Annotated in this window: 45 protein-coding genes (1 of these 45 running past the window's edge); 25 read left to right on the top strand and 20 right to left on the bottom strand. The window is 73.3% G+C overall.

Features of this window, described 5'->3' with window-relative positions:
• The coding region (locus E1212_RS14055) for an aminotransferase class III-fold pyridoxal phosphate-dependent enzyme (RefSeq protein ID WP_131983461.1) at positions 1-618 on the bottom strand (618 nt) is incomplete at its 3' end.
• Between the two features lie 210 nt (positions 619-828).
• Here E1212_RS14055 and E1212_RS14060 point away from each other — a divergent pair.
• From E1212_RS14060 to E1212_RS14095, 8 genes are read left to right on the top strand one after another with little or no spacing between them, the layout of a single operon-like run.
• A complete protein-coding gene (locus E1212_RS14060; RefSeq protein ID WP_131983463.1) occupies positions 829-1,863 on the top strand; it encodes a Gfo/Idh/MocA family protein in 1,035 nt (344 codons plus the stop codon).
• Positions 1,863-3,227, top strand: coding sequence for an ABC transporter substrate-binding protein (locus E1212_RS14065; RefSeq protein ID WP_131983465.1), 1,365 nt, complete (start codon positions 1,863-1,865; stop codon positions 3,225-3,227). The genes E1212_RS14060 and E1212_RS14065 overlap by 1 nt, the downstream gene beginning before the upstream one ends.
• A 37-nt stretch (positions 3,228-3,264) precedes the next feature.
• Positions 3,265-4,164, top strand: a complete 900-nt coding sequence (locus tag E1212_RS14070; protein WP_162605467.1) for a carbohydrate ABC transporter permease — start codon at positions 3,265-3,267, stop codon at positions 4,162-4,164.
• Positions 4,164-5,078, top strand: a complete 915-nt coding sequence (locus tag E1212_RS14075; RefSeq protein WP_131983469.1) for a carbohydrate ABC transporter permease — start codon at positions 4,164-4,166, stop codon at positions 5,076-5,078. Before E1212_RS14070 ends, E1212_RS14075 begins: the two co-directional genes overlap by 1 nt.
• 1 nt (position 5,079) lies before the next feature.
• Entirely contained in the window at positions 5,080-7,242 is a 2,163-nt protein-coding gene (locus tag E1212_RS14080; RefSeq protein ID WP_131983471.1) for a hypothetical protein, read from the top strand.
• Complete coding sequence (locus tag E1212_RS14085; RefSeq protein ID WP_131983473.1) at positions 7,239-8,999, top strand: amidohydrolase family protein; 1,761 nt, start codon at positions 7,239-7,241, stop codon at positions 8,997-8,999. The genes E1212_RS14080 and E1212_RS14085 overlap by 4 nt, the downstream gene beginning before the upstream one ends.
• Entirely contained in the window at positions 8,999-9,871 is an 873-nt protein-coding gene (locus E1212_RS14090) for a fumarylacetoacetate hydrolase family protein (RefSeq protein WP_131983475.1), read from the top strand. The genes E1212_RS14085 and E1212_RS14090 overlap by 1 nt, the downstream gene beginning before the upstream one ends.
• Entirely contained in the window at positions 9,871-10,686 is an 816-nt protein-coding gene (locus E1212_RS14095) for a carbon-nitrogen hydrolase family protein (RefSeq protein ID WP_131983477.1), read from the top strand. Before E1212_RS14090 ends, E1212_RS14095 begins: the two co-directional genes overlap by 1 nt.
• 82 nt (positions 10,687-10,768) lie before the next feature.
• Here the strand turns inward: E1212_RS14095 and E1212_RS14100 are convergent, their stop codons facing one another.
• Positions 10,769-12,790, bottom strand: a complete 2,022-nt coding sequence (locus E1212_RS14100; protein ID WP_131983479.1) for a ligand-binding sensor domain-containing protein — start codon at positions 12,788-12,790, stop codon at positions 10,769-10,771.
• A gap of 135 nt (positions 12,791-12,925) precedes the next feature.
• Here E1212_RS14100 and E1212_RS14105 point away from each other — a divergent pair, with 135 nt between their 5' ends.
• Both E1212_RS14105 and E1212_RS14110 read left to right on the top strand, forming a co-directional pair.
• Positions 12,926-14,650: a polysaccharide deacetylase family protein gene (locus E1212_RS14105; RefSeq protein ID WP_131983481.1), complete on the top strand. Its 1,725-nt coding sequence runs from the start codon at positions 12,926-12,928 to the stop codon at positions 14,648-14,650.
• Positions 14,647-15,879: a DegT/DnrJ/EryC1/StrS family aminotransferase gene (locus E1212_RS14110; protein WP_131983482.1), complete on the top strand. Its 1,233-nt coding sequence runs from the start codon at positions 14,647-14,649 to the stop codon at positions 15,877-15,879. Before E1212_RS14105 ends, E1212_RS14110 begins: the two co-directional genes overlap by 4 nt.
• Positions 15,880-15,882: 3 nt before the next feature.
• Here the strand turns inward: E1212_RS14110 and E1212_RS14115 are convergent, their stop codons facing one another.
• The 4 genes from E1212_RS14115 to E1212_RS14130 all read right to left on the bottom strand — a co-directional run bounded on the left by E1212_RS14115 (position 15,883) and on the right by E1212_RS14130 (position 21,782).
• Positions 15,883-17,208 carry a hypothetical protein gene (locus E1212_RS14115; protein WP_131983484.1) on the bottom strand — a complete coding sequence of 442 codons (1,326 nt, stop codon included), beginning with the start codon at positions 17,206-17,208 and terminating at the stop codon, positions 15,883-15,885.
• A 23-nt stretch (positions 17,209-17,231) separates the two neighbouring features.
• Positions 17,232-19,571: an Ig-like domain repeat protein gene (locus E1212_RS14120; protein ID WP_131983486.1), complete on the bottom strand. Its 2,340-nt coding sequence runs from the start codon at positions 19,569-19,571 to the stop codon at positions 17,232-17,234.
• A gap of 127 nt (positions 19,572-19,698) precedes the next feature.
• On the bottom strand, positions 19,699-20,589 hold the full coding sequence (locus E1212_RS14125; RefSeq protein WP_131983488.1) for an amidohydrolase family protein: 891 nt from the start codon (positions 20,587-20,589) through the stop codon (positions 19,699-19,701).
• Positions 20,589-21,782, bottom strand: a complete 1,194-nt coding sequence (locus E1212_RS14130) for a helix-turn-helix transcriptional regulator (protein WP_131983490.1) — start codon at positions 21,780-21,782, stop codon at positions 20,589-20,591. The genes E1212_RS14125 and E1212_RS14130 overlap by 1 nt, the downstream gene beginning before the upstream one ends.
• Before the next feature lie 118 nt (positions 21,783-21,900).
• On the opposite strand from E1212_RS14130, the gene E1212_RS14135 reads away from it, so the two are divergent.
• The 7 genes from E1212_RS14135 to E1212_RS14165 all read left to right on the top strand — a co-directional run bounded on the left by E1212_RS14135 (position 21,901) and on the right by E1212_RS14165 (position 28,243).
• Complete coding sequence (locus tag E1212_RS14135) at positions 21,901-22,818, top strand: dihydrodipicolinate synthase family protein (RefSeq protein WP_131983492.1); 918 nt, start codon at positions 21,901-21,903, stop codon at positions 22,816-22,818.
• 8 nt (positions 22,819-22,826) lie between these two features.
• Positions 22,827-23,561, top strand: coding sequence for an amidohydrolase family protein (locus tag E1212_RS14140; protein ID WP_203416849.1), 735 nt, complete (start codon positions 22,827-22,829; stop codon positions 23,559-23,561).
• Positions 23,562-23,572: 11 nt separating this feature from the next.
• A complete protein-coding gene (locus tag E1212_RS14145; RefSeq protein WP_131983496.1) occupies positions 23,573-24,310 on the top strand; it encodes an amidohydrolase family protein in 738 nt (245 codons plus the stop codon).
• Positions 24,307-25,335, top strand: a complete 1,029-nt coding sequence (locus E1212_RS14150; protein WP_131983498.1) for a Gfo/Idh/MocA family protein — start codon at positions 24,307-24,309, stop codon at positions 25,333-25,335. The genes E1212_RS14145 and E1212_RS14150 overlap by 4 nt, the downstream gene beginning before the upstream one ends.
• The gene (locus E1212_RS14155) at positions 25,332-26,027 is read left to right on the top strand and encodes a GntR family transcriptional regulator (RefSeq protein ID WP_162605468.1); all 696 of its coding nucleotides are present in this window, start codon (positions 25,332-25,334) and stop codon (positions 26,025-26,027) included. Before E1212_RS14150 ends, E1212_RS14155 begins: the two co-directional genes overlap by 4 nt.
• A complete protein-coding gene (locus E1212_RS14160) occupies positions 26,024-26,773 on the top strand; it encodes a creatininase family protein (protein WP_131983500.1) in 750 nt (249 codons plus the stop codon). Before E1212_RS14155 ends, E1212_RS14160 begins: the two co-directional genes overlap by 4 nt.
• A gap of 90 nt (positions 26,774-26,863) precedes the next feature.
• Entirely contained in the window at positions 26,864-28,243 is a 1,380-nt protein-coding gene (locus E1212_RS14165) for a transglutaminase domain-containing protein (protein ID WP_131983502.1), read from the top strand.
• A 35-nt stretch (positions 28,244-28,278) separates the two neighbouring features.
• On the opposite strand, the gene E1212_RS14170 is transcribed toward E1212_RS14165, so the two are convergent.
• The 3 genes from E1212_RS14170 to helR all read right to left on the bottom strand — a co-directional run bounded on the left by E1212_RS14170 (position 28,279) and on the right by helR (position 31,752).
• On the bottom strand, positions 28,279-29,190 hold the full coding sequence (locus E1212_RS14170; RefSeq protein WP_131983504.1) for a redoxin domain-containing protein: 912 nt from the start codon (positions 29,188-29,190) through the stop codon (positions 28,279-28,281).
• On the bottom strand, positions 29,190-29,534 hold the full coding sequence (locus E1212_RS14175) for a hypothetical protein (protein WP_131983506.1): 345 nt from the start codon (positions 29,532-29,534) through the stop codon (positions 29,190-29,192). Before E1212_RS14175 ends, E1212_RS14170 begins: the two co-directional genes overlap by 1 nt.
• 67 nt (positions 29,535-29,601) lie before the next feature.
• On the bottom strand, positions 29,602-31,752 hold the full coding sequence (gene helR, locus E1212_RS14180) for an RNA polymerase recycling motor ATPase HelR (protein WP_131983508.1): 2,151 nt from the start codon (positions 31,750-31,752) through the stop codon (positions 29,602-29,604).
• Between the two features lie 110 nt (positions 31,753-31,862).
• Between helR and E1212_RS14185 the strand changes: the two genes are divergently transcribed.
• Complete coding sequence (locus tag E1212_RS14185) at positions 31,863-32,681, top strand: endo alpha-1,4 polygalactosaminidase (RefSeq protein WP_238992344.1); 819 nt, start codon at positions 31,863-31,865, stop codon at positions 32,679-32,681.
• Between the two features lie 5 nt (positions 32,682-32,686).
• Here the strand turns inward: E1212_RS14185 and E1212_RS14190 are convergent, their stop codons facing one another.
• From E1212_RS14190 to E1212_RS14200, 3 genes are all read right to left on the bottom strand, one after another.
• Positions 32,687-33,280 carry a hypothetical protein gene (locus E1212_RS14190; RefSeq protein WP_131983512.1) on the bottom strand — a complete coding sequence of 198 codons (594 nt, stop codon included), beginning with the start codon at positions 33,278-33,280 and terminating at the stop codon, positions 32,687-32,689.
• 27 nt (positions 33,281-33,307) lie between these two features.
• A complete protein-coding gene (locus E1212_RS14195) occupies positions 33,308-33,730 on the bottom strand; it encodes a VOC family protein (protein WP_131983514.1) in 423 nt (140 codons plus the stop codon).
• Between the two features lie 202 nt (positions 33,731-33,932).
• On the bottom strand, positions 33,933-34,352 hold the full coding sequence (locus E1212_RS14200; RefSeq protein WP_131983516.1) for a hypothetical protein: 420 nt from the start codon (positions 34,350-34,352) through the stop codon (positions 33,933-33,935).
• A gap of 91 nt (positions 34,353-34,443) precedes the next feature.
• On the opposite strand from E1212_RS14200, the gene E1212_RS14205 reads away from it, so the two are divergent.
• Positions 34,444-35,169 carry a helix-turn-helix transcriptional regulator gene (locus E1212_RS14205; protein WP_131983518.1) on the top strand — a complete coding sequence of 242 codons (726 nt, stop codon included), beginning with the start codon at positions 34,444-34,446 and terminating at the stop codon, positions 35,167-35,169.
• Here E1212_RS14205 and E1212_RS14210 read toward each other — a convergent pair.
• From E1212_RS14210 to metX, 3 genes are read right to left on the bottom strand one after another with little or no spacing between them, the layout of a single operon-like run.
• Positions 35,141-35,635 carry a CoA-binding protein gene (locus tag E1212_RS14210; protein ID WP_131983520.1) on the bottom strand — a complete coding sequence of 165 codons (495 nt, stop codon included), beginning with the start codon at positions 35,633-35,635 and terminating at the stop codon, positions 35,141-35,143. The genes E1212_RS14205 and E1212_RS14210 overlap by 29 nt on opposite strands.
• Positions 35,632-36,945, bottom strand: coding sequence for an O-acetylhomoserine aminocarboxypropyltransferase/cysteine synthase family protein (locus E1212_RS14215; RefSeq protein WP_131983522.1), 1,314 nt, complete (start codon positions 36,943-36,945; stop codon positions 35,632-35,634). Before E1212_RS14215 ends, E1212_RS14210 begins: the two co-directional genes overlap by 4 nt.
• On the bottom strand, positions 36,942-38,141 hold the full coding sequence (gene metX / locus E1212_RS14220; RefSeq protein ID WP_131983524.1) for a homoserine O-acetyltransferase MetX: 1,200 nt from the start codon (positions 38,139-38,141) through the stop codon (positions 36,942-36,944). Before metX ends, E1212_RS14215 begins: the two co-directional genes overlap by 4 nt.
• Positions 38,142-38,239: 98 nt before the next feature.
• Here metX and E1212_RS14225 point away from each other — a divergent pair, with 98 nt between their 5' ends.
• The 5 genes from E1212_RS14225 (at position 38,240) to sigJ (ending at position 43,947) form a co-directional block, all read left to right on the top strand.
• The gene (locus E1212_RS14225; RefSeq protein ID WP_131983526.1) at positions 38,240-38,785 is read left to right on the top strand and encodes an OsmC family protein; all 546 of its coding nucleotides are present in this window, start codon (positions 38,240-38,242) and stop codon (positions 38,783-38,785) included.
• On the top strand, positions 38,786-40,018 hold the full coding sequence (locus E1212_RS14230) for an NAD(P)-binding domain-containing protein (RefSeq protein ID WP_131983528.1): 1,233 nt from the start codon (positions 38,786-38,788) through the stop codon (positions 40,016-40,018).
• A gap of 176 nt (positions 40,019-40,194) precedes the next feature.
• Positions 40,195-42,057: a calcineurin-like phosphoesterase C-terminal domain-containing protein gene (locus E1212_RS14235; protein ID WP_131983530.1), complete on the top strand. Its 1,863-nt coding sequence runs from the start codon at positions 40,195-40,197 to the stop codon at positions 42,055-42,057.
• 214 nt (positions 42,058-42,271) lie between these two features.
• Entirely contained in the window at positions 42,272-43,024 is a 753-nt protein-coding gene (locus E1212_RS14240) for an SDR family oxidoreductase (protein ID WP_131983532.1), read from the top strand.
• A 29-nt stretch (positions 43,025-43,053) separates the two neighbouring features.
• The gene (gene sigJ / locus E1212_RS14245) at positions 43,054-43,947 is read left to right on the top strand and encodes an RNA polymerase sigma factor SigJ (RefSeq protein ID WP_131983534.1); all 894 of its coding nucleotides are present in this window, start codon (positions 43,054-43,056) and stop codon (positions 43,945-43,947) included.
• A 229-nt stretch (positions 43,948-44,176) separates the two neighbouring features.
• On the opposite strand, the gene E1212_RS14250 is transcribed toward sigJ, so the two are convergent.
• The 5 genes from E1212_RS14250 to E1212_RS14270 all read right to left on the bottom strand — a co-directional run bounded on the left by E1212_RS14250 (position 44,177) and on the right by E1212_RS14270 (position 56,866).
• On the bottom strand, positions 44,177-44,485 hold the full coding sequence (locus tag E1212_RS14250; RefSeq protein WP_131983536.1) for a DUF3817 domain-containing protein: 309 nt from the start codon (positions 44,483-44,485) through the stop codon (positions 44,177-44,179).
• 9 nt (positions 44,486-44,494) lie between these two features.
• Positions 44,495-48,136: a hypothetical protein gene (locus E1212_RS14255; RefSeq protein ID WP_131983538.1), complete on the bottom strand. Its 3,642-nt coding sequence runs from the start codon at positions 48,134-48,136 to the stop codon at positions 44,495-44,497.
• The gene (locus E1212_RS14260; protein WP_131983540.1) at positions 48,136-54,924 is read right to left on the bottom strand and encodes a DUF6603 domain-containing protein; all 6,789 of its coding nucleotides are present in this window, start codon (positions 54,922-54,924) and stop codon (positions 48,136-48,138) included. Before E1212_RS14260 ends, E1212_RS14255 begins: the two co-directional genes overlap by 1 nt.
• A 149-nt stretch (positions 54,925-55,073) precedes the next feature.
• Positions 55,074-55,991: an SDR family NAD(P)-dependent oxidoreductase gene (locus tag E1212_RS14265; RefSeq protein WP_131983542.1), complete on the bottom strand. Its 918-nt coding sequence runs from the start codon at positions 55,989-55,991 to the stop codon at positions 55,074-55,076.
• On the bottom strand, positions 55,988-56,866 hold the full coding sequence (locus tag E1212_RS14270; protein WP_131983544.1) for an NmrA family NAD(P)-binding protein: 879 nt from the start codon (positions 56,864-56,866) through the stop codon (positions 55,988-55,990). The genes E1212_RS14265 and E1212_RS14270 overlap by 4 nt, the downstream gene beginning before the upstream one ends.
• 121 nt (positions 56,867-56,987) lie before the next feature.
• On the opposite strand from E1212_RS14270, the gene E1212_RS14275 reads away from it, so the two are divergent.
• Positions 56,988-57,671 carry the 5' portion of an AraC family transcriptional regulator gene (locus E1212_RS14275; RefSeq protein ID WP_131983546.1) on the top strand. It continues 300 nt past the right edge of the window, so only the first 684 of its 984 coding nucleotides appear in the window; its start codon is at positions 56,988-56,990; its stop codon lies off the right edge, out of view.

Raw genomic sequence — 57,671 nt, forward strand, 5'->3', positions numbered from 1 at the left:
GCGGCTGAACGCGTCGAGGTCGTTCCAGGGCGCGACGATCACATCGGCGGCCGCGCTCGCCTGCTGCCCGCCGCTGCCGGCCACCGGCACAGGCGCCTCGCGCGGGCCGGCCGCGTCGACCGGCGGGTGCAGGCTCCACAGCGCGGCGTCGAGCCAGCCGTGGTAGTGCCCTTCGAACTTGAGGATCCTCTGCCGGCCGGTGAGCCCGCGGGCCAGCCGCCAGGCGCCGATGACGGCCTCGGAGCCGACCGTGTTGAACCGCACCAGCTCCGCACCCGGCACCATGGCCTGGACCAGCTCGGCCGCCTCGATCTCCAGCGCGTGCTGGCCCGCGTAGGCCTGGCCGCGCGCGACCTGGCGGGTCACGGCCTCGACCACCTCCGGCGCGCTGTGGCCGAGGATCATCGGGCCCTGGCCGAGCACGTAGTCGACGTAGTCGTTGCCGTCGACGTCGGTCAGGTGCGCCCCGGCGGCGTGGTCGACGTACACCGGCTCGGGCAGGCCGCGCCGGGCGTCGCTGGACACGCCGGCGGGCAGCACCCGGCTCGCCCGGGCAGCCAGCTCGGCGCCGCGCCGCAGCGGTGTGCGGGCGCCCACGGCGACGGTCGGGTTGGTCATCGATCCTCCTCGATCAGCGGTGGTCCGACCGTAGAGTCCCTCGTCACGGGCGTGTCAACCGTGCCGCGCCGCACCGGCGGAAGAGGACAACTACGGGCCCGGCACGACACGAACTGCGCTTGCTGGCGCCATCGTCCGGCCCCTAGCGTGGCGGCCTCGCCGCACTTCGCGGCCCGACTCGGCACGACCCGACGGGGAGGACAGCGCACCGTGGACCAGCTCGGCATCGGCATCGTCGGGACGGGCATCATGGCCCGCCAGCACGCCGCCGTGCTCGCCGCCTACCACCGCAGCCGCGTGGCCGGCTGGACCAGCCGCGACCCCGGAAGAGCCGAGGCCTCGGGGCTGGACGAGTTCGGCCCCGCGCCGATCCACGGCGACCTCGCCGCGCTTCTCGCCGACGACGGTGTGGGCGCGGTCCTCGTCGCCACCCCGGACCACGCGCACGCCCAGGCCGCCTTGGCCGCCGTCGAGGCCGGCCGATCGGTGCTGATCGAGAAGCCGCTGGCGACCACCGTCGACGACGCCCGGCGCATCCGGGACGCGGCGCGATCCGCCGGGGTCACGGTGATGACGCTCTACAACCATCGCTGGGTGCCGGCCTACTGGCAGGCGCACGAGCGGGCCGCCGGCGGCGCGCTCGGCCGGCCCGTGCTGGCCTACGCGCGCAAGAACGACACCCTCTTCGTCCCCACCGAGATGCTGGACTGGGCGGACCGCACGACGCCGTCGTTCTTCCTGTCCGGGCACGACCTCGACCTGATCCTGTGGTGCTTCGAGGACCACGTGGTCGAGGTCTACGCGACCGCGGTGCACGGCGTGCTCCGCGACCGCGGCATCGACACCCCCGACGCCGTCCAGGCCCAGCTCCGGCTGTCCGGAGGCGCCGTCGTCACCCTCGAGGCCTGCTGGATCTACCCCGACACGTTCCCCACCATGACGGACTCGTTCCTCGAGCTCGTGTTCAGCGACGCGGTGATCCACCTCGACCGCAAGCACGAGCAGATCGAGATCGCGACGCACGAGGCGTTCGCCTACCCGCGCAACCAACTGGCGGGGCGGGTGGGCGGCAAGCCGTCGGGCTCGATCGCGGGCGCCGTCGAACACTTCGTCGACGCCGTGCTCGACGGCCGCCCGCCGATCGTGTCGATCGACAGCTCGGTGCACGTCACCGAGGTCCTCGCCGCCATCGACCGGTCCTGGCGTTCGGGCCGGCCGGTCGACCTGACCGTGGAGACAGACTGATGAACCGACGATCCATCCTGCGCGGCACCGCCGTCGCGACCGCCGTCATGCTGAGCCTGACGGCGTGCATCACCAGCTCGGACGACGGCGACGAGCCGGAGACCGAGAGCTCCGGCGACGCCACCGGCGCCACCGGCGAAGAGCCGGCGGAGATCACCGGTGACCTCGAGGTGGTCAGCTTCTACCCCGAGGGCTCCCCCGACCACGAACGGCTCACCGGCCTGGCCGACGAGTTCGAGTCGCGGCACCCGGGCGTCACCGTCACGCTGACCTTCGGCGGGGGCCAGGACACCCCGCAGATCGAGGCGCGCTGGCGCGCCGGCGACCCGCCCGAGGTCAACTACGGCTTCATGGACGCCGCGGCGGCCGACGGCGGCCCGTGGGTGTCCGGCGGCCAGGTCATGTCGCTCAACGACGTCATGCAGGAGCCGCTCGAGGGCTACGACGGCACCTGGGAGGACGCGATCCTGCCCGGTGTGCGCCCGCTGATCAGCGTCGGCGACGAGATCTACGGCGCACCCGAGTCGGTGACCACGCTGCAGTTCTTCTACAACGCGGCCATCTTCGAGGAGCAGGGCATCGAGCCGCCGCAGACCTTCGAGGACCTCGTCGCCGCGGCCGACACGCTGAAGGCGGCCGGAATCGCGCCGTTCACCGTCACCGGCACGTTCCTGCCGTACCTGCAGATGTACTGGGACTACCTGGCGCTGCGCCACATCGGCCTCGACGGGCTGCAGCAGGCCATCGCCGGCGAGACGGAGCTGGCCACGCTGCCCGGCGCCGCCGAGGCCGCGGCCGACCTGCAGCGGCTGGTCGACGGCGGCTACTTCCTCGACGGCTTCCGCGGCGTCGACTTCACCTCGGCCCAGATGTCGTTCTTCCAGGGCGACGCGGCGATGATCCTCATGGGCTCCTGGCTGATCGGTGAGATGGCGGCCGCGATCCCGGCGGACTTCCAGGTCGGCACGTTCCCGTTCCCCACGGTCGACGGCGGCAGCGGCGACCAGGAGGGCCTCTTCGGCGGCACCAACGCGCAGGTCGTGGCGCAGGACTCCGAGAACACCGACGCGGCCGTCGCCTGGCTGCGGTTCATCGCCGAGCCGGAGAACCAGAACGCCTACGTCGAGGGCACCGGCGGCATCTCCGCCTACACCGGCATCGCGGCGCCCGAGGGCTTCGAGGACGTCACCGCGATGCTCGAGGAGGGCGCGGCGTTCGCGCCGTCGTACATGGGCATCCTCGCGCTGAGTCAGGAGGTCCAGGCCGCCTACCAGCAGCCGATCGCGCAGCTGTTCTTCGGCGAGATCGACGGCGAGCAGATGCTGACACAGATGTCCGACGGCCTGCTCGCCGCCGCGGGCTGAGCGGGGCCCGTAGGCGATGACAGCGAAGGGAGCGACGGTGCCACGCAGACGGCCCACCCTGCTCGAGCGGCAGCGACGCCGTCTCGTGGTGCCGTTCCTCCTGCCCGCCCTGCTGCTCTACGGGCTGTTCATGCTCTACCCGGCGTTCACCACGTTCTACGTCGCGCTGACGGAGTGGGACGGGGTGAACGCGCCGGAGTGGGTCGGCGGCGGCAACTTCGGCCGCCTCCTCGACGACCCGCTGTTCACCAGCACCATCACCAACACGATCGTCTTCACCGTGCTCGGCGCGCTGGTGCTCTTCCCCGGTGCGATGTTCTTCGGCTACGTGACGCAGCGGCTGAGGTTCGGCCGGTTCTACCGCTTCCTCATCCTGGCGCCGGTCGCGCTGTCGGTGACGACCGCCGCGCTGCTGTGGAAGTTCCTGGTCGACCCGAACTTCGGTGCGCTGCAGAGCATCCTGCACGCGATCGGACTGGACTCGCTGGCGTCGATCGAGCTGCTGGGCCGGCCGTCGACGGCGATGCTCATGGTCGTGCTGGCCACGGTCTGGCACGGCATCGGGCTGTGGATGACGTTCTTCGCCGCCGCCGTCGAGCGGGTGCCGGCGGAGCTGAAGGAGTCGGCCACGCTCGACGGCGCCACCTCGTTCCAGGTGTTCCGCTTCGTCGTGTGGCCGCTGATGTGGGAGGTCACCCGCACGTTGCTGGTGCTCTGGATGATCCAGGGCCTGCAGACGTTCGCGTTCATCATCGCGATGACCAACGGCGGCCCGCTGCGCGCCACCGAGGTCATCGGGACCTATCTCTACAAGGTCGCGTTCGCCTCGTCCGAGTTCGGCTACGGCGCCGCCATCGCCGTCGTCCTGTTCGCGGCCATCCTGGTGCTCACCCTGCTCTCCCAGCGACTCACCCGGCGCGAAAGCGAGCAGTACTGATGACGACCCCGACCGCCATCCCGCCGGCCGCCGCCGTCACGCCGTCGCCGCCGGAGCCGCCCCGCTCGTCCCGGCCGCGCAGGCCGGTGCGGCCCGGCCGCGTCCTCACCCATCTCGCGCTCGCGTCGTACTGCCTGACCTCGGTCAGCGCGTTCGTCTGGTGCGTCATGGTGTCGCTGAAGACGAACCCCGAGTTCTTCTCGACCAGCCCGTGGTCCCTGCCGTCGGACCCGCAGTTCGGCAACTACGCCGAGGCCTGGAGCAGCGCGCAGATCAGCCGGTTCTTCATCAACAGCCTGTACGTGACGGTGACCAGCGTCGGCGTCAGCCTGCTGTTCGCGGTGATGGCGGCGTACGTGCTGGCCAGGGTCGACTTCCCCGGCCGGTCAGTGGTGCGGATGATCTTCCTCAGCGGCCTGATGATGCCGGCGTTCCTGGTGATCGTGCCGCTGTACTTCCTGCTGCGCAACCTCGGCCTGCTGGGCTCGCTGCACGGGCTGGTGCTGGTGTACATCGCCACCCAGATCCCGTTCAGCATCTACCTGCTGAGCAGCTTCTTCCAGTCGCTGCCGAAGGAGCTCGAGGAGGCCGCCTGCGTCGACGGCGCCTCGCCGACGCGCACGTTCTTCTCCGTCGTCCTGCCGCAGGTCTCCCCCGCCGTCGCCAGTGTCGCGCTGCTCAACACGCTGACCATCTGGAACGAGTTCTTCTTCGCCCTGGTGTTCCTCACCGACCCGCAGCAGCAGACGATCCCCGTCGGCATCCTCGGGCTGTCGGTGAACGCGCAGTACAGCGCGAACTGGGTGCAACTGTTCGCGGGCCTGGTGATCACCATGATCCCGATGCTCGTGCTCTTCGCCTTCGCGCAGGAACGCATCGCGCGGGGCGTCAGTGTCGGAGCGCTGAAGGGCTGAGATGACCGACGTGCGGCTGAGCGTCACCGAGGAGATCGGCGTGCCCCGGGCCGGTGAGGTTGTGCGCTGCGGCATTCCGCTTCCGACTCCGGCTGACGGGCCGCTGTCGGTGCTGGTGGAGGACGTGCCGGTGCCGCACCAGGTGCTGTGGCGGCGGCCCGGATGGGTGGGGTTGGCGTTCCCCGTCTCCGTCGCGGCGCTGGGGTCGGTGCCGGTGGTGGTGCGCCCCTCGCAAGCCGGGGCTGCCGCCCTCGTTCCCCCGGTGGTCGCCTCGGCGTCGGCGTCGGGGATCTCGACGGGGGTGGTGTCGGCGGTCGTGGGGCTGGACCCGGTCACCGTCGCCGTGCCGTCGCTGGGACTGCCTGCGTCCGAGGTCGTGCTGGTGGGCGACGACGGTGTCCGGCACGCCGCAGTGGTGCCGGACGACGGGGTCACCGTCACCTGTGAGGGGCCGCTGCTGGCACAGGTGGAACTGGCCGGGCGGTACGGGTCGTCGTGGGGCTTCCGGGCCCGGCTGACGGCGCGGGCCGGAGCGCCGTCGCTGGATCTGGAGGTGGCGATCGTCAACGATGACGACGCGCCGGAGAGCCAGGTCGCGGAGTGGACCGTCTCGCTGGACACCGGTCCGGTGGAGGCCGCCGTCTGCGGCGTGTTCGGGGCCGCCCACCGCGCGGCGCCGCCGTTCACCGTCAGCCATCGGGGCGAGGGGCACCCGCGCGGGATCTTCGCGACGTCGCAGGTCGTGGGCGGGTCGGACTGGCAGGACGCGAGCGAGCCGGACTACGCGTCGCGCTGGGAGTGGGCCGAGCTGCACGGCCGGCAGGCGGTGAACTGGCTGGTGGCCGAGCGGCCCGCCGGAGCTGTCACCGTCGCCGTCCACCGGTTCGCCGAGAACCACCCGAGCGACCTGGCCGTCGGGCCGGCGGGCGTGACCGTGCGGTTCTGGCCGGCCGACGCGGGACCGCTGCGGCTCACCCAGGGTGCGGCGAAGACCCGGCTGCTGCGGCTGACCGGCGGCGACGACCGCCGGGCCGGGCCGGCGCTGGACTCGCCCCTGGTGCCGGCGGTGGAGTCGCCGGTCGGCGGGTATCTGCCGTATCTGCCCGAGCGGTACCCGAACCTCGAGGCGCACATCCGCGAGGAGCTGTCCGGCTGGTACCAGGGCGGTCAGTCGCTGGGGTTCCATGACTTCGGCGACAGCGTCCAGGGCATCACGACCGGGCCGCGCACCGGCTACAGCGCGAACAACGAGCACGACGCGCTGCTGGCGCTGACGCTGCACTACCTGCGCTCCGGCGAACGGGCCTACTACGACTCCGCCCAGGCCTACGCCGACCACCTCTGCGACGTCGACCTCATCCACCACAGCGTGCACCCGCACGAAGTGGGCGGGCTGCGCGCGCACGGGCGGGCGCACGTGCACTACGTGACGGCGCGGACGGCGTCGGGCACGGTGCGGACCTCGATCGACACCGGGCACCTGTGGACCGAGGGGCTGGTGCTGTTCGGTCAGGTGTCGGGTGACACGCGGTATCTGCAGGCCGCGGAGCGGGTGGCCGACTGCATCGCCGGGCTGGTCGACCTGGGCTGGACCCGGCCCGAGCCCGGGCCGCGCAACAGCGGCTGGCCCTTGATGGCGCTGACGGCGGTGGCTGCGGCCACCGGGTCGTCGCGGTACGTGGACGCGGCGGACCGGACGGCGAAGGCGGCGCTGGCCGCGCAGCACCCCGACGGGCGCTGGCTCATGCGGCTCGGGCTGGTCGACGACTACTGCGCCTGGCAGAACGCCGTGCTGCTGATCGGGCTGGCCCGGCTGCAGGCCTTGGCGCCGTCCGCGGAGGTGGCCGCGGCGTTCTCCGCCGGCGCCAGGGCACTGCTGACGCTGGGCCGCAACCGCGACGGCAGCTTCGTCTACCTGACGCGGTTCGACTACCGCTGGGCGAACCGGTCCGCGCTGATCCGCGAGGCGCTGGCGCTGGCGTTCGACGCGACCGGCGACGACGCGTTCCTGCGGGCCGGGCTGGCCGGCGGGTCGCGCTGGTACCGGCCCCGTGGGGTGGGCGTCGCGTTGAGCAACGACGTGGCCGAGTGGCGTGGTCACCTGCCGTTCCTGCTCCGGGCGCACGAGGCCGGGCTGCTCACCGACCTGCCGGAGGCGGGATGACCGGGGTGGGCATCCGCGTCGACGCGAACGTGGTGGCCGGGCCGTGGCCGTCGGACGCATCGGCGTCCTGGACCGCCGACGACGTGGAGCGACATCTGGACCGGTTCACGCTGTCGTGTGCGCTCGTGCGGTCCGCGCTCGCCGTGACGTACGACGCGCCGTCGGGGAACGCCTCGCTGCTGAAGGAGGTCGAGGGGCACCCGCGGCTGCTGCCGTCATTCGTGCTGGGACCGCTGGACTGCGGCGAGCACGGCGCCGACCCGGTCGCCGGGGCGAGAGCGATCTGGCTGCTGCCGGCGCGGCACGGGTGGAGCATCACGGGACCGGAGGCCGGCTCGCTGCAAGACGTGCTGCGGCGGGCCGGTCTCCCCGTGTTCGTCGACCTCGAGGAGACCGACTGGGCGGGCATCGACGCCCTCTGCGAGGCACTCCCCTCGGTCGACGTCGTCGTCGCCGGCATCGGGTACCGGACGCTGCGGCAGGCCTTCCCCGTGCTGGACCGCCACTCCCGCCTGCATGTGGACCTGTCGTACCTCGCGGCCCTGGACGGCCTGGAGCTGTTCGTGTCGCGGTACGGCGCGGGGCGGGTGCTGCTCGGGACGGGCGCGCCGGTGCGCGACGACGCCGCGCCGCTGTTCCTGCTGTCGCGGTCCGCGCTGTCGCCGTCCGAGCAGGCGGAGGTGGCCGGCGGCACAGCGGCCCGCCTGCTCGGCCTGGCCGGCGATCCCACCGGCGATCCCACCGGCGATCCCGCCGGCGATCCCGCTCGTGATGCCACCGGCGATCCCACCGGCGATTCTGCCGGCGACCCCGCCGGCGATCCCGCTCGTGATCCCACCGGCGACCCTGGCGGCGACCCCGGCGGCGATCCTGCCGGCGACGGCGCGTTGTCGGTGCCCGCCCTTAGGGTGGGGTCCCACCCGACCGGGCGGGGTCTGACCACGGCGCGACCACATGCCGACACCGTCGCCGATGACGTACCGGACATCGTCGACGCCCACGCGCACCTCGGCTCGTGGCCGTCGTCGTGGCTGCCGCACCCGGACGCGGACGCGCTGCTGACCGCGTACGACCGCACCGGCACCGGGCACGCCGTCATCTCGCACCTGTCGTCGATCTGGGGCGGCGACACCCCGGCCGGCAACGCCGCCGCACTCGCCGCCGCGACCGCGCACCCGGACCGGCTCTCGGTGTGGCTGGTGGCGAACCCGAACCGGCCGCAGGACGCCGCGCTCCTCGCGGAGCAGCTGGAGTCGCCGCTGGTGCGCGGGTTCAAGGTGCATCCCGACACCCACGACTGCCCGATGGACGACGCCCGGCTCGACTGGGTCTGGCGGCTCGCCGTCGACGCGGGAGTCCCGGTGCTGGCGCATGGGTTCGCCGGCACGGTGCACAGCGACCCGCTGCTCTTCGGCGCGGTCGCCGCGCGGTATCCGGACCTGACGCTGATCGTCGGGCACTCCGGCGCCACCGTCGACGGCTTCCGCCGCACCATCGCCGTCGGGCAGCAGCACCCGTCGACCCTGGCCGAGACCTGCGGCTCCTGGATGACCGGCCGGTGGCTGCGCCGGCTCGTGGAGGCGCTGGGCGCGGACCGGGTGCTGCACGGCACCGACGCCTGCCTCATCGATCCGCGGTACGGCGTCGGGCGTGTGCTCGGCGCCGGCCTCTCCGCCGAGGACCAGGCCCTGGTGCTCGGCGGCAACGCCCGGCGGGTGCTCGGCCTGCCGGCTCCGTCCCCGCTTGGAGGTCACTGATGTTCCTCTGCCGTCTCCGCACCGACGCCGGCACCGTCGCCGCCGTCCGCCTCGACGACGAGACGCTGCTCGACCTGTCGCCGATCGCCGGGGACGACCTGGTGGCGCTGCTGCAGGACCGCGGGGTCGACGGACTGGGTGCCGCGGTGGCCGCGCTCGCGGCGTCGTCCTCGGCCGTGCGGGTGCCGGTCGCGTCCGCGCGGTTCGACGTCCCCGTCCCCCGCCCGCAGAAGATCGTCTGCGTCGCCCTCAACTACGTCGCGCACGCCGAGGAGGGCGCCCAGGCGGTGCCCACCGAGCCGGTCATCTTCTTCAAGCCGCCGTCGTCGCTGCTCCCCCACGGCGAGACGGTCCGCAACCCGGCCCGGTCGTCGCGGCTGGACTTCGAGGTCGAGCTCGCCGTGGTCATCGGCGCCCGAGCGCGCGATGTCGCCGTCGACGGCTGGCGCGACATCGTGCTCGGCTACACCGTCCTCAACGACATGACGGCGCGCGACCTGCAACTGGTCGCGATCGAGAAGAACCAGCCGTGGGACCACAGCAAGGGCTTCGACACGTTCGCGCCCTGCGGCCCGTACCTGGTCACCGCCGACGAGATCGCCGACCCGGGCTCGCTCGACCTGTCGCTCACGGTCGACGGCGTGGTGCGGCAGTCGTCGAACACGCGGCACATGGTGTTCGGGGTGCCGGAGCTGATCTCGGTGATCTCGGCCGGCATGACGCTCGAGCCGGGCGACATCATCGCGACGGGCACCCCGTCGGGCATCGGCAAGGTCGAGGACGGCGGCACCATGGTCGCCACCGTCGAGGGCGTGGGATCGCTGGTGAACACGGCCGCCTACGAGCGTTCGGTGGTGGGGGCGCCGGCCTGATGGACCTCACCGTCGCGTGCGCCCAGCCGGCACCCCGGCTGGGCGCGGTGGCCGCGAACCTCGCCGCCGTGCGGGCCGCGGCCACCTCCGCCGTCGAGTCGTCCGGCGCGTCCCTGGTCGTGTTCCCCGAGTGTGCGGTGACCGGCTACCCGTTCTCCCGCTCCGACGCGGAAGCCGTGGCCTCCCCGGCCGACGGTGAGGTTGCGTCCGCGCTCGGCTCGGTGGCCGCCGCACTGGGCGTGCATCTCGCCGTCGGTCTCATCGAGTCCGACGGCCCGGACCTGTACGACGCGCTCTCGCTGTTCGGCCCCGACGGCTCGCGATTGGCGACCTATCGGAAGGCGCACCTGTTCAGCACCGAGCGCGCGGTCTACGCGCCGGGTCCCGGCCCCGTGGTGGTCTCCACTGATCTGGGGACCCTGGGGCTGACGGTCTGCTACGACCTGATCTTCCCCGAATACGTCCGCGCGCTGGTCGACGCCGGCGCGACGATGATCGTCAACGCGACGAACTGGATCACCGACTCGTGGCAGACGGACATGGGCTGGGACGGGTCGATGGTGCGGTCGCTGGCGCGCGTGCGGGCGCTCGAGAACGGCGTGCCGGTGGTGATGGCGTGCCTCGCGGGTGCCGGCGGCGGCTTCACCAGCATCGGCCACTCGACCATCGCCTCGGCCTCCGGCCGAGTTCTGGCCTCCCTCGGGTCCGGGGAAGGCGTTGCCGCCGCCCGCGTCGTGACGGACGACGCGGATGCGCGCCGCTGGAGCGAGCTGGCCACCTACCGCGCCGACCGCCGTCCCGACCTCTATGGATGAGGATCCGGTGACCGGCAGGACCGAAGATGGTTGAGGGATTCGTGTCGCCAGGGCGACACGAATCCCTCAACCATTCGGAGCGCTACGGGGTCCAGCGCATCACGTGGCTGCCGCTCCCCCAGTAGACCCGCCCGGAATCGTCGAAGGCGATGGTGCGGTAGTAGCCGCCACCCACCTCGGCGAGCGTCGTGACCGTATCCGTAGCCGGGTCGATGCGGAACAGCGCGCTCCCCGACGTTCCGTAGACCAGGCCGTCCGGGCCGGTCGCCAGCGCCAGAGCCGAGCCGAGCGGGAACGAGCCCAACGCCGTCACCGTCCGCGACGCGGGATCGAAGCGGAACCAGTCCCCCTCGAGCGTCGACCCGTAGACGGCACCGTTCCCGGCGACGGCGAGCGAGGCGATCCATTCGGAGCCGGGCACCGGCACCACGGAATGGACGACGGCGGCGGACGCCTCGTCGAAGACCAACAAGCGCGCGTCCCCGGTCGCCGTCACGCCGTCGCCATGGGTGGTCGAGCCCACATAGATCTCGCCGGCACCCGCGGCCAGGGAGAAGAGATTGTGATCACCCGCGAGATGCCGCCACGACGACACCGCATGGGTGTCCCCGTCGACCCGCGACAACGCCCCACCCAGCTGCCCGTACGCCGCACCCGACGCGACATACACGTCGCCGGACGAGCCCTGGACCATGTCCCACGGGCGGTACTGCTCGTCGCCCACGGGGCCGAGATCCACCGGGTTCGACGCCGGGTCCGCACCGGGCTGCCACGGCCGCGCGGGGTCGTAGACCGTCACCACGTTGTGCGTGTACGAGCCCATGAACAGCTCGTCGTCCGTCGAGGCGAGGGACAGGATCTCCCCGCTCCGCCCGACGGCGACCCCGCCCAGCACCGTGGTCGCCCCCGTCGAGGGGTCGATCCGGAACAGCGCGTTGGTCTCGTAGGTGCCGCCGTAGACCGCGCCGTCCGGGCCGGTGCGCAAGGCCGTCACGTTGCTCCCCGACCCGGTGAACAACAGCTGCGCCGTCACCACCTCGCCGGTCGCCGGGTTGAAGCGCCCGAACAGGCCCTTCTGGCCGATGCCGACCAGCCATTCAGATCCGTCGATGACGGCGCTGGACAGCTGCCCCGACACCCACGACGCATCGGTGAGGCGCGTGCACCCATCGTCGCCGAAGGAGTATCGCACGATCCCGTACGACGCGCCCGGGCAGGTCCCGACGGCGTAGGCCTCGTCGTCGGAGATCGGCAGCACCCCCGTCCCCGTCAGCGCCGGCACCTCGCCGAGGAACTCGGTCCGAGTGCCGCGGAGCCCGAACCGCAGCACCCGCTGGTCCGGCACGACCATCTGCACCAGCAGGTCGTTGCCGACCACCGCCGCGTTGTAGGCGAACGAGTAGTCCGCGTACTGCGCCGGCAGGATCGAGGTCGCGACGCCGGTGCGGGTGTCGACGATGTTGGCCGAGGCCGGGGTGCCGCCGCCGACGAAGACGCGCCGGCCGTCCAGGGGCACGATCGCCTTCGCGTACAGCCGGTCCTGCTGCACGACGCCGAGGTCGCGAAGCTCGGCAGTGCGCTGGTCGAACGAGAACAGCTTCCCCGACGGGTACGTGCCGAGATAGGTTTTTCCGGCCCGCCCGGCGCCCACGCCGAAGAAGAAGGTGTGACCGATGTCGGTCTCGTCGCTCGTCGCGACGATCCCCAGCTGCTCGGTCCGCGGGTCGTAACGCCACAGGTGCGCCAGGCCGTCGCCGTGCTGGGTGGCGAGGTACACGCGGCCGTCGGAGCCGAGCGAGGTGTGGTAGCCGCCCCACGAGTCCGGCATCGGCAGCTCCTTCACCAGCTCGCCGGTCTCGATGTCGATCGCGAAGAACGTGACACCGGGCGAGCTGGCCGCGTAGGTGCTGCCGTAGAGCATCGGGCGGCCGTCGCGGTCGACGCCGGTGACGCTGTCGAGGATCAGGAAGTTCGAGATCGGGACGCCGAGGTCCTCGACCGTGCCGATCGCGGCGGGAGCGACGGAAGCGGCGGGCGCGGCCGCGCCCGCCGTCGCCGTCGTCATGAGTACGGCGACGAGCAGAGCAGGGATCCATCTGGGCATTCCGGGGGCCTCCTCCGATGGTGGTGCCCCGGACGCTAGACGCACCGGCGCGTCCCGCCCAGGCGCGTGTTTGCGCTCTTCAGAGGGCAAGAATCCGCCCTGTGCCCGGCCGCCGCGCGCCCTATCGTGGCCACGATGATCCGGATCCTCACCGACCCGAAGCATGCCGACGCGGCCCGGCGCGAGGGGCGGGACGTCTGGTCGGCGCCGGCCGCTGCTGAGGCGCTCGCGATCCTCGGCGTCCCCGCCACCGTGCACGACGGGCTGCCCATGATCGACGACGGCCGCCGGCTGCCGCTTCTCGTCGTCGACGAGCCGGACCCGGACACGGCCGCCGCCCTGCTCGATCACGCCGACAGCGGCGGCGCGTTCGTCGTCTGCGGTCATGATCCGAGCTGGACCGGCCTGACGGCGACACCGGCGCCCGCCGAGGCGCTCGTCCACGTCGACGCGCAGCTCACGTCCGACGGCGAGCCGCTACGACTGCGCGCGTTCGGCGGCTGGGCCCTCACCGTGCCCGGCGGCGACGTCGTCGGCGCCAGCTGGGAGCACGACCGGAGTCCCGCGATCGTGCGCGTCGCGCGCGGGCGCGGCACGGTCGCCGTCGTCGGGCCGGATCTGTGGCACACGCTGGTCCGCATCACGCAGGGCCACCGTGTCGACGGCGACGGTGTCGCGCCCGCGGACGGCTCCGCCCCGGTCGACGACGGGCTGTTGAAGTGCGACGACGGCATCGCGCTCTCGTGGACCGAGGACCGCACGACCGTCGACGGCGTCCCAGCGGACGAGACCTACGAGCACGTCCACCCGCCCACGCGCAGCCTGCCGTTCTTCGCCGCCGCCCAGGCCGACCAGTGGCGCGAGATCCTGCTGCACCTCCTTCTGGATCTGACCGGCGACGACGTCCTCCCGTTGGTCGCGCCGTGGCCGGACGGCGCACCTGCGGCGGCGCACGTGAGCCACGACTCCGACGCCAACGACGACCCGTCGGCGCGCGCCGCGCTGGACTGCTTCGCGGCCGCCGGCATCGCCGTCACCTGGTGTTTCCTCTACCCGGGCGGCTACTCGCAGGAGATCTACGACGAGGTGGTCGCGGCCGGGCACGAGCCGGCGCTGCACTACAACGCGATGCTCGACACGCCGGATTGCACGTGGGGCCTCGACCGGCTGCGCGAGCAACTGGCCTGGGCGACCCACCAGGTGCGCGGCGCGCCCATCGTCACGAACAAGAACCACTTCACCCGCTGGGAGGGATGGGACGAGTTCTTCCTGTGGTGCGAGGATCTCGGCCTGCGGGTCGACCAGAGCCACGGGCCGAGCGTCCAGGGCGCGATCGGCTTCCCGTTCGGGACCTGCCACCCGCACCGTCCGCTGACGAGCGCCGCGCACGGCAACCGCCCGGTCGACGTGCTGGACCTGCCGCTGCAGACGCAGGACCTCTGGCTCACCTGCACGCTTGAGGTCCGCGACGCGTTCGTCGCCGAGGCGTTGCGCCGGCACGGCCTGGTGCACCTGCTCTTCCACGGTCAGCACCTGCAGCACCACGTCGAGGTTCGCACCGCGCTGGCCGAGACCGTCCACCGGCTGCGCGCCGCCGGGGTCGCCTTCCACACCAGCGCCGCGCTGGCCGACTGGTCGGAACGACGGCGGCAGCTGCGGCTGCGCACGACGACCACGGACGACGGCGCCGTGACGGTCACCGTCGAGGGCGGCCGCGACGTCGACGGCGTCGCACTGCTCGTCCCGGCGCACCTCCGGCCCTACGGCGACGGCGACCGGCACCAGCGGGTGGTCCGCTACGGCCGCACCTTCACCCAGGTGGTCCTCGACGGCCGCAGCGTCCGGCTGGTCCCGGCGTGACCCGGCTCGCCGTCGACGGCGGATCGCCGGTGCGCACCCAGCCGCTGCCCACCGTCCTGGTCCCCGCCGGGCGCACGTTCGGCGCCGAGGAGCGGGCGGCCGTCCTCGAGGTGCTCGACAGCGGCGTCCTCAACGCATCGTGCGGAGGCCCGTGGCTGGCCGAGCTCGAGGCGACGATGGCCGGCCTGCACGGCATCGCCCACGCCGTCGCCAGCTCCTCCGGCACCGCGGCACTGCACCTCGCCGTCGCCGCGGTCGACCCGGAGCCGGGCGACGAGGTCATCACGACTCCCCTGACCGACTGGGGCACGATCGCCGCGATCCTCGCCCAGAACGCCGTCCCCGTCTTCGCCGACGTCGACCCGCTGACCGGCAACCTCGACCCGGCATCGGTCGAGGCCTGCCTCTCGCCGCGCACCCGGGCGATCCTCGTCGTCCACCTGTTCGGCGCTGCCGCGCCCGTGGCCGAGCTGCGCACACTGGCCGACCGCGCCGGCGTTCCGCTGATCGAGGACTGCGCCCAGGCCTACCTGGCCCGGCCCGCGCCCGCGGCGCCGCCCGTCGGCACCTACGGCGCCGTCGGCTGCTTCAGCCTGCAGCAGTACAAGCACGTCACCGCCGGCGACGGCGGCCTCTGCATCACCGCCGACCCCGCACACGCCGAGCGGATGCGGCTCTTCGCCGACAAGGCCTGGCCGCGCGACGAAGGCCGGTTTCACCGCTTCCTCGCGCTGAACTACCGGATGACCAACCTCACCGCGGCTGTCGCCGCCGTCCAGCTGCGCCGCCTGCCCGAGGTGGTGGCCCGACGGCGCCGGCTTGCGGCGCGGCTGCTGGCGGCGGTCGGCGACCTCCCCGGCGTCGACCTGCCGGACCAGCCCGAGCTGCACGCCTGGTGGGTGCTGCCGCTCATCGTCGACGGCGGCAACGAGCGCTGGGCGACGGCGCTCAGCGCCGAGGGGATCCCGGCTGTCGCCGGCTGGCTGGAGTCGCCGGTCTACCTCTACCCGGCCCTGACCGAGCGGCGCACCTACGGACAGTCGGCGTTCCCGCTGACCAGCCCGCCGGCCCGGCGGGACTGGACCTACGGTCCCGGACTCTGCCCGCGGGCAGAGCGGCTGGTCGGCGACACCCTCGTGGTCCTGCCGTGGAACGAGAACTACACCGACGCCGACGTCGACGACATCGCCACCGCCCTCACGAAGGTGGCAGGCGCGCTGACGCCATGATCCCTACGTCGGGGTGTAGGTGAGGTAGTCGAGCCGGCTGAAGGCCGACGAACCGGTGGGCCGGGTCGACAGCAGCATCCGGATCCCGGTGCCGGCGTCGGGGACCCACGAGCCGGTCTCCTTGCGCTCGAGGTTCGGCGAATACACCTGCGCCGCCCCGCTGACCGGGAACGTCTCCGTCGTCCAGCCCGTGCCGGTGGTCGAGCGCAACACATGCAGCGACCCGGAGCCGGCCGCCGGCGTGCCGAGCACGAACCGCTCACCACTCGCCGCGACCGCCAGCTGGCTGTGGTTGTCGTACGCGCCGAGGTCGTGCGGGCTGCCCGGCAGCGTCACCGAGCCGGCGTTGCCGCGCCAATAGTGGAGGTGTTCGACGCCGGAGATCTTCGTGAAGAACAGCACGTGCGGCCGGTTCGACGAGTCCACCACCAGGTCGGCCGCGTCGCACCAGTTCGATACGCCGTCGGGCGACGGACAGGACGCGACCATGTAGCGCTGCCCGGACGGGAACGAGGCGCCGCCGTCGGTCGACCGCCACAGCTGCACGCCGTGGATCGTCGCGCTGCTGCCGGTGTTGAGGACGGTCTGGTTGAACAGCAGCCACACCTCGCCGCTGGTCGTGCCGGGCCGCACCCGCGGGTACAGGTACGCCTCGTTGACGCCGGGCGTACCCACGAGCGACGTCGTCTCGGTGTTCGTCCAGGTGTCGAACCGGCTGACGTTCAGGCTCCAGTCGGCCTTGCTGTACGCGTGGTAGATGTAGCGGCGATCGTTGTCGATCGCCATGCCGCCGTAGTACCGCTCCGCGCCGGCCGAGCGCACCGAATGGTCGCTCCACGACCCGAGATCGAACGAGCCGTCCCCCAGCCGCGACGAGAACTGCAGCCGCACCAGGTAGACCCGTTCCATCGACGCACCGCTCGCGGCGGCGACGCCCGGGTAGCACTGCCCGCCGGTGTAGCACGGGACGGTCAGCCAGAGCCGGTTGCCGGAGTCCAGCAGCAGCGACGGCGGCTGGTAGACCCACTGGTTCAGCGTGACGGCGAGGGTCCAGTTCACGCCGTCGGGCGACTTCCAGATCCGCGAGATCCACGGGTAGGAGGTGCCGGAGCCGTCCAGCGTCACCGCATAGCGCCAGCCGTTCGAGTCCTGGACGATCTTGGGCAGCTGCGGGCTGTGCATCGGGGTGACGTTGGTGGCGCCGATGGTGGACGAGATGGTCGAGACGGTGGTGGACGACGCGGCTGCGGGCGCGATAGGCCCGGCGACGGCGGTGGTGACGAGGGTCGTGACGGCGAACGCCGCGGCCAGTGGACGGGGCAGCCTCATGACGGGCTCCTCACTTCGCTGGGCTACCGGCCGGGTCCGACGATGACCCGGACCGGGATGGAGGTGCTCGGTGCGTGGGCGAGGTCGCCGCCGTACACGGCGACCAGGGTGTACCGGCCCGGCCCACCCACGTCGGCGGCGCTGACGGTGACGACGGCGGCACCGTCGGCCAGGTCCCCCGTGGCGACGGCGGCGCCCGGCGCGCCGTCCGGCCCGATCCGGTGCAGGGTGACGGTGCCCTGCGGTTCCCCGGGCGGGCTGTCCACCCGCACGGTGACCGCCGCCGGGCCGCCGGGTGAGGCGGGCCGCAGCCCCGTCGACGCCGTGGTCGAGGTCGGCGCCGGCGCGATGTCCGGCTCGACCCGCAGCAGCGCCCCGCCGCTGCCCCAGTACGCGCGGTCCGACCCGTCGAAGGCGAGCGTCCGGTAGTAGCCGCTGCCCGGCGTCGCCACCGTCTCGACGGTGTCGGTACCGGCCGGGATGCGGACGATCGCGCTGCCGGTGTGGCCGTACAGGTCGCCGCCCGGCCCGTCGATCAGGCCCAGCAGCTGGCCGCCCGGGAACGCACCCAGCACGGTCACCGCCCCCGAGACGGGGTTCATCCGGAACCAGGTCCCGTCCGCCGACCCGTACAAGGTCCCGTCGGCGGCGGTCTCCAGCGTGAGGATCCGGGTGGCGCCGGGCACCGGCACGACGGAGGCGAGCACCGTCCCGTCGTCCGGGTCGACGGTGAGCACCCGCGCGTCGCCGCCGGCGTCGGTGTCGTCCCCGTAGCGGGTCGTGCCGCCGTAGATGACGCCGTCGCCGGCCGCGACCGCGAAGAAGTGCTGGTCACCGGCGAGTCCGCGGAACGACTCGACCGCGTACGTCACCGGGTCGATCGCCGTCAGCGCACCCCGCAGCGCGCCGTAGGCGGCCGACGACGCGACCCAGACCCGCCCGTCGGGACCGACCTCCATGTCCCAGGGCCGGTACTGGTTGTCGCCGACGGGGCCCAGGTCGCGCGGGTTGGACGTCGCCGAGCTGCCCGGGTTCCACGGCTGCGCGGGATCGAACACGGTGACCACGTTGCTGATGTACGAGCCGATGAAGATCTTGCCGCCGGTCGTCGCCATCGACAGGATCTCGCCGGTGCGGCCGGGCGCGACGTTGCCGTAGACGGTGGTGTCGCCGCTGTCGGGGTCGTAGCCGAACAGCGCGTTCGTCTCGTACGTGCCGCCATAGATCGACCCGTCCGGCCCGTCGACCAGGGCCGTGATGTTCGTCGGGTTCCCGGGCAGCCCGAGCTGGTGGGTCCAGACCTCGCCGGTCGCCGGGTTCCAGCGCCCGAGCAGCCCGTTGCTGCCGACGCTGGTGAACCACTGCTGCCCGCCGATGGTCACCGGCCACATCCGCGCCGCGGAGACGAACGACGGCGGCGTCCCGGTGTCGGTGGTGGCGAGCGTGTCGCCGTCGACGGCGATGATGCTGGTGCCGCCCGCTCCGGTCCCGGTCGCGTAGAAGTCGTCCGGGTCGGCACCGCCCTGCGGCGCGAAGCCCATGCCGGTGATGCCCGGCACCTCGGCGTCGAACGTCATGGTGGCGGCGTCGAACCGGATGATCCGCGAGTCCGGCGTCACCAGCTGCACGTACACCCAGTCGCCGATGCGCAGCGAGTTGTAGGCGAACGAGTAGTGCTGGTACTGCGTCGGCAGCACCTCCTGCGCCGCGCCGGTGGCGATGTCGACGACGAGCACGCTCGCGTCGGTGCCCTGCGCGACGACCAGCCGGTTCGCATCGAGCACCGTCAGGCCCTTGGGGTAGGTGCGGGTGGCGACGACGAGCCGGACGGCGCCGGTGACGGGGTCGTACTCGTAGACGCCGGCGCCCGAGTGCACGCCGCAGTAGACCTTGCCGGTGTACTCCGAGACCGTGATGCCGAAGCACATGATGCCGGTCGGCATCGTCGCCACCAGCGACACGGTGTCGGCGACGGGGTCGTACTCCCAGAGCTGCGACGCGCTGGAGGAGTTGAGCGGGCCGAGGAAGACGTGCCCGTTCGGCGCCGCGGCGACGTGGTAGCCGCCCCACGCGCCGGGCATCGGCAGCTCGGTCCGGACGTCGCCGGTCTCGGGGTCGACGCCGAAGAAGGTGACGGCGTCGCTGGGCGCGTTGTAGGTGCTGCCGTAGAGCGTCGGGTCGCCGTTGGCGTCGTCGGCGAGGACGGTGTCGAGGACGAGGTAGGTGGAGATCGGGATGCCGAGGTTCTCGACCACGCCGGGATCGACGGTGTCCGCATGCGGCGCCGCCGCGGCGGGCGCGAGCAACGCCGCCGAGGCGGTCGCCACGAGGGCGGAGAGGAATCGTGCGCGCAGGAAGGGCATGAGTGCTCCTGACGGCCGGGGGACGATTCGGATGAAGCCAGGACGCTTGCCGCGAACCTAGGCGCGCGGCCGGCGGCGGCAACAGCCGGATAGTTGCCCGGCGGACCGGAGACTTGCCCCGTTGGTCTCAGGACGTGCCGAAGAACCGCGTCCAGTTCTCGTGCACGATCCGGTCCTGCTCGTCGACGGGCAGTGTCGGCAGCGGCGTGCCGGCCACGACGTCGTTCACCCGGCGCAGCCCTTCCAGCGTCTGCGCGACGGTCGCGCTCGGGAAGTCCGACGCGAACAGCAGCTTGCCCGTCACCCCGTACTCGAACGCCGTCGTCATCGCGTGCCAGAACCGGTACGGCCGGTAGTGCAGCGCGGAGATGTCGGCATAGACGTTCGGCGCCTTGCGCATCAGCGCGACGACGTCCTCCTCCCACGGGTGCCCGAGGTGCGCAATGATCACCCGCAGCGACGGGAACCGCATGACCAGGCGCTCCAGCAGCAGTGGCTGCGCGTACTCCAGCCGCGCCGTCGTCGGGAACGTGGTGCCCTGGTGCACGATCACCGGCAGGTCGTGGCGCTCGCAGTACTCGAACACGCCCCACAGCGACGGGTCGCGCGGATCCCAGTGCTGGTAGGTCGGGCCGACCTTGAGCCCGCGCAGGCCGAGGTCCTCGACGCAGCGGACCAGCTCGTCCAGCGCCCCGGCCTCCCCCGGGTTGACCGACGCCCATCCCTCCAGCCGGTCCGGATGCTCCCGGACATAGCCGGCGATGACGTCGTTGGGCACGTCGAAGCCGGTCGGCCGGGCGGCGAGCCCGAAGACGACGACGCGGTCGGCCTGCTGGGCGGCCTCCCAGTGCTCGGCCGGCGTGGAGTCGTAGCAGTGCAGGTCGAGGTGGGCGGCGTTGGTGAGCCCGCCGCTGCGCTCGAGCTTGACCAGCTTCGCCGCCAGCGCCTCGCCCGCCGTCTGCTCGCTGATGTGGTCGGGGTACCACATGACGTGCGTGTGGACGTCGACGACGGACATCAGCCCACCGCTCGCAGCACCGGCGTCGTGACCTGCCGCCGGTACTCGCTGGGCGTCACGTGGAAGGTGCGCTTGAACAGCTCGCGGAACCGCTTGGGCGCCTGGTAGCCGACCTGCTCGGCGACCAGCTCGACCGGCAGCTCGGTCTCGGCGAGCAGCCGCCGCCCGTGCCGCATGCGCACCGCCGTCAGGTACTTGAGGAAGGTCGTCCCGAGCTCGCGCTGGAACAGGTGGCTGATGTAGTACGGGCTGACGAAGACCGCCTCGCTGACGGTGACCAGCCGCAGGTCGTCTGCGTAGTGGTCCTGGATGTAGCGCTCGACGACGGCGAGCACGTGCCGGGCCGGCGACGGCGCCGCGTGCGACGCGACGATGCGCGGCAGCAGCTGCTCGAGCCAGAGCACCAGGTACGAGCGGTCGTGGATGTCGTACATCTCGACCACCTCGTTGAGCGGAAGCCGCGCGCAAGCCGCGATCCAGTCGGTGGACCCGTCGGACAGCCGCCGCTGGCCGGCCACCTCCAGCGCGTACAGCACCTCGGCGGCCAGCCACTCGCGCAGCACGTCGGGGGTGACGCCGTCGACGGCGCTGACCCGGTCGATCCACGAGCGCAGCGTGGCGACCGCGCCGGCCGCGTCGCCGCGCCGGATGCACTGCGCCAGCCGCTCCTCGACGCGGTCGGGCACCGGCACCGGCCCGGCCGCGCCGCCACGCGCGGACCGCACCTCGGCCAGGTCGTACACCGCGTCGCCGCCGCTGACGAGCTTGTGGTCCAGCGCCGACACCGCCTCGGCCGTCGCCGCCTCGACCCTGGCCGTCCCCGCGTGCGGCCGGCTGATGCCCACCGTCACGGCCACCCCGCAGGCGGCCGTGACGCGGTCGCGCACGAGCGCGGCGAACCGGCGCCCGGTGGCCCGCAGCTCGGTCGCGTCGGCCCCGTGGAAGGTCACCATCCACGCGTCCGGCGGGACGGCGACGACCGGGCCGTGCTGGTCCGGCGCATAGCTCGCGGCGCACCGTTCGACGGCGGCCGCCGCGCTCTCGAGCATGCCCTCGGCCCACTCGTCGCTCCGGGCCAGCCGGCTGACCTCGAAGTCGTCGACGTCGGCCAGGACGACGAGCACGTGGCCCTCGTCGCTGTCCTGCTCCTGCACGGCGATCGGCTGGCCGAGAACGGTCGCACGGTGTCGCATGGCTCCTCCAGTGATCGGCTCGCCCCGCGGGGCCGGCCGTGGCCGACGCGAAGCAGGCTGTTCAGTACCAGCTGATGTCTGATATACCAGAGCTCTCCCTCCGTGGAAAGGCCAATCCGTGGACCTGCAGACCTTGCGCACCTCGCTGCGCGGCGTCCTCGCCTTCACCCCGACGTGCCTGCGCGACGACGGCTCCCTCGACCTCGACAGCCAGCGCGGCCACGCGGCCTTCCTCGCCGGTAGCGGCGTCGGGGCGGTCGTGGTCTGCGGCGGTGTCGGCGAGTTCTACGCCGTCGACGAGTCCGAGTACGCCGACCTGGTCCGCGAGACCGTCGACGCGGTCGGTGGCCGGATCCCGGTGCTGGCCGGTGTCGGGCACGCCACCGCCATCGCGACCCGGCTGGCCCGCATCGCGGCCGCCGCCGGGGCCGACGGGCTCATGGTCAACCCGCTGTACTTCGTGACGCCCGACGCCGACGGCATGGTCCGCCACTACCGCGAGATCGGCGCGGCGTCCGGGCTCGGGCTCATCGTGTTCAGCACCGACGGCACCGTGTACGACGAGGCCGACCTCGAGCGGCTGGCCGAGGTCGAGGCCGCCGTCGCCGTCAAGGACGAGGCCGGTGACCAGGCGCTGTTCGCCCGATGCGTCGACCGCCTCGGCGACCGGTACGTGTGGATCAACGGCATGGCCGAGCTGCCCGCCGTCGACTACGCCCGCATGGGTGCCGTCGCGATGACCTCAGGCTTGGTCAACCTGGACCCGAACGTGGCGCTGGACGTGTGGGCGGCCGCCCTGGCCGGCGACGCCGACCGGCACGCGGCGCTGGTGCGCGAGCGGATCGCCCCGATCGCCGCCCTGCGCACCGCCAGGCCCGGCTACCACATCACCGTCATCAAAGAGGCCATGCACCTGCTCGGCCGGTGCGGGCCTGTGGTCCGGCTGCCGCTGCTGCCGCTGCGTCCCGAGGAGCGCGCCGCGCTGGCCGAGCACCTGGACCGCTGCGGCTACCGGCGTCCGGAACCCGTCGGCTGACGATGAGCGTGATCGACGCGCATGTCGCTGCCGGGGACCTGCCGGACCTGCCCACCCTGGGCGTGGACGACCTGCTGCGCACGCTGGACGACGTCGGCGTCGAGCGCGCCGTCGTGGGCCCGGTGGGCCGCTGGGTCGCCGTCGACAACGAGGACGGCAACCGGACGCTGGCCGGCTGGGTCGGCGCGCACCCGCACCGGCTCGCGTGGTGGGCGACGGTGAACCCGTGGTACGGCCGCGACCGCGCCGGCGCCGAGCTGCGCCGGGCGTTCGCCGACGGCGCGTGCGGGCTGAAGCTGGTCCCGTCGGTGCAGGGGTTCGGGCTGCTGTCGCCGCTGCTCGAGCCGGTCCTCGACGTCGTCGAGGAGCACGGCCGGCCGGTCTACGTCGTCACCGGCGTGCCGGTCGCGAGCGAGCCCCTGCAGCTGGCCGAGCTGGCGCTGCGCCGGCCCGGGCTGAGGTTCGTGATGGGCCGGTCCGGGCGCACCGACTTCTCCCTCGACCTGTTGCCGGCGCTGACGACCGGGCCGAACCTGGTCGCCGAGACGGCGTACAACGGCGCCGCGCTGATCACCCGCCTGGTCGCCGAGCTCGGGCCCGGGCGGGTGCTGTTCAGCACCGACGCGCCGTTCAACGACGCGCGGCTGGAGCTGGAGCGGGTCGGCCGCGCCGGGCTGACCGACGCTGATCGGGCGGCCGTGCTGGGCGGTTCGGCCACGGCGGTGCTGGGGGCGACGTGGTGAGGTTCGTCGACATGCACACGCACCTGCCGGCCCTGGCGTCGCCGGAGTGGGCCTCCTGGCGGCAGGCCGGCGTGCTGGCCGCCATGGACCGCCACGGCGTCAGCCGGGCCGCGGTGATGACGCTGGACGGGCTCGGGTACGACGCGCCGGCCGGCAACGACGTGGTCGCGCAGGCGTGCGCGGGGTCGGGCGGACGGCTGATCCCGCTCGGCACCGTCGACCCGCGCCGCCCGGACGCCGCCGCCGAGGTGCACCGCTGCGCCGATCGCGGCTTCCGCGCGCTCAAGCTGCACCCGTGGATGCAGGGGTTCTCGCCGCTGGAGCCGTACATGGACCCGGTCGCCGAGGCGGCCATCGAGCACGGGCTGCCGCTCGTCGTCCACGACGGCACCCCTCCGTACGCGTCGCCGCTGCAGATCGCCCGGCTGGCCGGCCGGTTCCCCGAGCTGAGGGTGGTGCTGGCGCACGGCGGGCTGTTCGACCTGTGGGAGGACGCCGTGGCCGCGGCGCTGCGGTACCCGAACGTGCACGTCACGATGTGCGGCACGGCGCCGGGCGCGATCTTCCGCCGGATCGTCGCGCAGGTGCCGGTCGAGAAGCTGAGCCTGGGCACCGACAGCGGCTTCGGCGACCCGGACCTCCCTCGCCACCGACTGTCCGTCCACCGTGCGATCCTGGCGGAGCTGCCCGGCGACGACGCCGCCGCGCTGGCCCACCGCAATGCCGAACGACTCCTGGGGCTGCCGTGACCGATTCCGCCCGACCCTTGCGCGTGGTCCAGGTGGGCTGCGGCGACATCGCGACGACCGGGCACCTGCCGGCGCTGGACCGCTCCCCCGACGTCGAGCTGGTCGCCGTCGTCGACGTGGCCGCGCCGCACCGCGAGGCCGCCGCCGCGACCTACGGCGTCCCCGCATGGCCGTCGCTCGAGCCGGCGCCGGCCGCCGCCGCGGGCGCCGAGGCCGCCGTCGTCGCCGTCCCCCCGCATGTCGCGCCGTCGCTGACGGTGGCCGCGATCGAGGCCGGGCTGGACGTGCTCTGCGAGAAGCCCATGGCCGTCGACCTCGCGTCGGCGCAACGGGTGCACGATGCCGGACGACGGGCCGGGCGGATCGTCCAGATCGGGTTCAAGAACCGGTTCTCGCCGCTGGTCAGAGCCGCGCGGCGGTGGCTCGACGACGGCCTGATCGGCTCGCCCGTCGTCTACACGCTCGGCGGGTTCGACGAGCGCTACGACGCCGCCGACTCCGTCCACGTCGGGCGCATCCAGGAGTTCCTCGCGCACGGCCCGTCATACCTGCACGAGGGCGCGCACCTGGCCGACTATCTCGCCTACCTGACCGGGGCCGCGCCGGTGTCGGTGCGGGCCGCGGGCGTACGCTCGCAGCCCTCGTTCCACGGCGAGAACTTCGTGTCCGCGCTGGTCGACTACGACAACGGCGACGTCGCCCGCATGGAGGTGGGCTGGTTCTTCCCCACCTCGCCGGCGGGCGAGTTCCGCATTCTCGGCCCGCGCGGCGTCGCGCTGATCGACCGCCCGGAGCAGGTCGCGACGCTCACGACCCGCACCGAGGACGGGACGCTGCGGACCGAGGAGGTCCGGTTCGAGCGGCCGTGGAACGACGAGTGCTTCGACCGGCAACTGGCGCACTTCGTCTCGTGCGTGCGCACCCGGACGGAGCCGGAGACGTCGACGGCGGCGGGCCTGGCCTCGCTGCGGCTCGGGGCCGCCGTCACCGAGGCACTGCGCGAAAGGGCGGTGGTCCGGTGGTGACCGACCAGCAGCCGCGGCTGCCGCTGATCCGCGAGGCGCCGCTGATCCGCGACCAGGTGTACCAGGTGCTGCTCACGAAGATCATCAGCGGCGACCTGGCGCCCGGCGACAAGATCACCGAACGGGTGACGGCCGGCGAGCTGGGCATCAGCACCACGCCGGTCAAGGAGGCGCTGCGCCGGCTCGAGAACGAGGGCTTCGTGCGCACCATCCCGCGCCGCGGCATCGTCGTGGGTGAGAACGCCCTCACCTCGTTCGAGCAGGTCATCACCGTGCGGGCCTGGCTGGAAGGACTGGCCGCGCGGCTGTGCGCCGTCCGGGTCGCCGCCGGCGAGCTCGACGACGTCAGCGCGCTGACCGGCCCGCTGGCACTGATGAAGGACCCGATCCTGCGGCCGGTCGACGAGATCGTCGAGATCAACGCGAACTTCCACGACGCCATCCGCGAGTTGTCCGGCAACCGGGTGATCGTGCAGTTCGTGGGGACGCTGCTGGGCGTCGACGCCGCCGTGCGCAAGCGCGCCCTCTCCGATCCCGACGAGCTGCAGCGCGGCAACGCCGAGCACATCGACGTCGGCGACGCGATCCTCGACGGCGACGCCGATCGCGCCGAGGCGCTGATGCGCAGCCACGTGCTGCGGTCGGGCGACCACACGCTGCACGCCCACCCGGCCGAAGGGCCGGTCTCGTGACTCTCCTGTCGGAGCTGACCCGAACCGCCGTCGCCGAGCGCGCGCCGGACGCCGTCGCCGTCGTCCCCGTCGGCGCCTGCGAGCAGCACGGGCCGCACCTGCCGCTGGGCACCGATCTCATGGTGGCCGAGCACGTCGCCGTGGCGACAGCCGCCCGGCTGGCGGGTGAGATCGACGTCGTCGTGGCGCCGAGCGTCGCCGTCGGCTACTCGCCGCACCACGTGCCGATCGGTGCGACGCTCACCGCCGGCGTCGGCACGCTACTCGCACAGCTGCGCGACACGTGCGCCGGGCTGGCGGCGGCCGGGTTCCGCCGGATCTTCCTGCTCAACGGGCACGGCGGCAATGCCGAGCTGGTCGTCGTCGCGGCTCGTGAGGCCGGGCAGGCGCTGCGGGTGCGGGTGGGCGCGGGCTCGTACTGGGTCATGGCCTGGACCGAGCTGGTCGCGGCCGGCGCCCAGGACCGCGGCCGGCTGCCCGGGCACGCCGGCGCGTTCGAGACGTCGCTGGCGCTGGCGCTGCGGCCCGACCTCGTCGTCGACCCGCCGCACCGGCCGGGCACCGCGTTCGCACGCAACCCGGCCGGCTACTTCGGCCGGTATCACGTCGAGGAACCCGACGCGATGGCCGCCGGCGACGGGTTCTCCGACGACCCCTCGGCCGGCACCGCCGACGACGGCCGCCGCTACCTCGTCGCCGTCGTCACCGCCGTCGCGGCCGGGCTGCGCAAGTTCGCTCGCGCGTGAGGACGGGCGGCAGGACAAGTCTGGGCCTGTCACCGCCGGCCCCTGGTCCGTAGCCTCGTTCCGACACGACGTCGCCCCCAGGAGGACACCGTGCAGGAGCACGCCGACTACCGCACGCTGGACGAACGGCTCGCCGAGTGGCGCACCGAGATCCTCACCCGCATGGACCGGCTCGACGAGCTGCCCGTGCTGCCGACGTTCCCGCGGGTGAACCTGGCCCGCGAGGCCGGCACGACCGTGCGGGTCGACAGCTTCCTCGGGACCGCCAACGCCCACGCCGTCGGCGACGTCTACTACGACCTCACCGCGCCCGGCCCCACCGCGCTGCCGTTCACGTCCGAGGACCCCGACCACCCGGTGCTCACCGAGTTGCGCGAGCGGTTCCGGCTCGAGGAGGTGGCCGGCGAGGGCACCGACGTCGAGAAGGCGATCCGGCTGCGCGACTGGATCAAGTCGCTGTTCCCGCACCACATCCCCTACCGCATGCCGGAGTGGAACGCGCTGCTGATCCTCGACCGCGGCTCCCGCGGCGTCGAGCACTTCATCTGCGTGCACTACTCGGTGTCGCTGGTGCAGTGCTGCCTGGCGCTCGGGCTGCCGGCCCGGATGATCAACCTGCACCGCGGCCTCTCCGACCACTACCGCATCGGCGACGAGGCCGTCGCCGACCCGCCCGTCGACGAGCACGTCGTCGCCGAGGTCTGGTCGTCCGACCTCGACAGGTGGGTCATGATGGACACCGACTTCGACGTCCACTACCAGCGCGACGGCGTCCCGTTGTCGGCCTGGGAGATCCACGAGGCCCTCGCCGCGGACGAGCTGGCCAAGATCGAGCCCCAGCGCGGCCCGCACTCGCTGTCGTTCAACGCCTACGGCGAGCAGCTCCCCGACGAGGACGACTTCTTCGCCACCGGCCTACCGGCCTACTACGCGCATGTGACCGTGCTGATGCGCAACGACTTCCTCAGTGACACCGACGGCCCCGTCACCATGGCGCACCTGGTCGACGACACCGCGACGCCGCTGCTGTGGCACCGCGGGTCCGACAACCGGCTGCAGCCGCACCTCATGGGCCCGGTCGTCGTCGCCCAGCCGTACACGGACGTGACGCCGGTGCTGACGGACGGGAACCGGCGCACCGGCTGGGCCTCTTCCGATGCGCCGGCGGAGCACACGGTGGAGATCGCGCTGGCCGGGCCGCGGCTGCTCGGCCGTGCCGTCCTGCACTGGCCCGAGTACCGGCTCGACTACCACAGCAGCGGCACCTACCGGGTCGAGACCCGCGACGGCGACGACGGCGCCTGGGAGCCCTGGGTGGAGGTGACGTCCGGGCCGGAGACGCCCTACTCGGTGCACGACGCTCCGGCCCGGCGTGCGACGCACGTGCGTCTCGTGCAGCCTGAGGGCGGCGGCTCGGACGAGTTCCCGCAGCGGCTCTGGCTGACCCAGGTCGAGCTCTATGCCCCTTGACGCCCCCATCGATCGCTTCCGTCGGGGAGTCATGGTCAGCCGAAGGTGAACGCGTAGGCCTCGGCGCCCGCGTCGAGGAAGGTGACCTCGACGGTGCGCTCGCGGACGCCGTCGTGCACGCGGACGAGCTGGTACATGCGCCCGTCGTCGAGGATGCCGTGGCCGTCGGCGTCGACGTCGGCGCCGTGCGACGGGCCGGGCGGCGCACCGTCGAGCAGCACCCGGAAGGGGATGGGGTCACCCTCGCCGGGCGAGAGGACCAGGTGCGCGTCGCGGGCGTGGAACCGCATCAGAACGCTGCCACCGGGCGAGCCGAGCACGGCGCACTCGCCGCCGACGGTCCACTCGCCGCGCAGCGCCCACTGCTGGTGGCGCAGCCGCTCTGACGGCACGTCGGCCCGGTGCTCGCCGCGCCAGGAGCCGAGGTACGTCTCGCCGGTGCGCAGCTGGTTCCAGTCGGCCTCGGCCTCGTCGCCCTCCCCCTCGACGGTGACCAGCTCGCGCTGCACGCCCAGCAGCCGTTGCAGCAGCCGCTCCGACCACGCGTAGCGGCCCTCGCCGAAGTGGTGGTCGCGGACGATGCCCCGGTGGTCGGCGAAGTAGAGCGCGGGCCAGTAGTGGTTGTCGAAGGCGGTCCAGATCCGATAGTCGCTGTCCAGCGCGACGGGGTAGACGATCGCCCGCCGCGCCGTCGCGCGCCGCACCCGGTCGCCGTCGTGCTCGAAGGAGAACTCCGGCGTGTGGACGCCGACGACGACCAGCCCGTCGTCGCGGTACGCCCTGGCCCAGGCGCGGACATACGGCGCGGTGCGCAGCCAGTTGATGCAGGTCAGCGTCCAGAAGTTCACCAGGACCACGTGATCGCGCAGGTCGGCGGAGTGGATCGGCTCGGTGCCGATCCACTCCACAGCGCCGTCGAGCGAGGGCAGCTGCCGTCGTGCCGACATCAGGACTCCCCTCCCGCGGTGCGGGCTTGCAGGGCCCCGAGCCGGAGCTCCCCCGCCGCCTCCGTGGCGACGGCTGTGTGCCGATGGCGGCGCCACCCTCGGCAGCGCACGACCACGGCGACCTGCCAGTCATGCGACCAGCCGGCCCGCCGCATCGACAGCCGCGGACCGTCGAGGGCCGCCCCGCACCGGACACACGGCGACACCGTCACCGCCACCTCGTACGCGACCCGGATCAGCCGCAGGTCGAGCTCACCCGGCGACGGAGCCGGCGTATCGGGCGCCGCCGGGTGGGGGCAGGGGCCGAACGGAGCCCAGCAGGTCATCGTCATCAGCCATTCCATGCCGCCAGCGTCGCGGTGACGACGCCCACTCGCGCCCGTGGGAATGCCTGGTCACTCCCCGGGTCGCTCAGCTGCTCGTGAGGATCACCAGCCGCTGGGTCGCGCGGGTCATGGCCACGTACCGGTCGACCGCGCCCTCGATGCCGGTGCCGAAGTCCTCGGGGTCGACGAGGACGACGAGGTCGAACTCGAGCCCCTTCGCCAGCTCCGGGGTGAGCGAGCGGACCCGGGTCGTCGGGGCGAAGCCGGGGTCACCGATGACGCAGGCGATGCCGTCGACGTGCTCGGCGAGCCAGGTGCCGAGGATCGGCCGCAGTTCCGCGACGGACCCGCGCGTGACGGGGACGCCGGTGCTGCGGATCGACGTGGGCACGTTGGCGTCGGGCAGCGCGGCCCGGATGACCGGCTCTGCCTCGGTCATGACCTCTTCCGGCGTGCGGTAGTTGATGCTCAGCGCGGCGATCTCGACGCGGTCGAGGCCGATGCGCGCGAGCCGTTCCTCCCACGACTCCGTGAACCCGTGCCGGGCCTGGGCGCGGTCACCGACGATGGTGAAGCTGCGCGACGGGCAGCGCAGCAGCAGCATCTGCCACTCGGCGTCGGTCAGCTCCTGCGCCTCGTCGACGACGACGTGCGCGAACGGGCCGGCGAGCTGGTCGGGCTCGAAGTCGGGGCGGACGGCGTCGTCGACCAGGGCGCCCTGCAGGTCGCTGCCGCGCAGCATCGACATCAGCGCCATCTCCGAGTCGTCTGACTCGATCAGGTGGTCGACGACGTCGGCCATGTTCGCGCGGCGGGCGGCCACCTCGGCCTCGCGCCGCTGCTGCCGCCGCGACGTCCCCGGGTCGCCGAGCCGCTGCCGGGCGGCGTCGAGCAGCGGCAGGTCCGACACCGTCCACGCCTGCGCGTCGGCGCGCTGCAGCGCCCGGACCTCGTCGGCGCTGAGCCACGGGGCGCACAGGCGCAGGTAGGCGGGCACGGACCACAGGTCGCCGACGACATCGGCCGCCTCGAGCACGGGCCAGGCTCGGTTGAACGTCGTGAGCAGCGGCCGGTTCTGCCGCATCGACGCGGCGAACCGGTCGGCGGGGACGTCCTCGGTCTGCCGGTCCAGCAGGATCGCGACCAGCTCGGCCCAGATCTCCTCGCGCGCGACGTTGTGCGGCGTGCCGGGGTCGGCCGCCTCGAACGCCTCGGCCCAGTCGTCGGCGGTGAGCCGGACGTCGTCCCAGAGCGTCGACACCGTCATGGCCTCGGCCGGCGGCTCCTCGTAGAACCGGACCGCCTTCTCGATCGCCTTCACCATGTCCGCGGACGACTTCAGCCGGGCCACCTCGGGGTCGGTCTCGGCGGCCGCCTTGGCGCCCTCGGGGACGAGGTCGCGCAGCGTGCAGGTGCGCACGCCCTCTTCTCCGAGGCTCGGCAGCACGTCGGACACGTAGGCGAGGTAGGGCTGGTGCGGGCCGACGAACAGCACGCCGCCGCGCCGGTGCCCGAGCCGCGGGTCGGAGTAGAGCAGGTACGCCGTGCGGTGCAGCGCGACGACCGTCTTCCCCGTGCCGGGTCCGCCGTCGACGACCAGGGCGCCGCGGGACCCCGCCCGGATGATGGCGTCCTGGTCGGCCTGGATGGTGCCCAGCACGTCGCGCATGCGCCCGGACCGGGTGCCGCCGAGGCTGGCGATGAACGCGGACTGGTCGTCGAGGGCCGCGGCGTGCCCGTCGAACTCGTCGGCGGCGAACACCTCGTCCCAGTAGTCGCCGACGCGGCCACGGGTCCAGCGGTACCGGCGGCGGCTGACCAGGCCCATGGGGTTGGCGTGCGTCGCGCCGAAGAACGGCTCGGCCGCCGGGGCGCGCCAGTCGAGCAGCAGCCGCCGGCCCGCGCTGTCGGTGAGGCCGAGGCGACCGACGTAGACGGGCTCGGCGTCGTCGGCGGTGACCATGTGCCCGAGGCAGAGGTCGAGCCCGAAGCGGCGCAGGGTACGCAGCCGGGAGGTGAGCCGGTGGACCTCGAGGTCGCGGTCCATGGCCGCCTGGCCCGAGCCGCCGGGCTTCTTCAGCTCGGCGTCGAGCCGCTCCGAGAGCTCCGCGATGGTCTGCTCGAGGCTCTCGCCGATGGCGGCGAAGTGCCGCTCGTCAGCGGCGATCAGGGCCGGGTCGGCCTTGTGAGCGAGGTGGTCGGGAAGGTCGAATGCGCTGGTGGTCAAGGGATTCACCTCATGAGCTTCGTTCCGAGGTACGCCACCTTAGATCCAAATTTTCTGGCTCATGAGGTCGCCGGAACTCTGCTATAAAAGAATGGGAGGACAGGGTCATCTTGCGCGCCGTGGTGGTGGTCGCCGCAGCGCTGACGGCGCTGGCCGGCTGTACGGCCGGCGACGATCCCCAGGTCGAGCTTCCGCCCGCCGGCGGACGGTTCGACTACCAGCTCGGCGGCCCCCATCCCCCGGCGCCCGGCGTGGTCGTCGTGGCCCGCGACGTGACCGCCGAACCGGCTCCTGGTCTGTACAACGTCTGCTACGTCAACGCGTTCCAGACCCAGCCCGGCGACCTCGACGCCTGGACGACGGACCACCCGGACCTGCTGCTCCGGCACGACGGCGGCGACGACGGCGACGGCGGCCTGGTCACCGATCCGGACTGGCCGGGCGAGGTGCTGCTCGACACGTCGACGGCGGCGAACCGGGCCGCGCTCGCCGAGATCGCCGGCCGCGACCTCCAGCGCTGCGCCGAGGCCGGGTTCGACGCGGTGGAGCCGGACAACCTCGACTCCTGGACCCGGTCGCGCGGGCTGCTGGACCGGGCCGACAACCTCGCGTTCGCGGCGCTGCTGGCCGACGCCGCGCACGACCTCGGCCTGGCGATCGCCCAGAAGAACGCCGCCGAGCTCGGCACCGCCGGCCGCGACACCGCGCACCTCGACTTCGCCATCGCCGAGGAGTGCGAGGTGCACGCCGAGTGCGACGACTACCTCGCCGTGTACGGGCCGCACGTCATCGAGATCGAGTACACCGGCGACGGGCGGGCCGCGTTCGCCGCCGCCTGCGCCGCCCGGGGCGAGCGGTTCTCCGTCCAGCTCCGCGACCGCGCCGTCACGCCGGCCGGCGCCGACGGCCACGTCTCCGAGTGGTGCCCCGGCGGCTAGGGTGCTCAACGCGACTGCAGCGCGTCGAGCGCGACGGCCATGGCCGCGCCCAGCCGCCAGTCCAGCCGTTCCCCGCCGGGCAGCTGCGGCAGCTCGACGTCGTAGGCGTCGCGCAGCGTCCGCCGCCGCTCCGACGACATGACCAGGACGCCGTCGTCGGTGCGGAAGTCGAAGTGGAACCGCCACGGGCCGGGAACGTCCTCGAGCACGACGTTCCAGATGCGGCGGACGATCGCTACGCCCTGGCTGCGCTCGGTGCCGACCGCCTCCAGCCCGAGCGCCGGACAGCCCAGTGTCCAGGTCGAGCGGGTCAGCGACCTGCGGAACTGCTTCGTGAACCAGCCGATCTGCTCGCCGCCGGGACCGGTGACGTCGTGCCCTGCGCTGACGTCGAGACGCGTGCGCGCCTTGAACGCGAACAGCGGCGGCTCCGAGCGGTCCTCGCCGGCGTAGAAGGTGATCTCCTCCTTGAGCGCCATGCGCTTCTGCTGCGCGAACGCGATCAGCGCACCCTCCTGGCCGCCGGCGCCGAGGGCGTGGACGGCGTACCGGTTGACCATCGGCGTGATCCGCTGGTGCACGGAGAGACGCTCGTACATTCCACCAGCATCGGCCATGGGTGCCGCTCAGTACCAGAACACCTCGGGCGGGATCATCCGCGGGACGTCCTGCTCGCCGTCGTGGTGGACGAAGACGACCCGCTGCCCGTCGGGGTCCCAGGTGCTGACCAGGGTGGTCGGGTCCTCGGCGAGCACGTGCCGGGTCGACTTGGCGCCCAGGCCGGCGAGCTGCTGCTCGACCCGGTCCAGCCGGTCGAGGGTGGCGACGCGCCACACCAGCGCCTGCACCGTCCGGTCGGTGACCCGGCGGACCGGACGCTGCCGCAGGGCCAGCGAGAACGCGCCGGCCCTGGTGGCGAGGATGGCGGCGTCGGCCGTGCGGCGGGCCACCTCGACGCCCATCAGGTCCGTGTAGAAGGCGATCGACCGCTCCAGGTCGCTGACGTGCAGGACAGCGCCCTGGATGCGCGGTTCGGTGTCGTTGGTCATGGCCTCACCCTTCCAGCCGGTGCGCCGGCGGCGGGTGGGACCAGCCGCGCTCTGCTTGACGCCTACCCCGGGACGTCCACCGCTCGGACCCGAAGCCGTCTGAAACCCGGTCTCCCGCTCTTACCTCGCGACTCGGCCAGTGCACACGGATGCACTACTGACCGACCATGGCCGCGGAACGTGACAACGGGCGCGGACGGCGTCAGCTGCCGCCGCGGTCGCGATGCGCCTCGGCGAGCTGGGCCAACGCGAGGGCGCCGATCAGCAGGCCGAAGTCGCGCAGGGCGATGTCGTAGTAGTCCGGGATGGTCAGCAGGTTCACGATGATGCCGGCCAGCCACAGCGCCACGACGTAGCCGCCGATGCGGGGCGCGACGGCGACCAGCAGTCCGGCCACGACCTCGACGACGCCGACGATCCTCATCGCGTCGGCCGCGCTCCCCGGAACGATGTCGTCGACCCAGGGCGCCAGGTAGACCGGCCAGTCGACCATCCAGTTGGTGAACTTGTCGAGGCCGAACAGGATCGGTGCGACGGTGAAGGCCGTGCGGAGCAGGAGGAAGGCGCGGCCGGCCGGGGTGCTCCACGTCCGGGACCGGGCGGTTCCGCTCGTCTGGGTCATGACGTCTCCTTCTAACGAATGGATTTCTCTACGTTAGAATCACGCTGGTCTATCGTCAAGGGATCCGTTCGATACGACGCGAGGAGCGCCCGTGGCCGAGTTCGAGGATCACGTCGCCGGCATCGGCGCCCTGGCCGACGACACCCGGCGCGCGCTCTACCTCTACGTCTGCGCCCAGCCGGAGGCCGTCGGCCGCGACCAGGCCGCCGCTGCGCTGGAGCTCCCCCGCCACCAGGCCAAGTTCCACCTCGACCGGCTCGAGGAGGCCGGCCTGCTCGACGTCGAGTACGCCCGGCTGACCGGCCGCACGGGTCCGGGCGCGGGCCGGCCGGCGAAGCTCTACCGGCGCGCGGCCGCACGGGTCGCCGTCTCGCTGCCGGACCGGCGCTACGAGCTGGCCGCGGAGCTCATGGCCCGCGCGATCAGCGACTCCGCGGCCACCGGCACCCCCGTCGAGAACGCCCTGACCAGCGCCGCCCGCGAGCACGGCCGTCGCCTCGCCGAGGCGACGACGGCGGCTGCGACGGCGACGCTGTCGCCGAAGCCCGCGGATCCGGACCGGGCGCTACGCCTGGCCGCCGACACGCTGGGCCGGCACGGGTACGAACCCCGCCGGCACGATCACACCGTCGAGCTGGCCAACTGCCCGTTCCATCCGCTGGCGCAGACGCACACCGCCCTGATCTGCGGCATGAACCATGCACTGCTCGCCGCGCTGGCGGAGGAGCTGGCGCCCGGCACCCTCGAGGCCCGCCTCGAGCCCGCCGCGGGCCGCTGCTGCGTCCTGCTCACTGCAGGCCGGCGCGGACCGACGTGATGCGGTGCGTGTTGAACCCGAGCCAGTGCATGCGGCCGACGTAGCGGGCGTGCTCGACCTTGAGACAGCGGTCGACCACGACCGTGAGGCCGCCGTCCTCGGCGATCTGCGCACCCTCGGCGTTGATGACGCCGAACTGGCACCACAGCGCCTTGGCCCCGATGGACACGGCCTCGCGGGCGATGCCCGGCACCGCGTCGGGCGCGCGGAAGACGTTGACGATGTCGACCGGCTCCGGGACGTCGAGGAGGCTCGGATGGCTCGTCTCACCGAGGATCGACGTCTCGCGCGGGTTCACCGGGACGACGCGGTAGCCGTGGCGCTTCAGGTAGTAGCCGACGAAGTAGCTGGCCCGCAGCTCGTTGCTGGACAGTCCGACGACGGCGATGGTCTTCGCGCCGTGGAGGACCCGCTGGATCGTCAGCGGGTCCTGGTACCTCGTGAGGTCGAGATCGAGGCCGGTCACGCGCCCGCCACCTTCCGCACGCCGGTGAAGCCCTGTTCGAGGTCCCAGATCAGGTCGTCGGCCGACTCGGTGCCGACCGACAGCCGCACCGTCCCCGGCGCCACGCCGGCCGCCGTCAGCTCGTCGTCGCTCAGCTGCCGATGGGTGGTACTGGCGGGATGGATGACCAGGCTCTTCGCATCGCCGACGTTGGCCAGGTGGGACCAGAGCGACACCCCGCGGATCAGCTCCTGCCCGCCGTCGCGGCCGCCGGCGCAGTCGAACGAGAACACCGCGCCCGCGCCCAGCGGCAGGTACTTCTCGACCAGCGGCCGGTAGGAGCTCGACGGCAGCCCGGCGTAGGTGACGTTCGACGCCAGGTCGTGCGCCTCGAGGTAGGCCGCGACCGCCCGAGCGTTGCCGACGTGGCGCTCCATGCGCAACGACAGCGTCTCGAGCCCCTGCAGGAACAGGAACGCGTTGAACGGCGACATCGCGCCGCCGAGGTCGCGCAGGGTCTCGGCGCGCAGCTTCATCAGGTAGCCGTACATGCCGAAGGTCTCGTGGAACTTCAGCCCGTGGTAGGCCGGCGAGGGCTCGGCCACCACCGGGTAGCGCCCGTTGGACCAGTCGAACGTGCCGGCCTCGACGACCACGCCGCCGATGCTGGTGCCGTGGCCGCCGATGAACTTGGTGGCGGAGTGGACGACGATGTCGGCGTCCCACTCGATGGGGCGGCACAGGTACGGCGTCGCGAAGGTGTTGTCGACGATCAGCGGCAGCTCGTGCTCGTGCGCGATGGCCGCCACGGTCTCGATGTCGAGCACGTTGCCGGCCGGGTTGCCGATGGTCTCGGCGAAGAACGCCTTGGTGTTCGGGCGGACGGCCGCGCGCCAGGCGCCGGCGTCGTCGGGGTCGACCCAGGTCAGCTCGACGTTCATCTTCCGCAGCAGGTGCTTGAGCTGGTTCACCGTGCCGCCGTAGAGCGCCGAGGACGAGACGACGTGGTCGCCGGGCTCGAGCAGCGTGAAGAGCGCCGCGGCCTGGGCGGCGATGCCGCTGGCGAACGCGACCGCGCCGGCACCGCCCTCGAGGTTGGCGACGCGCTCCTCGAACACCGCCACCGTCGGGTTCATGATGCGGGAGTAGGTGTTGCCGTACTCCTGCAGGTTGAAGTACGCCGCCGCCGACTCCGGATCCTCGAACACGTAGCTGGTGGTCTGGAAGATCGGCACGGCGCGGGCGCCGGTGTTGGGGTCGGGCCGCTGCCCGGCGTGCAGCTGCCGGGTCTCGAACCCGAACACGCGGTCCTGCTCGACGCGGTCGGTCACTGTCCCTCCAGGAACTGCTGGATGATCGGGGTCTGGCGGGCTTCCTCGAGCAGGAAGCAGTCGTGCCCGTACGGCGCGTCGATGACGTGCAGCTCGACCGCCTTGCCCAGTTCGGTGAGTGCGCCGGCCAGCTCCTCGGACGCGACGGGCGGGTAGAGCCAGTCGGAGCTGAACGCGATGAGCAGCGTGCGCGCGGCGACGCCGTCGAGGGCGCGGGTGAGGGAGCCGTCGCCATGTTGGCGGGCCAGGTCGAAGTAGGTGAGCGCCCGCGACATGGTCAGGTAGGTGTTGGCGTCGAAGCGCTGCACGAACGACGCGGCCTGGTGGCGCAGGTAGTTCTCGACCTCGAACTCCGGCTCGGTGAGGGTGTAGCGGACGTCGTCGGCGAACTGCAGCCGCCGGCCGAACTTGTCCTCGAGCGCCCGCGCCGAGAGGTACGTGATGTGGCCGACCATGCGGGCGACGCCCATGCCGGCGTCGGGCGCGCGGCCGGTGCCGTGGTAGCGGCCGCCCTGCCAGGCGGGATCGCGCATGATCGCCTCGCGGGCGATGGCGTTCCAGGCCACGCCCTGCGGGTGCAGCGCGTGCGTGCTGGCGATCGCGATGACGGCGTCGACGGCGTCCGGGTACAGCACCGCCCACTCCAGCGCCTGCATGCCACCGAGCGAGCCGCCCGCGACCGCGGCCAGCCGCTCGATGCCGAGGACGTCGAGGAACGCGCGCTGGGTGCGGACCATGTCGGCGACCGTGACGACCGGGAAGTCCGGCCCGTACGGCTCCCCCGTCGCCGGGTCGGTGGACGACGGACCCGTCGTGCCGCGGCAGCCGCCGAGCAGGTTGGTCGAGACGACGAACCACTGGTCGGTGTCGAACGCCTTGCCCGGGCCGATCATGCCGTCCCACCAGCCCAGCGCCTTTCCGGCCGCGCCGTCGCGGTCGTCGGCCCCGAAGCCGTCGCGCGTGCTGGCCGCTGCCGCCGACGCCGAGTAGCCGGCCGCGTGGGCGTCGCCGCTGAGCGCGTGGCAGACCAGGACGACGTTGTCGCGCGCGGGGGCGAGCGTGCCGTAGGTCTCGTAGGCGACCCGGACCGGGTGCAGCTCGCCGCCGGAGTCGAGCCGCACAGGCGCCGGCAGGTCGAGGTAGTGGGTCTGGACGGTGCCGGCCGAGCCGGCCGCGAGGGTCGAAGCCGGCGCCATGCGTCCGATCATAAGCAGTCCCCCTTTCGCCGCGCTCGGTGTATTGTCCAGCAATACCGTAGGGAATCTCGGGTACCGGCGAGAGGGGCATCGGCGAGATGACGATCGACAACGGGGTCAACGTGCAGGCGCTGCTCGACGCGCGCGACGTGCTGAAGGGTGCGCCCGAGGCCGCCCAGTTCACGTGGCGGGCGCAGTCGACGTGGAGCAACGGCGTGCACAGCCAGACGCGGATCCAGAACTTCTTCGGCCTCGGCGCGGAGCAGACGCACAAGAGCGAGGCGGTGTTCGACGCCGACCACCCGGAGGTCTTCGCCGCCCAGGACAACGGCATCACGCCCATCGAGTACCTCCTCGTCGGCCTCGCCGGCTGCCTGACCGCCGGCGTGGCCTCCGTGGCGCAGAACCGCGGCATCCAGCTGCGCTCCGTCGAGGCGACCGTCGAGGGCAACCACGACATCCGCGGCATCCTCGGCGCCGACAGCGACGTCCGCAACGGCTTCAACGACGTCCGCGTGACCTTCACGATCGACGCCGACGCCTCCAAGGAGGAGATCGAGGCGCTGGTGGCGCAGTCGCAGAAGCGCTCCGCCGTCTTCGACGCGCTCACGAACCCCACGGACGTGTCCGTCACGGTCGCCTGAGTGGCCGGTCGCGTCACGACGGTCGTCATCGGCGCGGGCCACGCGGGACTCGCCGCCAGCCACTTCCTGAGCGAGCGGTCGATCGACCACGTCGTGCTCGAGCGCGGCGACGTGGCGAACTCCTGGCGGCACGAGCGCTGGGACTCGCTGCGGCTGCTCACGCCGAACTGGCAGAGCCGCCTGCCCGGGCTGCCCTACGACGGCCCGGACCCGGACGGCTACCTCTCGATGGGCGAGGTGGTCGGGCTCCTCGACCGCTTCGCGTCGATGTCGCGCGCGCCCGTCCAGGCGGGGACGACGGTGACGTCGGTGCGCCGGTCCGGCGACGGCTACCGGGTGGTGACGAACCAGGGCTCGCTCGACGCCCGGACGGTGGTCGTCGCCAGCGGCGCCTGCAACCTGCCGGCCGTGCCGGCGTTCGCGGCCGCCGTCCCCAAGGAGATCGAGCAGCTCACGCCATTCGACTACCGCGACCCTTCGACGCTGGCCGACGGCGGCGTGCTGGTCGTGGGCGCGTCGGCGACCGGCGTCCAGCTGGCGGCGGAGATCCGCCGCTCGGGCCGGCCGGTCACGCTGTCGGTGGGCGAGCACGTCCGGCTGCCGCGCACCTACCGCGGCCGCGACGTGCTCTGGTGGATGGACGCGTCGGGCGTCTGGGACCAGCGCCACGACGAGATCGACGACCTCTCTCGGGCCCGGCGGCTGCCGTCGCCGCAGCTCGTCGGGACCCCGGAGCGGGTGACGCTGGACCTCAACGCGCTGAGCGCCATGGGCGTCGAGCTGGTCGGCCGGTGGGCGGCGGTGCGCGACGGCCGCGCCCTGTTCTCCGGCGGGCTGCGCAACGTGTTCGCGCTGGCAGACCTCAAGATGGACCGGCTGCTCGCGACGTTCGACCAGTGGGCCGGCACAGGGACCGAGGCCGGTCCGTCCGAGCGGTTCGAGCCGACCCGCGTGCCGTCGTCGCCGCGGCTGCAGCTGGACCTGCGCGGCGGCGAGATCCGCACCGTCCTGTGGGCGACGGGGTACCGGCCCGACTACTCGTGGCTGGACGTCCCCGTGGTCGACGAGAAGGGCCGCCTCCGCCACGCCGGCGGGGTCGTCGGCAGCCCCGGCCTGTACGCCCTCGGCCTGCCGGTGCTACGCCGCCGCCGGTCGACCTTCATCCACGGCATCGAGGACGACGCCCGCGAGGTCATCGCCCACCTCGCGCACCACCTCGCGACCTCCCCATGAGGCGCCGCCGAGCCCGGCGCCCGTGACAACTATCCGCACTAGTAGTCGCCACCGTGGTTCTCGTGGGCGATTTCCAGCGTTCTCGATCTCGTCGGTAGGAATTCAGCCCTGTCGGGAAGAGTCGTTCGGGCCGGTCACCCCCGGCCGGCACCCGACGACAACAGGGAGAAGCCTGCATGTCTTCGAGAAAGCGCGTCCTCGTAGCGGTGGCGACCATCGCCGCCGTCGGCGCGGCCGTCGCGGCGCCCGGCGCCGCCGCGTCCGGGCGGCACCAGGACTGGGACCGGACCGCCTACCGAGGCCAGATCGAGGTCGTCCGCAGTGACGACGGCCCCGCCGACCCGACGGTGCTGAACGGCACCGTCTTCGTCGACCGCGACCGCGACAGCCGCCACGACCGGAACGAGCGCGGTCTCGCCGGCGTCGAGGTCTCCAACGGCCGCGACATCGCCACCACCGACTCGCGCGGCCGCTACCGGCTCCCCGTCTTCGACAACATGACCGTCTTCGTCACGCAGCCCGCGGGCTACCAGGTGCCGGTCGACGAGTCCAACGTCGCGCAGTTCCACTACAACCATCTTCCCGCCGGCTCGCCCGCCCTGCGCTACGGCGGCATCGCCCCCACCGGCCCGCTCCCCGACGCGGTGAACTTCCCGCTGGTGGAGAGCCGGCTCACCGACGACCGCCAGCTGAGCTGCATCATGGCCGGCGACCTGCAGACGTACAACATCACCGAGGTCGAGTACGCCCGCAAGGGCGCCATCCGCGACCTCGCGCGGCGCAACGACTACCAGGGCTGCGGCAGCCTCTTCCTCGGCGACGTGGTCGGCGACGACCTCTCGCTGTACGACGAGGTGAAGGAGCTGACCGCCCAGACCAACGGGCCGGCCCGGTTCCTTCCCGGCAACCACGACCTCGACTTCGACGCCACCACGCCGGAGCACTCGTTCGACACCTTCCGGGCCCAGCTCGCGCCGGCGTACTTCTCCTACGACGTGGGCGAGGCGCACATCATCGCGCTGAACACCGTCCGGTACCCGTGCACCCCGGACGTCGACAACGCCGACGGCCGGCACCCGGAGTGCAACAACCCGGCCACGCGGCCGCGCTACAACGGCCGCATCGACGACACCCAGATGGAGTGGCTGCGCCGCGACCTGGCCAAGGTCGACCGCGACAAGCTCATCGTGATCGCCGGCCACATCGGGCTGATGAACTACGCCGACGAGGGCAGCATGATCCACCAGGTCGACCAGGCCCGCGAGGTGTACGCGCTGCTGCACGGCCGCAAGGCGGTCGCGCTGGCCGGGCACAGCCACTCGATCGAGAACATGCGCACCGGCGACCTCATGAAGGGGTGGAAGGACCTGTTCGGCATCGACGGCCTGCCCTTCCCGCACCTGACCGCGGGCGCGATCGCGGGCGACTGGTTCTCCGGCCGGGTCACCGAGGACGGCTACCCCACCGCGCTGCAGCGTGACGGCGGCCGGCCGGGCGTCCTCACCCTCGACCTGAACGACGCCGCCTTCCAGGAGCGGTTCACGGTGACCGGCGAGAGCGACCGGGAGCAGACCCAGCTCGGCCTCAACAGCCCCACCTACCGGGAGTGGTACGTCGCCCGTGACGCGTGGAACGACGAGGACGAGCCCACGACGCCGGCGCCCGAACTGGGTGACCCGCTGGTCGTCGACCGGGCCGACCTGGCCGGCAAGACCTGGCTCACCACCAACTTCTTCATGGGCTCCACCGGCTCCACGGTGAGCGTCCGCCTCGACCACGGCCGGCCGGCTCAGGCCGTCCGCACCCAGCCGATGCGCGGCGAGGACCAGTTGGTCGGCCCGGAGTACTCCGACCCGGCCGCCATCGCCGAGCAGCTCGTGCACGGCGGAAGTCTCGCCGACCGGACCATGCACCTGTGGCGCTACGAGCTCCCCGCCGACCTGCGCGCCGGGACGCACCGGGCGCACGTCACCGCGACCGACGTGTACGGCCGCACGTTCACCGACACCATGACCTTCCGCGTGGTCGAGCAGCGCTGACCCCACCGGGACGGGGCCGCCGCGGTGCCGGGCGGCGGCCCCGCCCCACGCTCACGCGACCGCCGTCGAGCCCGCCGAGGGCAGCTGCATCCCGCCGCCGTCGCACGCGGTGCGGGTGACGCCGCTCACCCGCTGTCACGCTTCGGCGGGCTGTCCGGTCGTCTTGGCGTAGGGCGGTCACCGACCGCCGCAGACCCTCGCGAAAGGCAGCACCATGAAGATCGTCGTCATCGGCGGCACCGGCCTGATCGGCTCCAAGGTCGTCTCGATCCTCGCCGAACAGGGCCACGAGGCCGTGCCGGCCGCACCCGACACCGGCGTCAACACGCTCACCGGTGAGGGGCTGGCCGAGGCGCTCGACGGCGCCGACGTCGTCGTCGACGTGTCGAACTCGCCGTCGTTCGAGGCCGAGCCGGCGCTGGAGTTCTTCCGGACCGCGACCGGCAACGTCCTCGCCGCGGAGGAGAAGGCCGGCGTCGGGCACCACGTCGCGCTGTCCGTCGTCGGCACCCAGCGGCTGGCCGAGAGCGGCTACATGCGGGCGAAGATCGTCCAGGAGCAGCTGATCACCGAGTCCGCCGTGCCGTACTCGATCGTCCACGCGACGCAGTTCTTCGAGTTCATCGCGGGCATCACCGACGACGCCACCCACGACGGCGTCGTCCGGCTCGCGCCGGCCGACATCCAGCCGATCGCCGCCCAGGACGTCTCGGCCGCGGTCGCCCGGGTCGCCGTCGGCAGCCCGCTGAACGGGATCGAGGAGATCGCCGGGCCGGAGCGGTTCCGGCTCGACGAGCTCGTCCGCACCACGCTCGCGGCCCGTCAGGACCCGCGCGAGGTGCGTACCGACCCGTCGGCGCGCTACTTCGGCGCCACGCTGGAGGAGACCACGCTGGTCCCCGCCGGCGAGGCACAGCTCGGCGCCACCCGGCTCGCGGACTGGCAGGCCGCCCAGCCCGCGAGGTAGCCGCCGCCGGTCGCGTATATCGTGAGCGGGTGGCCGGGGACGAGGACGAGGTCCGCGACTCCGACGTCGCGGACTTCCTCCAGGTGCGCCCGCAGCTGTTCGGCATCGCCTACCGCATGCTGGGCAGCGTCGCCGCGGCCGAGGACATCGTCCAGGACGCCTGGATCCGCTGGCAGGGCGCCAACCGCCGCGAGGTGCAGAACCCGGCCGCGTTCCTCACCACCACGACGACCCGGCTGGCGCTGACGGCGGCGACGTCGGCACGCGCGCGCCGCGAGACCTACGTCGGGCCGTGGCTGCCCGAGCCCGTCGACACCAGCGACGACCCCGCGCTGGGCGCGGAGCGGGCCGAGGCGCTCGACCTCGCCGTGCTGCTGCTCCTCGAGAAGCTCAGCCCGGCCGAGCGGGCGGTGTACGTCCTGCACGAGGCGTTCGACTACTCCTACCGGCACATCGGCGAGATCCTCGAGATCACCGAGGTCAACGCCCGGCAGCTGGCCCGGCGGGCGCGGCAGGCACTGGAGTCCGGCCGGTCCGCGCCCGCGCCGCCGGCGGTGCGCCGTCAGCTGGTCGAGACCTTCGTCGCGGCGGCGCGCAACGGCGATCTCGAGGAACTGGAGCGGCTCTTCACCCACGACGCGGTCGCCCGGGCCGACGGCGGGGGCAAGGTGCACGCGTCGAAGGTCGAGCTGCACGGCTCCGAGCGGGTGGTCCTGTTCCTCGACAACATCCTGCGCAAGTACTGGCACGCTGCCACGTTCACCGTCGTCGACATCAACGGCGGAGCCGGCGTGCTCGTGGCCGACGGCGCGGGCGCGCCGTTGGCGATCCTCGCCCTCGACGCCACGGAGCGCGGGGTCGAGCGGGTCTTCTTCGTCGTCAACCCGGACAAGATGCGGCGCTTCGCCCCGCCCGCCCGCTGACCCCGGGCGACGCGCCGGTCGCGCAGCACCTCGCGGTACGACCGGTTCGCCGGCATGCCGGTCGGGCTAGGGTGTGTCTCCCAAGTCTCGGCCGTAGCGAGCGGCGTCCAGGCGGATGCCTCGCAAGGCCGAGGAGGGAGTCATAGCGGGGTTCTATGACGACCGACGAGAACGCAGCGAGGCGGCGCCTGGGCGTCGCGCAGTAGGCCATGGACTTGGGAGACACACCCTAGGGAGCCTCTGCGGCCGCCGCTGCTCGATTCATGACCCGGCGCTCGAACCACACCGTCATGAACGGCGGGATCGCCGACGCGAGGCCGAGCATGGTGGTCTCGAAGCTCCACCGCTCGGCCCGCCAGGCGATGAGCACCGTGCCGACGTAGGCCAGGAAGACCACGCCGTGGATCGGCCCGAAGACCTGCACGCCGATCTCGTTCTCGACCACGACGTACTTGAAGAACATCCCCACGAGCAGGCCGGCCCAGGACACGGCCTCGGCGATCGCAGCGATCCGGAACCACCGAAGAGCAGCACTCACCCCGTCACCCTACGGTCCCGGCACCGGCACCACGACCTGGGCCCGCTCGCCGTCCGGGGCGGCGAGGGTGAGGGTGACGAGCAGCGGCGGGGCGAGCTGCACGAACACCTGGTACTCGTGCGGCTCGTCCGTGGTGACGCGGACGGCCTGGATGACGGTGCCGGAGGGGAAGCCGCCGGGCCGGGTCGGGATGTCGTCGAGCTCGAAGCGGGCGCGGACGGGCGGCGGCAGCGGCGCGATCGGGAACGGACGGCGGGTCCGCTGGGCCTGGACGAGCAGGACGTACGGCGGCTCGGCCTCGATGTCGGCGTCGGAGCGGATGCGGAGCACCACACCGCGGCCCACGATCGTCACCACGTCGATCAGCTCGAGCGACGGCGGCGAGTCGGCGACCGGCGGGACGGTGACGCGTTGCTCGGTGAGCCGGCTCAGCGGGTCGGCCAGCCGCACGACGACGTCGAGGGGCTGGTGCGGGTCGGGGCGGGTGAGCCAGACGGCGAGCGGCGTCCGGCCGCCCGACCGCGCACCGGCGACGAGGACGGCGCCGGGGTCGGCGCCGGCGGGCGGGCCGCCGGCGCCGTCGGCGACCGGCCCGATCGGCACCGCCTCCAGCGGGACCGGCGCGACATCGGTCACACCGCCCGCGCCCGGGCCCGAGACCGCCACGGACACGCGATGGCTGCCCAGCCCCACCGGCCGCGAAGGCGCCGCCGTCGACGTGGTCACCAGCACCAGCGAGCCGGCACCCAGCGGCAGGGCCACCAGCGGCGCCAGATCGGGCCCGGCCGCCGGCAGGACGGTGACGAGCACCGGCTCGCAGGCGGGCGACGGGCGGCCGCGGACCGCTTCGACCGGGACGGCGTCGACGGGCACGGCGACCGCGCGGACGAACCAGTCGTCCCAGGACGCGTCGAACGGCCCGGACCATTCCGCGGCGTACGCCAGTGAGCCGGACGGCGCCGCCGGGACGACGGCGAACGGCGGGCCCATCGACTCGAACGACCGTGCCGCCACGGCCGACCGGGTCCGGAACACCCGGAACTCCCGCACCGGGATCCGGCTCGAGGACGACAGCGACAACGTCACCGTCCCGCCGGCACCGAGCACCGACGCGACCCTCGGCTCCGACGGCGCCCTCAGGCGCGGTGCGGCGACCGCCTGCAGATGGTCGTGCGCGTCCTGGCCCGCCGACGGCGCCGGCCACGGCGACTCGACGCCGGAGCGGGACAGCGTCGTGACGGTGAACAGGTGGATGTCCGTCGACCCCTTCGGCAGGGGCACGTCGGTCTCGCGCGCGGAGCCCGGCAGCACCGTCAGCCGGCGGAACAGCGCCCGCCGCCGGTCCGGCGCCAGCGCGTCGTAGGCGTCCCAGAGCTGCTGCAGCCGCACGCCGGGCAGCGTTCCCTCGGGCGCCCGCGGCGCCAGCCCGACGGTCTGGCGCAGCGACGTCTCGGCGACCTCCCACACGATCACGCCGCGCGACGGGTCCAGATCGGCCCCGCCGGGCACGGACCAGTGCACCCGCGCGTGCGACCGGCCCTGCGCGTCCGGCGCGCTGCCCATCGGCACGCCCGGCGGCAGCGGCGGCGGGATCGGCGCGACCGGCACCGGGCTGGCCGCGCTGGTCAGCGCCGGGGTCCCGGCCGACGGCGACAGCCCCGACGGGATGCCGATCAGCAGCTGGGTCCGGGTCCACAGCGCGATCCCCCAGCGAGACGTCGTGGCGTAGTCCAGCACGGGGACGGCGAACCGCAGCCGGTACCGCCGCCCCTCCTCACCCTGTGCCGGACCCGGCGCCACGACGTTCTCGCCGGCGGAGTCGAGGTGCTCGACGGTGAGGCCCGGCCCGCCGACCAGCTGAGCGCCACTGAACGACAGGATGGCGTCGCGCCGGAAGCACCCCGGCGGCGCCGCACCGAAGGGCGTCACGCCGGCCGGCGGCGAGGTCGTCGACGACAGCATCGGGAACAGCACCGCCCGCACCTCGAGCGCCGACGGCGTCCGCTCCTCCCAGCCGACGGCGAGCTCGAGCTCCAGCGTCGCCGGACACAGCGACGAACCGGCGAACACCGACGTCAGCGCCATCGCGATGACTCGCGGCCGCGGCGGGTCCGGCTCGGTCCCGGCGTACAGCGCGTCCTGCCAGCGCGACCACACGCCGAACACGTCCTGCCAGGCGACCGGGTAGCCGGGCTGCCGCCCGCCGCTGCCGATCGGGATCGCCGCGACCGCGTCGACCATGCCGGTGCGGCGGAACGCCGGGTCGTCGGGCGGGCCGTCCGGCACCGGCAGCAGCGGCCGGAAGTCGCCGGCCGCGCGGACCGGCAGCAGGCACTCCGCCTCGACCTCCGACAGCGACGCGAACCGGGCCAGCGCCGCGCCGGTCCCCTGGCCGAGCGCGGCCGTCGGCTCCGGGCGGTCCCACGAGACCCGGATCGTCTCGCGCCACGGCCCGTCGACGGTCTCGGGCGCGCCCAGCCCGTCGCGCACCGCCGTCACCGTCGTCGGCGTCGCGGTCGAGACGTGCCGGGGCGCCGACGGCACGTACGCCGCCATCGTCGCCGGTCCGCTGCGGTCGGGCAGGTCGGTGTAGTCGGCGGTCACCATGAGGTCGTCGCCGCCCACGGCGGGCAGCCCCTCACGCGGCTCCTGCAGGTACGACGTGCCGAACCCGAGCGCCAGCGCGAGGAACGGGTCGCCGGCCGCGGGCAGCGTGAGCAGCGACAACGGCGGCAGCTGTGCGGTCGCGGGGAGCGAGGACCCCTCCGGCCCGTCGACCGGCCCGGTGTCGAGCACGAGGTGCTGCTGATGCGGTGGCATCGCCGGCCGGTAGATGCGCTCGATCCGCGGCAGCGTCTCGCCGCGGACCTCCTTGAGCAGCCGCTCGTAGTCCGGCGGCACCCAGAGCGGCGCGGTCCGCGCGGTGCTGGTGACGGGGTACCAGCCGAGTGGCGGCCCGCCGCGCTGCAGCCGTCGCATCGCCGCCTCGACCGGGTCGACGGGGTCGTCGGCCAGCCCCTGTTCGCGGGTGTCGTACGACGTGCCGGGCCAGGGGTCGTCGACCGGCAGGCCGACGCGCTCGAACGCCTTCCAGGCGTCGTCCTCGAGCACGCGCTGCAGCGTAATGATCCGGACGCTCGGGTTGAACCCGTTGACCAGCAGCGCCCGGGTGCCGCCGGAGCAGCGCACCGTCAGCGTGACCCGCGGCCCGCCGCCGGACGGGACGGCGTCGGCGCCGACGGTCTCGCGCAGCCCGATGCCGCCGCGGGTGACCAGCAGCCCGACCGCACGGGTCGGGTCGACGACGTCGCACTCGACCTCGACGTACGCGGCGACCCGGCCCCACGACAGCGCCAGCCCGCCGTGCGCACGACGCTGCCGGACGTCGACCTCGCGCGGCTCGTCGTGGCGCTGCCGGCGCCAGACGACGAACGGCTCGGCCGGAACGCCCAGCTCCTTCGCGCAGGCCCAGCGCAGCTGGATCTCGGTGGGCCGCAGCTCGCGGATGGTCTTCAGCCGCTCCAGGACGCGCGGCCGGACGTCGACGCCGTGCTGGCGGATCTGGGCCAGCTGCTGATCGGCGATGACCGGCCAGACCAGCGTGGCCGACTCGGCCCGGAACCAATAGGGCCAGGCGATGCGACGGGCCATCAGTCCTCCACCTCCCACGGTGCCGCGTCCAGCACGATCCGCAGGGCCTCGGCCCGCTGCTCGGCGCTGCCGGCCAGCGCATCGCCGGGGACGACGAGGTCCAGCCGCAGCTCCGCGCCGCGCGACCCGGGCGCGAGCAGCACGACCGCCCGCGTCCCGCCCGGCCCGCGGACCAGCCGGGTGATGCCGGCCCGCGGCGGATCACCGCCCGCCGGCACCGCGGTGCTCGGCTGCAGCGACAGCCAGTCGGCCTCGACCGCGGCCCACCACTGGTGTCCCGGGCCGGCGGACGGATCGGGCGGCCCGGCGACGACGGTCGGCACCGGGCGCGACCGCCACATCGCCTCGCTGCTCTCGACGACGACGGCGACCGGCTGCGGCACCGCGTCGCCCGACCAGAGCACGTGCACGACCGGGTAGCGCGGCACCTCCGGCACGGCCAGCCCGGCCGCCTGGTAGGCGGCGTCGAGCACGTCGCCGGCCGGCGCGACCGGCAGCGTGCCCAGGGCCGCCGGCGACGGCACCAGCCGCTGCTCGCGGGGCGCCAGCCGGACCAGCTGCGCCAGCTCCCCCACCGTGCCGAACCGCGACGTCGTGAAGCCGACGCGGTGCACGCGCCGGCCTGTGGCCCCGGCCGGCGCGTTCTTCGGCACGGCCTCGATGTCGAGGAGGTAGTCGGTCAGCGGCTGCAGGTCGTACGGCAGCGTGACGATGGTGCCGTACGCGCTGCTACCGCTGGACGACGTGCACGGCAGCTCGTCGAGCAGCTCGGTGACGGCCTGCTGCCACGGCGTCATCACCCCGGCCAGCGCCGGCGTCAACGACCCCAGCACCCCGCCGAGGCCCGTCGGCAACGTCAGCGCCCCGCCGGCCGGCCCGCCGCCCGGCGGTTCGGGATGGTGGCCGGACGCCGCCTGCACGCCGACCCGCAGCTCCTCGCCGTAGGCGTCGAACAGCGCGGTGACGTTCTGGGTGGCCAGCGCGATGCGGATCGGCTCGGCGCACAGCACGCCGGTCTCGTTCATCGACGGCGCACTGGCCAGCAGCCAGCCACCGAGGTCGGCCGGCGCCTCGTCCGGCCCGTCGGCGCCGAAGCGGAAGTCCTGGACCTGCTCCGCGCCCCAGTTCTCCTGAGCGGTGGCCGACGGCTTGGCCTCCTGCTGTACCGACTCCGCACGCCAGCCGACCCGCACGGTGTACTGCCGCGACGGCACCAGGAGGGCGACGTCGGTGGGGTCCTGGCTGACGGTGGACTCCAGCAGGTCGCGCTCGGTGGTGACGACGCGGCTGTCGTAGTCGTAGCGGAACCGCTCGGCGCCGGTGAGGCCGACGGCGGCGATCAGCCAGTACGGCGTGGCGACGAGGTCCTCCTCACCGCGGCCGGCGCCGATCTCGACCGCCGTGACCTGGCCCGGCACGTCGACGATCACACGGCAGAGCAGCAGGTCGCGCTGGTTGGCGACGACGCGGGCGGCGAGCCGGCCGGCCCGCTCGATCGGGTCGGCCCACGGCCCGTCCGGGTCGGTCCAGTCGGCGGGCAGCGGGTTCGACGACGTGACCATCGAGTCCGGCGTGACCGGCTGCCGTCCGACCTCCGTGCCGTCGGCGTCGCGGCAGACGACGCTCAGGCCCTCGTTGAGCATCCGCTCGGAGACGAGCAGCAGCAGCTCGAGCGCCTCTACGCCGTCGTCGCAGCGCAGCCGCAGGCAGTTGGCGAGCTCCGACGGGCTGAAGCCGGTCTCGTCCCACACTCTCTTAACCAGCTCGCGCTCGTCCTCGGGCGCGTCCGGTGCGGGCTCGGGCTCGTCGCCCGACGGCGAACGCAACACCCGGCCCTGGCAGCGCAGCGGCGTGCGCGAGAACTCCTTGTCCCAGGCGGTGTCGACCCAGGTGGCGGCGAGGTCGGCCAGCGACGCGCCGGCCGCCATCAGCTCGACGACGTCGCCCAGCGCGTCGCCGCTGGTGGGCAGGGCGGCGTTGCCGTACTCGAGCGGGTTGCCGGCGTCCCAGTCGTGCACGGACTCGACCAGCCGGATCCGCCCCTGAGGGCACGGCACGGCGTCGCCGACGACGATCGCCGGGTCGGTGCCCTGCAGCAGGTCGGCGACGGCGTCGCCGGTGCGCCAGGCCTCGGTGACGCCGAGCGCGGCCCGCACGTCCGCCGTCCGGAAGGCGCCGTCGGGGTCCGGCCAGGCGACGCCGTCGAGCCGCCAGCCGGCCGGGTTCGGGCCCGGCGGCTTGCCGTCGAACGTCCACAGCACGAAGGCGGGCGGCGCGACCTCGGCGCAGACGTGCCCCCAGCGCTCGCGGACGCTGGTCGTCAGGCTCTCGCCGTAGGGCACGGCCCGCGGGGTCGGCGTCGGCAGCCAGGACAGCAGCGCGAGCGCCGGGCCCAACTGGCTCTGACCGGGCGCGTCGCGGGCCCACCACGTCGCCGGGGTCTTGCCGGCGGGCGGGTCCGGCTGCAGGTCGCCGAGCAGTTCGACGCGCGTGACCTGGTAGCGCCACCAGCGGTCGGCGCGGCGCACCCACGGGTCGGCGCCGGCGCCGGACTCGCCGCGCGCCTGCCCGCCGAGCACGACGTCGCCGGCCGCCACCATGGGCGGGACGTCGAACAGCACCACCGGCACGGCGTCGAGCGGCACCGTCGGCACCGGACCGGCGTCGTCCTCGTCCAGCGCGTCGGCGAGCCTGCCGTCGACGGCGCGGTCGGTGGCGCTGCCCTCGACCAGCGCGGGCGAGCGGCTGACCAGCGAGACGCCGGCGACCAGCGGCGGCGCGGGCGGCGGCGACGGCTCGGACTCGCCGATGGTCAGCTCGATGCAGCCCTCGATGTCGAAGAAGAACAGGTCGACCTTGCCGCACACCTCGCCGTGGATGTAGGTCCGCTCGACCTCGACGCCGTTCTCGAGCTGGCGGCCGACCAGCACCGTCAGCTCCGCCTTCGCGGACACGCCGACGACCCACAGCCGCAGCTCGCCGCGGGCGTAGATCGTGCCGCCGATGGCGAACGGCTCGAACAAGACCAGCGCGTCGAACCCGGCCGCGACCTCGAAGTACAGCCCGACGGCCTTGCTGCCCATGAGGACGCACTGCAGGTGGAAGCCGACGGCGATGGCGAGACCGCTGGTGACGATCGGCAGCTCAGGGTTGGCGAGCGTGGTGCCGTCGCCGTGGATCATCAGGTAGCCCGTGCCCTTGAAGGCGTCGAGCACCCGCACGGTGACCGGGTCGGTGTAGCTGCCGAGGTCGATGAACCAGTTCCGCGACTGCTGCAGGTCGAAGAACGCCGTCACCGGGACCCGGATGTGCAGCAGGTCGACCACGTCGTACTCGGCGACGATGCCGATGGTGATGGTGCCGCGGCCCAAGTCGAGGTCGAGGACGGCGAGGAAGGTCGCGCTGCTCTGCGACTTCAGCACCGGGGGCAGGCTCAGCACGTCGGCCTTCATCATCAGCAGCAGCCGCGGCCCCGGCACCTCGACCAGCACGATGCCCTTGAGGTGCAGCAGGAACCCGCCCTCGGCCGTGCCGAGCATGACGCCCGCCGCGATCGCGAACGAGCCCCCGGACAGCTCCCAGCCGGCCGGGTGCATGACGTTGAACCCGCGCGCCGGAGTGAGCTGCGCCTCCAGCCACCGAAGCGCCGGCGCCTGCACGCCCGGCGGCTCCAGCCGGCGGTAGTTCACGCCGACGCCGCCGAGGAAGCCGAAGATGCCCAGGCCGGAGTTGCCCAGTGGCAGCGGCACCGGGAACTCCACCTCGGCACCGACCAGCACGCCGGTCGTCCCGGCCCGGCTCTCCAGAGCCAGGATCGCCGCCGCACGCAGCCCGACCGAGGGGAAGGTCAGGTCGAACGCGCCCTTGAAGCCGAACTCGGTGATCTCCAGGTACCCGGTGCCGTGGATGGCGCCGGGGATGTCCAGCGTCGCGCCGAGCTTGGTCAGCTGCGGCGCCTCGGCGGCGTCGAGCCGCAGCCGGACCCGGACGGTGTCGACCTCGACGATCCCGAGGTCGACACCGAGCCCGACCTCGACCTCGAGGTAGGTCGGGTTGAGCCGGCTGACCTTCACCCCGAGCACCCGCAGCAACGAGTCCAGCGGCGGCGTGGCGGCCAGCGACCCGGCCGGAACGTCGACGGTGTAGCCGCGGCTGGGGTCGAAGACCGGGAGCGGTACGTACTCGACCGTCCCGTCACCGTCGGTCTCGGTGTCCCACGAGCTGCGGACGCCGACGGCCTTGTAGCGGGTGACGATCGGCTTGGCCGGGTCGACGCGGATGAAGCCGAGGTCGAACGAGAACGCGGTCTCGAGGTCCAGCAGCACGCTGACCTGCGTCGTCGTCGGTCCGCTGCCGGTCGCCGGGTCGACCAGGCCGTCGGTGACGACCAGCTCGCCGCCGCGCAGGATCACCGACTGGGTCTGGATCCGCCCGGCGGCGCCGAGCCCGACCGCCGCGCTGCCCAGCACCACGAGCGGCACCAGCTCACCCGCCGTCGGGCTCGGCGGGGTCGCGGCGGCCAGCAGCGGCGACAGGGCGGCGACGGCGCCCAGGACGTCGAGCGCGGTGTTCGAGCCGGTCGCCGACCGCTCGACCTTCGCCAGCCCGTCGAGGTCGCCCTCGATCGCCCGGAATTCCGCGCCGGCCAGCCAGGACGATCGGTCCTCGGCGATCCGGAGCCGGACCAGGAAGGTGCAGATGCCGTCGCTGGGGTTGGTCCGGGCCGGCAGTTCGTCGCTGGTGTGCTCGTCGAGCCGGGCCTCGGCGGCGGTGCGGACGTCGAACTCGCCGTAGACCTCGGCGCGGACGAACGTGCCGCGGATCAGCTCGACCCGGATGCCGATCTTGCGGAAGCAGTCCGGCACGAGCGGTCGCTGCGGCTCCGGGTCGACGTCGGTGACGTCGGGCGCGGGCGGGCGCTTCAGCTCTGCGGTGATGGTCTCGGTGGTGTCGGCGGCCGACGCCGGAGTGGCGGTCGCGCGCCACCAGTCCGACGCGCCGGGCGCGGGCGCCGTCGACCCTTGCGCCGTCCCGTGGCCGTGCGCGGTGCCGGCGCTGACGGCGGTGAAGCTCAGGTCCGGGTGGGTCTCCAGCAGGTGGATCAGGGCGTCGCGACGGCGCTCGCTCAGCTCCTGGTTGTGCTCGACGGTGCCGGCGTCGTCCTTGTTCTCGTAGGACGCGAAGCCCTCGACCGTGATCGGGGTGTTCTTCGGCAGCTGCCCGAGCCGGGCCAGCGAGTCCGCGCTCAGGAACGACGGCACGCTCCCCCAGCCGGTCCGCGACGACGCCGCCGCGGTCCCGACGTTCAGCGGGTTGCGGGTCCAGTCGTTGGCCGGCGGCGAGGGGAACTCCGTCGCCGCCGGGTGGTTGAACAGCGTGTACATGCTGAACGGCGCGACCGTCGCCGCCGTCACCGTCCTCGTGGCCGTCACGGTCACCGTCGCGCCGGCCGCCACCGGGATCTGCGCCGTCGGCCCGCCGGCGCTGCCGCCGGGCCAGCTCCACGCGACGGTGCCGCCGTCGTCGGGCTCGAGCGCGACGGTGGCATGGGTCACGGTCTGTGACCTGACGACGACCCGGTGGCCGGTGCTGGTGACGGTCCGCGGCACCACCTGGTCCGACGGCGGCGAGGTGGGTGCGCCGCCGCCGGACGGGGTGGCCCTTCGGACGGTGATGGTGCGGGTGTACTCGTGCAGGCCGGCGTCGCTGACCCGGACGTCCAGCGTCATGGTGTCCGTCGCCGGCAGCAGGATGGTGCGCCGGTCCAGCGTGGTCGGGTCGGCGCCGTCGACCAGCACGCGGTAGGCGTACGGCGCCAGCCCGCCGCCGGCGGAGACGTACAGCGTCGCGGAGTCCGGCAGCTCGACCGGGTTCAGCACCGGGTCGCCGTCCTGGACCGGATACCACTCCCCCGCCGGCCCCTGGAACGCCAGCCGCACCGTCGGCGACTGCCCGCGGTTGACGACCTCGGCCTCGAACAGGCCGGTGACGCCGGCGTGCCGGCCGACGCCGATCCACAGGTCGCGCACGCCGGCGTTGGCGGCCAGGCCCTCCAGCCCGCTCGGCGCGACGAACAGCCGCACCTCGGGCAGGTACAGGCCCTGCCACTCGTCGGGCTGGGTGCGCGCGTTCGCCGGCACCCCGGCCGGCCCGGCCTCGCCGGTCAGGTCGAGGGTGGCGCTGCGGAACGCGAACCCGACCACCTCGCCGGGGCCGATCAGCGCGTGCCGCGGCTCCATGCGGATGAAGTCGAAGATCTGGTCCTGGGGCGAAGTGCCGCCGATGGTGCTGCTCAGCAGGTCGACCTTCATGCCCCCGCCCGCCGGGCGCAGCAGCCGGACCCGCAGCGCGGGCAACGTGAAACGCACGTCCGGGTTGTCGGGGTCGGCCCGCAGCTGGCCCTGCGCGTCCAGCTTCGCGCCGCGCAGGAACGGCACCCGCACGAACGGGCCCGGCGTGTCGATGACGAGCCGGACGGTACCGTCGGGATCGCCGCCCGGCCCGGTGAGCCGCAGGCCGAGCTCGAGGCCGACCCTCGGGTCCGGGAAGACGATCGGCGTCCCGGTGCTGATGGCCGCGCTCGGGCTGTGGCTGAACGACCCGGTCGCGGGATCCACACTGAGCGGCTGGTCACCGCCGGCGGTGGTCGTCCAGATCCGCCAGGTGAACCCGTCGTCCTCGGCGCGCTCGGACTCGACCGGCGTGTCGACGCTGTCGAGCACGGGCTCCAGAGAGTCCAGCTTGCCGCCGCTCTTCAGCGACGACGGCATGTCGTCCCACAGGCTCATACCTGCCCCCCCGAAGGTTTCGCCTTGCCGGGTGATCTACCAGAAAACGGGCGACCTGGTAACCCCATGGCGACCACCTGTTCCGGAACGGGGGACGACACGCCGGTCCGCGAGCGGTGGCCGGTACGTCGCCGCAGCGCGGTGAACCTCTATGGGGCGGTGAGCGCGACGCTGCCGTGCCAGAGCTCGGCCGCCGCGACCCGGTCGTAGGACTGCTCCGACGAACGGGCCTCGTGCCGGCCGCGGAAGTACCGTCCGCTCACGCCGTCGAGCGCGGGGTCGTCGATCAGGCGGGCGAGCGCCGCGCCGGACGTGCGCGTGGTGTGGACGTTGCGCGGCAGCACGGTCGCCGCCGGCATGAGGTAGCGCCAGGCGAACCGGAACACCGGGTGGTAGTCGCGGGCCAGCCCGGTGCCGGGCATGAGTCCCGGGTCGAACGCGTTCACCGTCGTGCCCGGGTCGTCCAGTCGCCGGTCCAGCTCATAGGCGAGCAGCACGGCGCACAGCTTCGACGTCGTGTAGCGGCGACGGCCCTCCTCACGCGGATCGGTCCCGTCCCCGTCACCGGGCGCCGCGGCGAGAGCGGACACACTGGCCAGGCGCGGCGGCGGGAAGCCGTGCCGCCGCGCCGGGTCGTGCGTGTCGCTGGCGACCATGACGATGCGCGCGGGCGCCACGAGGTGCGGCCGCAGCAGCTCCACCAGCAGGAAGTGCGCCAGGTGGTTGACCGCGAACGTCACCTCGTGCCCGTCGGCGGTGCGCCGTGTCCCGGTGACCACCATGGTTCCGGCGTTGCAGACCACCGCGTGCAACGGCGGCAGCTCGCGTCCGGGCCACTCGCGGGCGAAGGCCCGGACCGCGTCCAGCGACTCCAGGTTCAGCACCAGCGGCGTCACCGGCAGCCCGGACCGGTCCGCGAGCGCCGCGGCCCGCGCCGCCGTCCGGGCCCGGTCGCGGCCCGTGACGACGGCGTGCCAGCCGCTCGCGCGGCGGCCCAGGGCGCGGACGGTCGCCGTGCCGAGGCTGCCGGTGCCGCCGGTGATCAGCACGGTCCGGGCGGGACTCATGGCCGGCCGGCCGGGAGCGGCGCGGCGACCAGGTCGCGCAGCGTCGTCTCGATCGGCGTGGTGCAGCGGTGGGCCCGGTCGCCGCGCGGCACCAGCAGGCCACGGCCGGTGGCGTCGTAGAGCGCGACCAGCTCGGCCGCCAGCTCCGGCGGCAGGCCGGCGCCGAGCAGCGCGTCGGTCCAGGCCGGCCGCGGCAGGACGGCCACCTCGACGTGCCGGCCCAGCAACCCGGCCAGCGCCTCGGCCACCTGCCGCTCGGTGTACTGGGGCGCGTCGAGGTCGACGACCTCGGAGGCGAGCGGCGGGTCCGCCAGGGACGCCGCGACCGCCGCGCCGACGTCGCGGGTCGCGGCCATCGGGACCGGGACGTCGGCGGATTCGCCGAACACCGGATAGACGCCCTCGGCGAGCACGGCGGGGAGCACGTCACCGGCCTTCTCCTGGAAGTGCGGCGAGCGGATCGCCGTCACCACCGCGCCGGTGCCGCGCAGGCCGTTCTCGAGGTGGTGCAGCCAGCGGACCGGCCCGGTCCCGTCGGGCAGGTCGGCGCCGTACGACGACAGCGCGACCACGTGCAGGACGCCGCTGCCGGCGACGCCCGCGGCGATCGTGTCGGCCAGCCGCCGGTGGTCGGCGTCGGTGCCGGTGGCGATGGTCGGCAGCAGGACGAACGCGCCGCGGCAGCCGGCCAGCGCCGTGGCCAGCGCGGCCGGGTCGGTGAGGTCGGCGACGGCCACCTCCGCGGCGCCCGCGCGCCGCCATGACTCGCCCTGGGCCGGATCGCGGACGACGGCCCGGACCTGCTCACCGGCGGCGAGCAGGGCGCGGGCGGCGGCGCCGCCGACGTGGCCGGTGATCCCGGTGATGGCGTACATGGGCCTCTCCTTCCAGTGGGGATCCGGTGCTGGACCCGTTGCTCCCAGTAGAGCGGCGGCAAGCGAGACGATCCATATCTGCTCTGGTCGATTGCATGTCTGATCGTCTAGGCTGCGGGTCATGGATGCTCTCGCCGACGTGCTCGACGGCGTCCGGGCGCGCTCGGCGGACTTCTGCCGGGCGGTGCTCGAGCCGCCGTGGGCGCTGCGCATCATCGACGGCGCCGCCCTCGCCCTGGCGACGGTGCTGCGCGGGCAGGCATGGGTGGTTCCCGACGACGGCGAGCCCGTGCTCATCCGGGCCGGCGAGGTCGCCGTCATCCGCGGGCCGCAGCCGTACACCGTCGGCGACGATCCCTCGACCCCGCCGATGCTGCAGGTCCTGGCCGGCAATGCGCTGCGCACCATGGACGGCGTCGACGTGTCGACGGCCGAGGCCCTCGATCTCATCGGCCAGGCCGGGCCCGACCAGGCCGAACCCGAAGGCGCCACCGTCGTCGCCAGCGGCACCTACCAGGTCGGCGGCGACATCGGGGCGCGCCTGCTCAGCGCACTGCCCGGCATCGTGCACGTCCCCCGCGACCCCGACGTCGCGCCCGTCCTGGCGCTGCTCGGCGCCGAGCTCGACCGCGACGACCCCGGCCAGCAGGTGGTGCTCGACCGGCTGCTCGACCTCGCGCTCATCGCGACCCTGCGAGCCTGGTTCGCCCGCCCCGAGGCGCAGGCGCCGGGCTGGTACCGCGCCCTCAGCGACCCCGTCGTCGGCCCGACCCTGCGCCTGATCCACGACGACCCCGCGCACCCG

It is taken from the genome of Jiangella ureilytica (assembly GCF_004348545.1).
GTDB classification, from domain to species: Bacteria; Actinomycetota; Actinomycetes; order Jiangellales; family Jiangellaceae; genus Jiangella; species Jiangella ureilytica.

Excerpts from the sequence above, each read along its gene's own strand:
- E1212_RS14175 (WP_131983506.1), bottom strand. The coding sequence starts at position 29,534 with ATGGAATGGCTGATGACGATGACCTGCTGGGCTCCGTTCGGCCCCTGC.
- E1212_RS14270 (WP_131983544.1), bottom strand. The coding sequence starts at position 56,866 with ATGTACGCCATCACCGGGATCACCGGCCACGTCGGCGGCGCCGCCGCC.
- E1212_RS14120 (WP_131983486.1), bottom strand. The coding sequence starts at position 19,571 with ATGCCCTTCCTGCGCGCACGATTCCTCTCCGCCCTCGTGGCGACCGCC.
- metX (WP_131983524.1), bottom strand. The coding sequence starts at position 38,141 with ATGGCGCCGGCTTCGACCCTCGCGGCCGGCTCGGCCGGCACCGTCCAG.
- E1212_RS14255 (WP_131983538.1), bottom strand. The coding sequence starts at position 48,136 with ATGGCCCGTCGCATCGCCTGGCCCTATTGGTTCCGGGCCGAGTCGGCC.
- E1212_RS14085 (WP_131983473.1), top strand. The coding sequence starts at position 7,239 with ATGACCGGGGTGGGCATCCGCGTCGACGCGAACGTGGTGGCCGGGCCG.
- E1212_RS14115 (WP_131983484.1), bottom strand. The coding sequence starts at position 17,208 with ATGAGGCTGCCCCGTCCACTGGCCGCGGCGTTCGCCGTCACGACCCTC.
- E1212_RS14075 (WP_131983469.1), top strand. The coding sequence starts at position 4,164 with ATGACGACCCCGACCGCCATCCCGCCGGCCGCCGCCGTCACGCCGTCG.
- E1212_RS14100 (WP_131983479.1), bottom strand. The coding sequence starts at position 12,790 with ATGCCCAGATGGATCCCTGCTCTGCTCGTCGCCGTACTCATGACGACG.
- E1212_RS14090 (WP_131983475.1), top strand. The coding sequence starts at position 8,999 with ATGTTCCTCTGCCGTCTCCGCACCGACGCCGGCACCGTCGCCGCCGTC.
- E1212_RS14145 (WP_131983496.1), top strand. The coding sequence starts at position 23,573 with ATGCACACGCACCTGCCGGCCCTGGCGTCGCCGGAGTGGGCCTCCTGG.
- E1212_RS14130 (WP_131983490.1), bottom strand. The coding sequence starts at position 21,782 with ATGCGACACCGTGCGACCGTTCTCGGCCAGCCGATCGCCGTGCAGGAG.
- E1212_RS14260 (WP_131983540.1), bottom strand. The coding sequence starts at position 54,924 with ATGAGCCTGTGGGACGACATGCCGTCGTCGCTGAAGAGCGGCGGCAAG.
- E1212_RS14200 (WP_131983516.1), bottom strand. The coding sequence starts at position 34,352 with ATGACCCAGACGAGCGGAACCGCCCGGTCCCGGACGTGGAGCACCCCG.
- E1212_RS14105 (WP_131983481.1), top strand. The coding sequence starts at position 12,926 with ATGATCCGGATCCTCACCGACCCGAAGCATGCCGACGCGGCCCGGCGC.
- E1212_RS14095 (WP_131983477.1), top strand. The coding sequence starts at position 9,871 with ATGGACCTCACCGTCGCGTGCGCCCAGCCGGCACCCCGGCTGGGCGCG.
- E1212_RS14240 (WP_131983532.1), top strand. The coding sequence starts at position 42,272 with ATGAAGATCGTCGTCATCGGCGGCACCGGCCTGATCGGCTCCAAGGTC.
- E1212_RS14065 (WP_131983465.1), top strand. The coding sequence starts at position 1,863 with ATGAACCGACGATCCATCCTGCGCGGCACCGCCGTCGCGACCGCCGTC.
- E1212_RS14225 (WP_131983526.1), top strand. The coding sequence starts at position 38,240 with ATGACGATCGACAACGGGGTCAACGTGCAGGCGCTGCTCGACGCGCGC.
- E1212_RS14235 (WP_131983530.1), top strand. The coding sequence starts at position 40,195 with ATGTCTTCGAGAAAGCGCGTCCTCGTAGCGGTGGCGACCATCGCCGCC.
- E1212_RS14080 (WP_131983471.1), top strand. The coding sequence starts at position 5,080 with ATGACCGACGTGCGGCTGAGCGTCACCGAGGAGATCGGCGTGCCCCGG.
- E1212_RS14125 (WP_131983488.1), bottom strand. The coding sequence starts at position 20,589 with ATGTCCGTCGTCGACGTCCACACGCACGTCATGTGGTACCCCGACCAC.
- E1212_RS14265 (WP_131983542.1), bottom strand. The coding sequence starts at position 55,991 with ATGAGTCCCGCCCGGACCGTGCTGATCACCGGCGGCACCGGCAGCCTC.
- E1212_RS14190 (WP_131983512.1), bottom strand. The coding sequence starts at position 33,280 with ATGTACGAGCGTCTCTCCGTGCACCAGCGGATCACGCCGATGGTCAAC.
- E1212_RS14195 (WP_131983514.1), bottom strand. The coding sequence starts at position 33,730 with ATGACCAACGACACCGAACCGCGCATCCAGGGCGCTGTCCTGCACGTC.
- E1212_RS14170 (WP_131983504.1), bottom strand. The coding sequence starts at position 29,190 with ATGTCGGCACGACGGCAGCTGCCCTCGCTCGACGGCGCTGTGGAGTGG.